Consider the following 57,534-nt stretch of genomic DNA (forward strand, 5'->3'; position numbering starts at 1 on the left):
GCGATGAGGTGATTTGTTTTGACCCAAGCTACGATAGCTACGCCCCGGCGATTGAACTGGCCGGTGGCGTGGTGAAACGCGTGGCGCTCCAGCCGCCGCATTTTCGTCCGGACTGGCAGGCGTTTGCCGCGCTGCTGAGCGATAAAACCCGGCTGGTGATCCTGAATACGCCACACAACCCATCGGCGACGGTGTGGCAGAAAAGCGATTTTGCCGCCCTGTGGCAGGCCATCGCCGAACGTGAAATCTATGTTCTGAGCGACGAGGTGTATGAGCACATCTGCTTTGCCGAGGAGGGTCATGCCAGCGTGCTGGCGCATCCGCAGCTTCGCGAGCGCGCAATCGCGGTATCATCATTTGGGAAAACCTACCATATGACCGGCTGGAAGGTAGGGTACTGCGTGGCGCCCGCCGCCATCAGCGCTGAGCTGCGTAAAGTGCACCAGTATTTGACGTTTGCCGTAAACACACCCGCCCAGCTGGCGCTGGCGGATATGCTGCGCGCTGAACCTGAACATTACCGGGACCTGCCAGCTTTTTACCGTGCGCGGCGGGATCGGTTTGTGACTGCCTTGAGCGAGAGTCGGCTGGAGATCCTGCCATGCGAAGGCACCTACTTCCTGCTGGCGGACTACAGCGCGATTTCCGATCTGGATGATGTCAGTTTTTGCCAGTGGCTGACGAAAGAGGTGGGCGTGGCGGCCATTCCGCTGTCGGTGTTCTGCGCCGATCCCTTCCCGCATAAACTGATTCGTCTTTGCTTTGCGAAGCAGGAGTCGACGCTGCTGGCAGCGGCTGCGCGCTTAAATTCGCTCTGACTATTCAACCGTCCAGGCTTCTGAAAAACGACGGTCCGCGAAGAGTTCCAGCAGACCGTTGATTTGCTTCAGTCGCAGCACTTCATCGCTGTCCATACCCAACTCCAGGCCAATTTTCTGCTCACTCCAGCCCATAAGCACCAGTTCTCGCACGATTTCTGACATGGCATTGATCTGGTGGCGTCCACGCGCGCGGTTGTGACGAATGGTTGCAGCCATGCGATCGAACTTTTCCTGACGTGCTTTACGCAGGCAGGTAACAGGGAGGTAACCTTTAAGTTGACGCTTCAGAATAGCCCGATGACTGCCAAGCTCATGGCGATGGAATCCATCGACAATTTCATAGCTCTCAGGCGCATTTTCCGTCACAACGATAGGTTGTGTGAATCCATCCAGCTCCAGTGATTTGCTGAGCAACCGCTTCTCCGCCGGAGCGACATTATTTGGGTTGTAGTCATTGGCGGTGATGTCAGTCTGTTTTATCCACAATACGCAGTCGACGGGTTGATTATTAAAAGGGCTGATTTCGTGTAATGCCTGGCGAAAGGCATTAATAGCGCCGATTTTCTCTTCTTCAGAAAGGGCCTGCAGGTACGTCTGCATTTCTCTGATTATTTGCTGCTGCATAAAATCCCCCATTCCTTGCGTTTGGCTTTCACTCTTTCGCTGTAGCGTTGATAGTGTTTAGGTTTGTTTGGACTAAATGAGAGAGCCCGGCACCAGTAGTCATTGTTGAGTAAAACCTTGCAAATGCGTCGCCAGGAAGGGATATCTTTTGCGCCAATGTCACCCTCCTGCGTATCGGGAATATCCTCCAGGCCTCGCTTTTGATACCAGTGGAGATAAATTGCAATTTTATTTCGGTAATGTTCCGCCGTATTTTGCGGCATGCTGTCGAGTAGCAGCATGGCGTATTCGCGCCAGCCGAGATGGTCAGGTTTCAGGATCTTCCGGTGGCCATAAAAATGGTTATCGTGCCCGGCATAAATACCTCCACTTCGCACGCCGCAGGCGCGTTCACACATAGCCGCCCAGCGTTCGGGTTCAATGACATGATAGAGCCATAAGCCCTGACGCTGTTCCGGACCAAACGGTTCGCAGATGCGCATATAACGCGGCGGCACCCCCGCCTTGTACATCAGGTCGTATAACGGGTTATAGCAACATTTTGATTTCGCGAACCACGTCCAGATGTCGGCGGTTTTCCAGTCGTACAGTGGGTAGATATACCAGGCGTGCCCACCCGGGGCGACGGTCGTCCAGGGTTTATCGTCAGAAAAGCGCTGCTTACGCGCCGACGCGATAGCCAGAAAGCGGTTGTAAGATTCATCGGCGCGGATCCCCACCATGACTGCGGAAGGACGTCTTTGCGCATACCATTCGGCAAACTCGCGCACGAAGGCTTCAAACGTCATTCCCTGCTGATAAAAATCGAAATAGTGATAATCGGTAATGGCATCTTCTGGTGGCTGGCGAACCCAGTTTGTTCCGGGTTCCCAGCACTGCCATTCAGGTTGAAACTGTGACAGGGCGTTCTGGGTCGTGAGCGGAAGCGCTACCCACCAGAACTGGTGGATAACATCCCGATAGAGCGTTTTCATAGCGTCAACATGCTGAATGGTCGACGAGAATTGCGCTTCCCAGTCCAGAAAGATGACGTCTATTTTTCGCTTTAATTGCCGTGCTTTCTGAGCAACAAGATGCAGCATCACGGTAGAATCTTTTCCACCGGAAAAGGAAACGCATACCCTGGGGAAATTGTTAAGCGTCCAGTGTATGCGTTCCGCAGAAGCGTCTAAAACATTTTCCTGTAAAGGGATTTTATAGTTCGACATGATTAATCGCGTCCTGCGTGTTAAATGTCTGGGGAAAATCAAAACGATATTATGGAATTATTTATCCTTAATTTCACGGAGTCATTTTTTTCGGTTCGCTTTAATTATATTCACCATGCAAATGTATTTTACGCAGACGGCGGAGAAACGCAGAGCTTATGCATTTTTTCAATGAATGTTGAAAAAACAGAGCTATTCAGTGATGAACGGCCGTAGAGCATATAGATCTTTAATTCAGGCAGCGCAAACGGTGGCTCAAGCCTTTTTAATTTCAAAGATTCTTTAAATGTTTCATAGATCGACACGGGGATATAGCCTAACAAATCAGATGAACTGACCATAGAGATGAGAGAGCTAAGGGAGTCGGTGCGAAAAGCAATATTTCTTTCCGGAAAAGCGTCATTGGCCCGACTCTGGAACTCTTTTACACCCGGATGAGCACTCTGGTAAAAAGTGAATTTCTCCTGGTATAGCGCGTCCACCGTAGCTGTGTCAGCGAGCCTTGGGTGGTCTGCTCTACAGATTAAGGCTATCGGCACCGTAGTGAAGTGGGTGCAGACCACAGAGCGATTGTGGATAGGTGCGATAGAGAAGATGAGATCGGCTTTACGATAGGCCAACAAATCTTCCGCTGATTCGGAGGAAATAAGCATATCTCTTTGTTCTACCTCATAATTCTCCTCAGATATTAAAAGCTTCAACGGTTCCAGCATCGAACCAGGAGACACCATTTGAGTGCAATAGATAACGAACTTTTTCTTGATGTCCGAGTGATGCATCATGTTGATCGTCTGCTCAAGCTGATTGAGATTTTTTTCCAGATGATGATGCAAGTTAGTACCTACCGTGGTGGGCGTAATTCCCTTCCCTGAACGGATAAACAGGGGGTCATCAAGCTGACCGCGCAGGCGTTGCAGCGACTGGCTGACGGCGGATGGTGTGATATAAAGCGTCTCGGCAGCCCTACTGATACTGAGATGTTGGTAAATGCATTCGAAGATAACTAACAGATTGAGATCGAATTTTTTTAGGTCGTAGAGGTTTGCCATGTTTCGTCCTGAGTGAGTTGAGTTTGCTGTCGTTATCACACCATGGAGTACGACAGAGTGTAGTTACCCTTTACAATCCGTGTGAATAACTCGCTTAATTTAAAATTTAAGTGATCTTAATATATCACGGCTTTGGATTATTGAAACATATCTTCAAGAGTTATTAAGATAATTTTATCTTTAAAGTGTGATTGAATTATTTGAATGACAAATGGCGTTTATATATAGCGTGAAACCCATAATGAAATTAAATTTATAATGTTTCAATGACCTGTTCGAATCTGCCTATCACAGCCATAGGCAGGACTATCCCTCTTATGCATTGCTCATTGCGCGCAGGGGTGCTGTAATCAAACCGCTGTTACGGCCTTGATACAAGGTATGTAGAGCGCAACGCAACGCCAGCTTCGGCTGGCACTGAATGTACCTGCGGGGAATTCAGGTATCAGGGCCGCCCGTTGAGGCGGCCTTTTTACTTTCAGGCTTTCCTGTAAAAGGTTCACCTTGCTGTCTTGTTGCTGTTGTAAGGTTTGGCTGATTGATTTGATAAAGCATACGCATTAGCCCCGATGAACAAAGTTGGTTACCTTACACCTCAACGAAAACACGGAGGAAGTACAGATGTCCTTGATTAACACCAAAATTAAACCTTTCAAAAACCAGGCGTTCAAAAACGGTGAGTTCATCGAAGTTACTGAGAAAGATACCGAAGGCCGCTGGAGCGTGTTCTTCTTCTATCCGGCTGACTTCACCTTCGTTTGCCCGACCGAACTGGGCGACGTTGCAGACCACTACGAAGAACTGCAAAAGCTGGGCGTAGACGTTTACTCTGTTTCTACCGATACCCACTTCACCCACAAAGCGTGGCACAGCAGCTCTGAAACTATCGCGAAAATCAAATACGCGATGATCGGCGACCCGACTGGCGCCCTGACCCGTAACTTCGACAACATGCGTGAAGATGAAGGCCTGGCTGACCGTGCGACCTTCGTTGTTGACCCGCAGGGCATTATCCAGGCTATCGAAGTTACCGCTGAAGGTATCGGCCGTGATGCATCTGACCTGCTGCGCAAAGTGAAGGCGGCTCAGTACGTTGCTTCTCACCCAGGCGAAGTGTGCCCGGCGAAATGGAAAGAAGGCGAAGCGACGCTGGCGCCATCTCTGGACCTGGTCGGCAAGATCTAAGTCTGTAAAGCCTGGCGGCGCTACGCTTGCACAGGCCTACAGTACCGTAGGCCGGGTAAACGAAGTGCCACCCGGCAATCAATGGGCGCACCCGCGCCCATTTCATTCCAGCACCATGATGCAAGTTGCATTCAGGCAGCCCGTTTAAGGCGGCTTGCATGATGACGTTTTAAGAGAGGGAAGAATAATGCTCGACACTAACATGAAAACCCAGCTCAAGGCCTACCTTGAGAAACTGACCAAACCTGTTGAGCTGATTGCCACGCTGGACGACAGCGCGAAATCGGCAGAAATCAAAGCGCTGCTGACAGAGATTGCTGAGCTGTCGCCGAAAGTGACCTTCAAAGAAGACAACACGCTGGCAGTCCGTAAGCCTTCTTTCCTGATCGCCAACCCAGGGTCTGACCAGGGGCCGCGTTTCGCGGGTTCTCCGCTGGGGCACGAATTTACGTCCCTGGTGCTGGCGCTGCTGTGGACCGGTGGTCATCCGTCAAAAGAAGCGCAGGCGCTGCTGGAGCAGATCCGCGATATCGACGGTGATTTTGAGTTTGAAACCTATTACTCGCTCTCCTGCCACAACTGCCCGGACGTGGTGCAGGCGCTGAACCTGATGTCAGTGCTCAACCCACGCATTAAGCACACGGCGATTGACGGCGGTACGTTCCAGAACGAAATCACCGAGCGCAACGTGATGGGCGTTCCGGCGGTTTATCTGAATGGTCAGGAGTTCGGCCAGGGGCGTATGACGCTGACCGAAATCGTCGCCAAAGTGGATACCGGCGCAGAAAAACGTGCGGCGGAAGAGTTGAACCAACGTGATGCGTATGACGTGCTGATTGTTGGCTCCGGCCCGGCGGGCGCGGCGGCAGCGGTTTACTCCGCACGTAAAGGGATCCGTACCGGTCTGATGGGCGAGCGTTTCGGTGGTCAGGTTCTGGATACCGTAGACATTGAAAACTACATTTCCGTGCCGAAAACCGAAGGCCAGAAGCTGGCCGGGGCGTTGAAAGCGCACGTCAGCGACTACGACGTGGATGTCATTGACAGCCAGAGCGCCAGCAAACTGGTTCCGGCCGCGGTCGAGGGTGGTTTGCACCAGATTGAAACGGCGTCCGGCGCGGTGCTGAAGGCGCGCAGCGTGATCATTGCCACTGGCGCGAAATGGCGCAACATGAACGTGCCGGGCGAAGATCAGTATCGCACCAAAGGCGTGACCTATTGCCCGCACTGTGACGGCCCGCTGTTCAAAGGTAAACGCGTAGCGGTGATCGGCGGCGGTAACTCCGGTGTGGAAGCGGCTATCGATCTGGCGGGAATTGTTGAACACGTTACCCTGCTGGAGTTCGCCCCTGAGATGAAAGCGGACCAGGTGTTACAGGATAAAGTACGTAGCCTGAATAACGTCGACATTGTGCTCAATGCCCAGACGACAGAAGTGAAAGGCGACGGCAGCAAAGTGACCGGTCTGGAATACCGTGACCGCGTGAGTGGCGATATCCACAGCGTAGCGCTGGCGGGGATCTTCGTTCAGATTGGCCTGCTGCCAAACACCACCTGGCTGGAAGGCGCAATTGAGCGCAACCGCATGGGCGAGATCATCATCGATGCGAAATGCGAAACCAGCGTGAAGGGCGTATTTGCGGCGGGCGACTGCACCACCGTGCCGTACAAGCAGATCATCATCGCTACCGGTGAAGGTGCGAAAGCCTCGCTGAGCTCGTTTGATTACCTGATCCGCACCAAAACTGCATAATAAAAGAAAGCAAGACGACACCTGCAATACAAGAGGCCACCAAAAGGTGGCCTCTTTTTTTATCTGACGACCATCACCGGAATGTGGGTGTGGCGGATCACGCTGGAGGCGTTCGACCCCAGCAGGTGCGTGGTAATAGACGGGTTGCGCGAACCAATCACTACCACGTCGGCATTTAATTCCCCGGCAAGCTCATTTACGGCGTCACGCACGCTACCGAATCGGACGTGGGTTTTTATGCGGGAAGGATCGATGCTGAAGTGCCCGACCATGGTTTGCAGGCGCGTCTCGGCTTCATGCTGTAAATGCTCTTCAAAACGACGCACATCAGCAGCGAAACGATGCAGGCTCAGGCTGGCAGTGCCCGGTAAAACATGCAGAAGATGAATAACTCCGTCCTGCTGCGCGAGAAATTCCGCATGACGTACAGCCTTATCACTCAGTTCCATTTCGAAAACATCAACCGGCATAATGATTGTTTGATACATATCCGTTTCTCCTTGTTTATAAACGCTGCAATCATTCAACCACAAAATATAAATGGTTTCTGTAATCCCGACAGCACTTTTATCTCGCCAGGATAAATCTCAAAACAGCCGGATTCCGGGGCATATCCCGAGAGGTAGCTACCCTTTTATAAGCTTACCCACACCCTTTCGGAGGTTGCATGAAAGCTCTCACCTATCACGGTCCACATCATGTTCGGGTCGATAATGTCCCCGATCCGGGCATCGAACAGCCTGACGATATCATCCTGCGCGTAACGGCCACGGCGATCTGTGGTTCTGATTTGCATCTTTATCGCGGAAAAATTCCCAAGGTCCAGCACGGCGATATCTTTGGTCATGAATTTATGGGCGAGGTGGTGGAGTGCGGGAGCGAAGTGAAGAACGTGCAGAAAGGTGACCGGGTGGTGATCCCGTTTGTGATTGCCTGCGGTGACTGTTTCTTTTGCCAGATGCAACAGTACGCGGCCTGCGAAAACACGAACCGCGGGCAGGGCGCGGCGCTGAACAAAAAGCAAATTCCCGCCCCTGCCGCGCTGTTTGGCTACAGCCATCTTTACGGCGGCGTGCCGGGCGGACAGGCGGAGTATGTGCGCGTGCCGAAAGGCAACGTGGGGCCGTTTAAAGTGCCTCAGCTGCTGTCAGACGACAAAGCGCTTTTCCTGTCAGATATTCTGCCTACCGCCTGGCAGGCGGCGAAAAATGCGCAGATCCAGAAAGGCTCCAGCGTCGCCGTATTCGGGGCCGGGCCGGTGGGGTTACTGACCATTGCCTGCGCGCGGCTTCTCGGCGCAGAGCAGATTTTTGTGGTTGACCATCATCCCTATCGACTGCGGTTTGCCCAGGAGCGCTACGGCGCGATCCCGATTAACTTTGATGACGATAACGACGCGGCGGAGAAAATCATTGAGCAAACGGCCGGGCAGCGCGGGGTGGATGCGGTGATTGATGCCGTCGGGTTTGAGGCCAAAGGCAGCACGACGGAAACGATCCTCAGTAACCTGAAAATTGAAGGCAGCAGCGGCAAAGCCCTGCGCCAGTGCATTGCTGCGGTGCGACGCGGCGGCGTGGTCAGCGTGCCGGGCGTGTACGCCGGTTTCATCCATGGCTTCCTGTTTGGCGATGCCTTCGATAAAGGGCTGAGCTTTAAGATGGGGCAGACGCACGTCCACGCCTGGCTGGGAGAGCTGCTGCCGCTTATCGAAAAAGGGTTGCTTACACCGGAAGATATTGTGACCCACTATCTTCCGCTGGCTGATGCGGAGCGCGCCTATAAGATCTTCGAAAAACGGGAGGAGGAGTGCCGCAAGGTGATCCTGGTGCCTGGCGCAGACACCCCGGAGGCAGCGCAGCAGAAAGTGAAGGGACTGGTGAATGCCTTCCCCGGCGGCGTTGTGTGAGGTTTCGTCCCCACGGCACTACGACAGAGTAAACATGGATTAAGCGGTTTTTGTCCGATATAACACAATCGGGTGAATTTGCGGAAAGAGGATGCAGGTGCATCCTCTGTGCAAAGCGGGGTCGCTTGTTCAGAAGGGATTAACGCAGGTAATCGCCAGCGGCTTCGGGCTGGTAGAGCAGCTCAAGTACTTCCAGATGGGCTGAGGCGCCGCCCGGGAGTTCCCAGTGGATAGTATCGCCCGTGCGCAGTCCAAGCAGCGCCGCGCCCACGGGTGCCAGCACCGAAAGCTGCATGCTGCTGTCGGTCATCTGCGCCGGATAGACCAGCGTACGGGTGAGTTCCTCTCCGGTGGTCAGGTTGCGGAACTTCACCTGGCTGTTCATGGTGACCACATCATGCGGCATGGTCTCAGGCGTACACATTTGCGCCCGGTCTAGCTCTTCGTTCAGCGCATCGGCAACCGGCAGCGAGGCGAATTCTGGTTTCTCCAACAGTCGGTCAATACGTTCTGCGTCGAGTTCATTGATGATAATCGTAGGTCTGGACATTTTTACTCCATGTCGTTAATGCTGCGTGTAACGCAGAAACCAATCCAAAAGAAAACCCTCGCCGTCTGGCAGCGAGGGTTTAACTTATCTGATGATACTGTCTGAAACCCTAAGTTTGAAGTGATGAAGGTCACATTCGTGCGCCATATGAATTTTTGGCAATAAACCCGGCATCCCGATTCACGCTGAACGGAAATTTCGTTACGCTGGTAAAACTTAAACCGGGCAATGCGCGTTGCAGCCCCAGCGTAGAGAGAGCGATATGTACTTTTACCAACCGTCTCAGGGGCACGGCCTGCCGCACGACCCGCTGAACGCCATTATCGGTCCACGTCCGATTGGCTGGATTTCATCCTGTGATAAGGCCGGACAACTGAACCTTGCCCCGTACAGCTTCTTTAACTGCTTTAACTATCGCCCACCGATCATTGGTTTTTCCAGCAACGGCTGGAAGGATAGCGTGCGGAATATTACCGAAACGGAAGAGTTTGTCTGGAACCTCGCAACGCGCGATCTGGCTGAGGCGATGAATGAAACCTCCGCCACACTCCCTCATGGCGAGGATGAATTTACCTTTGCCGGCCTGACGCCCGTAGTCAGCCAGCTTGTGAGCTCGCCGCGCGTGGCGGAAAGCCCGGTGAATTTCGAGTGTCGATTGTCACAGTGCATTCAGTTGACCGGCGCGGATGGGACACCGATTGATACCTGGCTGGTGCTCGGCGAAGTGGTGGGCGTCCATATCGCTGAGAGTTTGCTGGAAGAGGGGATTTACCAGACCGCGAAAGCGCAGCCCATTCTGCGTGCGGGTGGACCGTCCGCCTACTACGGCATCAGCGACAGCCATCGCTTCGATCTGGTACGCCCGGATGCGCGCAGGAACAATCAGTAACCAGCTTTATCGATAACAAACTGTTTGCCGCAGTTGCCCGGATGCGGCTGTGGCGCAAAGGTGCTGGCTGAGAGCGAGTTGTTAATGGTGCTGGATTTTAGCGAGATCTGCATCTCGGTCAGATAAGCCGGATTGCCATGGCAGGTAAGCTTGAACGCTTTTACGTTCTGTTTCCCCCAGCTTTTGGCCACGGCTGCATCAAAATCGCTACGGCGGACGGTCTTGCCATAGTTTTCCGCCAGAAATTCCCCAACCGCACTATTTTTCACTTCCTGGTTCATGCGCACCATGGTGCCGAAGTAAGCGTCGGGATCAAAACCAAAGCAGACGCCGTGTTTCGCGTATTCATAACGTTCAAGGCAGGAGTTGCCGCCCGCGCCGGGCATCACGCTGTTAAGCTTCGCCGCGCCCGTTAGCGATAGTCCGGTCTCTGCGGCGTCACATTTGCGGCTGGCTTTTGCTTCCGGCATATTCGGAACCGGACGAGTGGCACAGCCGAAGCGCATCCAGCGGCGTTCATCCACTCCGCGAGCGGCAATAGATTTCGGCAGTGCTGGCCATAAGCCGTGGACGGTCAGAAAATCGGTTTTGTTGCTGCTCTCTTTTTGCAGGCGACACTCTTCCGGTTCGTCACGGTTGCGTTCGACCATACTCTGGCAAAATCCCGTTTGCCAGGAAAGAGCCAGAACGTAGCGATCGAAATCGCCGTACTGGGTTGGCTTAAGCGGATCTGCCTGAATTGAGAAGACACAGAGTGCAAGCGCTACTGCGCCAGACGGGATAACGATATCCTTCCTGAACATTTGCTTTCCTGATTGGTTGGGCGCGATTAATTTCTGGGGGTTATTAAAGCACAAAAAGCGCCCGCAGGCGCTTTTTGGAAAGCAGGAATTTCGCTTAGGCAGCGCCGGGAACCAGCACTTCGGTGGCGATAATAACGATAATCAGGCCAACCAGCACCGGCACTGACGTGCGTTTTACCACTTCAAACGGAGAGATTTTTGCCATCCCCGCCACCGCAACCACTACGCCCGATACCGGAGAAATGGTACGACCCAGGTTGGAGGCCTGGAGCATCGGAATGGACAGGTAAGCCGGGTTGATGCCGGAGGAGTGTGCCAGCTTAGGGATCATCTCAACAAACGCATAGAACGGCGCGTTACCGGAGCCGGTAGTCATCGCCGCCAGCATGGTCAGTACCACCAGCACCAGCATCAGGATAATGCTGGCCGAGCCGAAAGAGGTGGCGATAGAGATCAGGCTCTGGATAAAGCCGATGGTGCTCAGCCCCTGAGCAAACACCCCTGCGGCAACCAGCAGCATCACCACGCCCGCGAAGGCATCCGCCATGCCGCGGAAGGCGACTTCAAGACCCGTGAACACCTTCTGGGTATTAAAGCCACGAACAAATTCCAGGATGGCCGCCAGCAGCATACAGATCACCAGGATAGTGATGATGTGCAGCTGAGGGCCCCATTTGCCGTCAAAAATAAGCACGCCAATAATCGGCGTGAAGGGCAGGATGGAATAAAACGCCGGGGCGGTAGTGGTGATTTCACTGACGTCCATCATCTCATGGCTGACGTTCTCTTTCTTATCGAGGTAGCGTTGCCAGAAGAAATGCGCCACGCCCATGCCGAGAATAGCGGTGATGGAGATTGGCAGTGTGGTTTTGAAGGCGAAGTCAATCAGCGACATTTCCGCGGCTTTCGCTGCCAGCACCACGTCACCGGAAGTAGGGGAGAGAATAATCGCCGCCGGAGAGGCGCAAATAGCCGCCGCTGCGCCACGGCTGATCCCGACGTTAACCATTACCGGGAATAACGTCGCCATTAACAGCACGCCAAGGCCTGTTGCTGAGGAAACGGCTAATGACATCAGACAGGCCAGGAAATAAGCCGCGACCATCAGCAGATAGGGGGAGTTAATATATTGCAGCGGCTTAGAAGCCAGCTTCACCACCATATCATTCGCACCGATATGGGTCATATAGGCAGCAAATCCGCAGAGCATCATGATCATCATGCCCAGGTCGCCGCCGCGGCTCATCAGCAGAATTTTTATATATTCCACAATATCGGTAGCGGTATATCCGGTGCTGGCTTCGCTGGCGGGTAAAACCTGATGACCCATTAGCGCGCTAATGATCAGCAGCGTCAGGCCGCCGACAAATAGCACGCCAGTGGCTGAGTAACCTTTAATGATGTAGCGTGCTACACCGACAATGACCACGACTCCAATGAGGAGTTCGAGAAAAGTAAGCATGATTTCCCCTGTATCCTTGCTGCCCGAGAGACAAATAATCAATAAAAAAGAAGCCTGAAATGTGCCGAATAAATGGCCAGTCCTTGCTGATTAAAATCAAGAAAGAGACTACTAAAGGCAATGATGACGATATTTTTGCTAACCCTGCGTCATTTATATTAAGACGTTATTGACCTGATGAATAGATATTATATGTCATTAAATTGATGGTGAAGTGTTAAGGTTTTGAGTATTACTTGCCGACAATCGATTTAAAAACGTAAATCTCTTTAAAACTACTTCTCTTTCATTCTTTTGCCTGCTTATATTCGGTTCACTTTTACCCTATCCGACGATCTGAATATGCACGCCAGCTGGACGTATCGCCTGCGCTTTATCAAAAAACATCTGCTGATGTTTTTGCTGGCGTTTGGCTGGCTGTTAATCCAGAGTCAGGTGGCCGTCGCCTCCCATCAATGTTCAATGGATTTGCGCGGTGAGGTGGCCACCATCCAGCATATGGATATGATGGCGGAACCGGGGCCGCATTATGCTGCCGGTGCTTCACCGCTGTGTGAAAAACATTGTGTGCCGGATCAGGTACAAAAAGAATCTGCCCAGCCGCATCTGGTGGCGCTGCCTGCCGCCATGACGCTGACCTTAACGACGCCAGAGTGTTCATCTGCAAGCCATTCTGCGTGGTCTGTTACCCCTCCTGCTGTGGGGCCGCCGGCAACGATCCGCTATTGCCGGTTTCGGGAGTAAAAACCTGTTAATTCGTTGATTTTATTTACTTAACGTTTAACAGGAGTTTTATCATGCGTACCCTATTCCTTTCCGCGCTGGTTGGCGCGTCCATCTCTTTCGCTTCTTATACCGTTCAGGCAAACCAGACCTGGCAGGGCCGCGGCGTGGTTCAGTCGATCTCTGACAATGCCGTCATGCTCCGTCACGAGGCCATACCGGAACTAAAATGGCCAGCGATGACCATGCCGTTTACTTTATCTGCCGGCGCCACGCTGAATGGCGCCAAACCGGGGGATGAAGTGACCTTCACGCTTGAGCGTGCGGGTGACAGTTTCCAGATTATCTCGCTGACGCCAGCGCGCTAAGCGAGGTCACCATGAAACAACACACACTGAGTATGTGGCTCGGTGGGGTGTTGTTCGGCCTGTTAACCTCCGCCGCGCAGGCGGAGCCGTGGACGCTCGAACACACCCTGACCGAAGCCCAGCGCTACTCGGCAGAACTCTCCGCCAGCCGTAACGAAGCGCAGGCGCTGGATGCGATGGCGGATTCCGCCACGCAATTACCTGATCCAAAACTGAAATTCGGTATTGAAAACGTGCCGGTACAGGGCAGCAACGATCGGCGGCTTACGCGCGAAGGGATGACCATGCAGAAGGTTGGCATCATGCAAAGCTACGTCAGCTCAGAGAAGCGGGAACGTAAAGCACAGACTTTTCAGGCGCAGGCGCGAAGCGTGCTGGCAAAAACCGAGGCCGTACGTGCCGCGCTTCAGCGTGATACCGCCCAGGCCTGGCTGGATCTGGCGCTGGCACAGCAGGCGCTGAAAACGGCCAGAACGCTGGTCCGTGAAACGGAACGCCAGCGGGGCGTGCAGAAGGCGAGCGTCGGGGCGGGAGGCGCAACGCCGGACAGCGTACTGGCCCTGCAAATGATCCTCAGCGCCATGCGCGACAAAGAGACGCTGGCGCAGCGGGATGTGCAACTGGCGCAAAGCCGTCTGCTGGAGCTAACAGGGCACGCTATTACGGCGGTTCGCGGTCCGCTGCCGCGCTATCAGCGCCTTCCTGCCGATGAAAAAACGTTGCAGGAGGGGATTGCCAGACACCCGGAAGTGGAGGCCGCGCGACGTGAAGCAGAGACCGCGAAAGCGCGTTCAGCGCAATCTGCCGTGGCAGCGCTACCCGATGTGGATGTGGAGGTCTATTACGCCCACCGCGCCGAAGGCTATGACGATATGGCTGGCGTGATGTTCAGCGTGGATCTGCCTTTGTTCCAGTCAAAACGTCAGGACAAGGATTACGCCGCCGATGTTTCCCGCTCAATGCAGGCGGTGGATCAACTGACGCTGCTCAAACGCGAACACATTGCCCAGGTGCAAACGCTGGTGGCGCAGTATCAGGCTGCGCAAACGGTGTGGCAGCGTCAGCGGGACGAGGTACTACCGTTGCAGCGACAACGGCTGGCGGTGCTGACGGCGCAATATCGTTCTGGACAGTCGGCGCTTCCGGCCCTGCTGGAGGCGCGTCGTGGCGTACTGGATACGGAACTGGCGGTGAACCAGGCGGAGCGCGAAATGGCGCGAACCTGGGCTGCCGTGAACTGGCTGATCCCGCAGGAGCTGGCGCAATGAAAAAAACAACGTTAATGGCGATTGCCATCACGATAGCTGCCGTTGGCGGCTATTTTGTCGGACAGAAGCAGACGCATCAGCCGGATGCGGCTTCACAACCATCAGAACGCAAGGTGCTTTACTGGTACGACCCCATGGTGCCCGGTCAGCGCTTCGATAAGCCGGGTAAATCCCCTTTTATGGATATGGATCTGGTCCCACGCTACGCCGATGAAGCGCAGGCGGCGTCAGGCGTGGCCATCAGCACTCAACAGCAGCAAAACCTGGGGATGAAAACCGCCAACGTTGAGATGCGCCAGCTGGTTTCGCCGTTCTCGGCCTTTGCCACGGTTGCAACGGATGAACGTAACGTCTCGGTGTTGTCAGCCCCGGCCAATGGCGTGGTGTCAAAATTGTTTGTTAATGCGCCGCAGCAGCAGGTAAAAGCCGGAGAGGCGCTGGCGCAACTGTGGATCCCGCAGTGGACCGCCGCCCAGCAGGAGTATCTCGCGGTTCGTCAGCTTGGCGATGCCGCATTGACCCGCGCCGCTCGCGAGCGGCTGGCGTTGCAGTTTATGCCAGAAGAGGTCATTCGTTTGCTGGAGCGTAGCGGTAAGCCGCAGACCACGCTCATTCTGCGCACCAACCGGGCGGGCTATGTGGTGAAGCTGGACGTGCGGGAAGGGGCGCAAATCACCGCAACGGCGCCGCTGTTTGAGATCGCCAGCCTCGATCCGGTCTGGCTGGTGGTCGACTACCCGCAAACGCAGGCGCAGTCTCTGGCGGTGGGCAGCAAGGTGGTTGCAACCTCAGAAAGCTGGCCGGGGGAGCAGTTCCACGGCACGGTCAGCGAATTGCTGCCGCAGATGGAGGCGGCCACGCGAACCCTGAAAGCCCGTATCGTGCTGGAAAATTCCGCACATAAGCTGAAGCCGGGCATGTACCTCTCCGTCAGGCGTGCGGAAGAGCTGAAAGGCCCGCCGGTGCTGGCGGTGCCAGAAGAGGCGGTGATCAACAGCGGAGAGTCTGCGCGTCTGCTGCTGGCTACCGGGGACGGTTATTTCCAGCCTGTGACGGTGAAAACCGGCCTGACGGCGCAGGGCTGGACGGCGATCCTGTCCGGGGTCAAAGAGGGCGATAAGGTGGTGACGTCCGGGCAATTCCTGATTGATTCCGAAGCCAGCCTGCGTAGCGTGATGCCGGAGGTGACGCCATGATTGCCGCTGTGATTCGCGCCTCGTTGCGTAACCGCCTGCTGGTGATCCTGGCCGCGCTGATGATGGCCAGCTGGGGCTGGTGGGCGGTGCAGCGCGCGCCGCTGGACGCGTTGCCCGATCTGTCTGATGTGCAGGTCATTATCAAAGCGAGTTACCCCGGGAAAGCGCCGCAGGTGATTGAAGATCAGGTGACCTGGCCGCTGACAACCTCCATGTTGTCTGTGCCGGGTGCCAAAACCGTGCGCGGTTTTTCAATGTTTGGTGACGCTTATGTGTATGTGCTGTTTGAGGATGGCACCGATCTTTACTGGGCGCGATCCCGGGTGCTGGAATATTTAAGCCAGGTACAGGCGCAGTTTCCGCCGGGCGTGAAGGTGTCGCTGGGGCCGGATGCGACGGGCGTCGGCTGGATCTACGAATATGCACTGATCGACCGTAGTGGAAAACACAGCCTGGCAGATCTGCGGGCCCTTCAGGACTGGACGCTTAAGTTCGAGCTTAAGACGGTACCGAATGTTTCTGAAGTGGCAAGCATTGGTGGAATGGTGCGTCAGTATCAGATCGTGGCGGACCCGGCGAAAATGCGCGCGCTGAATATTACCCACAGCCAGCTATCCGGCGCGGTGCAGGCCGCCAATAAAGAGAGCGGCGGCGCCCTGCTGGAGATGGGCGAAGCGGAGTATATGGTGCGGACAACGGGCTATTTGCGCTCGCTGGAGGATTTTCGCAATGTGGTGATCGCCACCCGCGATGGCGTACCTGTCCTGCTGAAAGATGTCGCCACCATTGGCATTGGCCCGGAGATCCGCCGGGGCGTGGCGGAGCTTAACGGTGAAGGGGAGGTTGCTGGCGGCGTAATCGTGATGCGCTACGGGCAGAACGCGCTGGAAACCCTTCGCGCGGTAAAAGCGAAACTGAGCGAGCTGCAAAAAACGCTGCCGCAGGGCGTCGAGATTGTTCCGGTCTACGATCGCTCCACGCTGATTGAGGAGTCGGTCAAAACGCTGACGCACAAGCTGCTCGAAGAGTTTGCCGTGGTGGTACTGGTGTGCGCGCTGTTCCTGTTCCACCTGCGTTCCGCGCTGGTGGCGATGGTTTCTCTGCCACTGGGGATCCTCGGGGCTTTTGTGGTGATGCACTATCAGGGCATTAACGCGAATATGATGTCGCTCGGCGGGATCGCCATTGCCATCGGAGCGATGGTGGATGCGGCAATTGTCATGATTGAAAATATGCACAAGGTGCTGGAGCAGTGGCGGCATGATAATCCGGGCAAGGAGCCTGCGTCGGGAGAGTACTGGCGTCTGGCGGAAAAGGCGGCGGTTGAAGTGGGACCGGCGCTGTTTTGCAGCCTGTTAATCATCACGCTGTCATTTATACCGGTATTTTCGCTGGAAGCGCAGGAGGGGCGAATGTTCTCGCCGCTGGCGTTCACAAAAACCTGGTCGATGGCCGTGGCCGCCGGGCTTGGGATCACCCTTGTACCGGTGCTAATGGGCTTCTTTATTCGCGGGAAAATCCCGGATGAGAAGGCAAACCCAATAAACCGCCTCCTGATCCGCCTGTATGAGCCGTTGCTTGATAAGGTACTGACCTTCCCGAAAACGACCCTGGCACTGGCATGTCTGCTGCTGATCGCCACGCTCTGGCCGCTGAGCCGCCTGGGGAGTGAGTTTATGCCGCCGCTGGATGAAGGGGATTTACTCTATATGCCCTCCACGCTGCCGGGGATCTCTGCTCGCGAGGCATCGCGGCTGCTTCAGCAGACGGACCGCTTGATCAAAAGCGTACCGGAGGTGGCGAGCGTGTTTGGCAAAGCTGGTCGGGCGGAGTCGGCAACCGATCCCGCGCCATTAACCATGCTGGAAACAACTATCCACTTTAAGCCCCGCGAGCAGTGGCGGCCTGGAATGACGCCGCAAAAGCTGGTGGAGGAGCTCGATAAAACCGTGTCGCTGCCGGGCATTGCCAATGTGTGGGTGCCCCCTGTCCGTAACCGTCTGGACATGCTGGCAACCGGGATCAAAAGCCCGGTCGGCATTAAGGTGAACGGCAATAATATTGCCGACATTGAGCGCGTGGCCCGGCAGATTGAGCAGGTGGTGAAGGACGTTCCTGGCGTCTCCTCGGCGCTGGCGGAGCGACTGGAAGGCGGGCGCTACGTGGATATTCGTATCGACCGGCAAAAAGCCGCGCGCTACGGCGTTTCCGTCGATGAACTGCAAAGCCTGGTCTCCACGCTGGTCGGGGGCGATAACATTGGTGAGGTGATCCAGGGACGCGAGCGGTACCCCATCAACCTGCGTTATCCCCGCGATTTGCGTGATAACGTCGACACGTTGCGGGTGTTGCCGGTAGTAACCGCCAGCGGTAGCCAGGTGGCGCTGGGGGAACTGGCCGATATCGTCGTGACGGAAGGCCCACCGATGCTAAAAAGTGAAAACGCGCGCCTTTCCAGCTGGATCTACGTGGACTTACGCGGGCGCGATCTGAAGTCCGCCGTAGATGAAATGCAAAAACGGGTGGAGGAGAAGGTGCTATTGCCGCAGGGCGTATCTCTCTCCTGGTCCGGGCAGTTTGAATATCTGGAACGGGCGACCGCGACGCTTAAAATAGTCTTACCTGTCACGCTGATGATTATATGCGTCCTTTTATGGTTAACCTTCAGGCGGATATCAAATGTCCTGATAATAATGGGGACATTGCCTTTCGCGCTTATTGGTGGGGTGTGGTTATTATGGCTGCTTGAATATAATTTGTCTGTGGCGGGGGCCGTTGGCTTTATCGCCCTTTCCGGGGTGGCAGCAGAATTCGGCGTAATTATGGTTCTATATTTGAATCATGCGCTTGATAAATATCACAGGCTTGAGCCAGAAGGGGGAAATACGGTGCTATTGCGGGCGATCCACGAAGGTGCCGTGCTGCGCGTGCGTCCGAAGGTGATGACGGTCGCCACGATTATGGCGGGACTGCTGCCCATCATGTGGGGCAATGGGAGTGGCTCGGAGGTGATGCAACGTATTGCTGCACCGATGATTGGTGGCATGGTTACTGCACCGTTATTGTCGATGTTAGTTATTCCCGCACTCTACAAATTGTTACATCAACGTTAAAAATGTCAACTGCATGTGCTTATTCAGGCATGCAGTTTATGTATCGTCAGACTATTCTCAGGAACGGGATGGTAATTAGGAATAACACTCATGCTGTTAAGCGTTCATTCAAGTATTCTGTGCTAAGGTCTGCACCGAATACTAAATATGGTAATGGCATTGTGATTGTACGAATTAAATTCCCCCTGATTTTATTGTTTATTATTGCGCAGTTATCATTTGCGTCTGCTGTTAATGCACAGAGCAATACAGCGGATAAAAGCTGGTTCACCACCTTCACGGATAACGTCGCGCAAACATGGAACGAACCTGAACATTACGATCTCTATATTCCGGCCATTACGTGGCATGCACGTTTTGCCTACGATAAAGAAAAAACAGACCGTTATAACGAGCGTCCGTGGGGGGCTGGTTTCGGTCAGTCTCGCTGGGATGAAAAAGGTAACTGGCATGGCCTGTACCTGATGGCGTTTAAGGACTCCTACAATAAATGGGAGCCTATTGGTGGCTACGGCTGGGAAAAAACCTGGCGTCCGTTATCAGACGACAACTTCCGTCTTGGGCTGGGCTATACGGCAGGGTTCACGGCGCGTGATAACTGGAAATACATTCCTGTTCCGGTACTTTTGCCGCTTGCCTCCATCGGCTATGGTCCGGCAACGTTTCAGATGACCTACATACCGGGTACGTATAACAACGGTAACGTTTACTTTGCCTGGATGCGGTTTCAGTTTTAACTGAATTTGTCTGGTAAATTGGCCAAAAAACGCACAGACATTGAAATGTAAAGGATAAAAATCGGACAGCGAAAATTAACGCGACTTTTGTCACTTTTTATCAAAGATCCGCTGGACAAAACGCCTCACAATTGTTGTACTGATACCCGACACAGCATTTGTGTCGTTTTTTAATGTAAAGGTAATTTTGATGTCTAAGATTAAAGGTAACGTTAAGTGGTTTAATGAGTCCAAAGGATTCGGTTTCATTACTCCTGAAGATGGCAGCAAAGACGTGTTCGTACACTTCTCTGCAATCCAGTCTAATGGTTTCAAAACTCTGGCTGAAGGTCAGCGCGTAGAGTTCGAAATCACTAACGGTGCCAAAGGCCCTTCTGCTGCTAACGTAATCGCTCTGTAATTCAGACGCGTCAGCAAGAATTTCAAAACCCGCTCAATGAGCGGGTTTTTTTCGTTATGAATCAACCAAAAAGATAGATCTTCAGAAAGCTGGCGACGATCGCGACGCTTAGCAATACCATACCCACGCCTGACAGATTCTCTCTCATGCTATCACCCTCGTTCAATATTGAGCCAAGAATGACAGAGAAAAATTAAGCCAACATTAAGGTTGTCGCGCTTAATGTCCGCTGGCGGAGGAAAATAACCAGAATGCGATCGCAGTCATCGCAAACGAGCCAAGCATGTTAACGGCAATGTTCGTCAGCGCCCAGCCCATCCGGCCTTCCTGAAACAGAAACACCACCTCCGCAGAGAAGGTAGAAAACGTCGTTAAACCGCCGCAGAAACCGGTCGTAATCAGTACCTTCCACATAGGGTCGATGTTGGTCATGCGATTAAACCACGCCAGCCCCATCCCAATAATAAATGCCCCGATCAGGTTTGCCGCCAGTGTCCCCATCGGAATGGCCTGATGCAGCGGGTTAAACCGCATGCTTAAGAGCCAGCGCGCAACGCTACCCGTGCCCCCACCAATAAAAACGGCTATAAGTAGTTGTAACACTGTCAATACCTGCTATTTGCTGTGTAAGTGCGTCGAGTGTAACGCTGTTTTTAACCGGGAGACAATTATGTATGTTGCAGTAGGGCAGTTTGCGGTGACGCCGGACTGGAATGAAAACGCGGACAAGTGCATCTCCCTGATGAACCAGGCGAAGCAAAAAGGGGCGGCGCTGCTGGTGCTTCCTGAAGCGTTACTGGCGCGCGATGATGGCGATCCGGACCTGTCGGTAAAGTCTGCGCAAATGCTGGAAGGGGCGTTTCTGAAACGACTGCTGGCCGAAAGCGTCGGTAACGCGCTCACCACCATTTTGACTATCCATGTTCCCTCCACGCCGGGGCGGGCGGTGAACACGCTGGTGGCGATACGTGAAGGCGCTATTGTCGCAAGCTACGCCAAACTTCATCTGTATGATGCGTTCAGCGTCCAGGAGTCGCGACTGGTCGATCCGGGGAGTGTAATTCCGCCGCTGATTGAGGTGGAGGGTTTTAAGGTTGGCCTGATGACCTGCTACGATATCCGTTTTCCGGAGCTGGCGCTGAACCTGGCACTACAGGGGGCCGAGGTGCTGGTTCTGCCCGCCGCGTGGGTCAGAGGACCGCTTAAGGAGCATCACTGGGTAACGCTACTGGCCGCACGCGCGCTGGACACCACCTGCTATGTAGTGGCTGCGGGTGAATGTGGCAATAAAAATATCGGGCAGAGCAGGGTTGTCGATCCGCTGGGAGTGACCGTAGCCGCGGCGGCGGAAGCGCCTGCTTTACTGCTGACGGAGATAACGTCAGCACGAATAACGCTTGCGCGTCAGCAATTACCTGTTCTGCGCAACCGCAGGTTTGCGCCACCGCAATTAATATGATGTTTTTTTCAACAATGCTTGATTCACCTTGTTACAGATTGCTATTGTGTGCGCGCGCCTGATGACCGTTAATACGTTCAGGTTTCTTTGGCGCTTAATGCAGCCTGTTTCATGTAAAGAAGGTATTTATGGGTGAGATTAGTATTACCAAACTGCTGGTGGTTGCCGCACTGGTCGTCCTGCTGTTCGGTACCAAGAAGTTACGCACGCTGGGTGGAGACCTGGGTGCTGCCATTAAAGGCTTTAAGAAAGCAATGAACGATGACGACGCGGCAGCGAAGAAAAGTGCCGAAGATGACATCGCAGCACAGAAGCTTTCACACAAAGAGTAATGGCAATGCTGCAAGGCTTGCATAAAAAAACCGGCTCACGAGGCCGGTTTTTTGTTTTACTGTAAATAAGTTTTACAGCTTTATTTCACTTCTTCGCCCTTCGCCTGCATATCGGCGTGATAAGAGGAGCGAACAAACGGACCGCACGCAGCGTGGGTAAAGCCCATCGCCATCGCTTCGGCTTTCATTTCATCGAACTCATCCGGACTCACGTAACGCTGTACAGGCAGGTGGTGACGGCTTGGCTGTAGGTACTGCCCCAGCGTCAGCATGGTGACGCCGTGGCGGCGCAGATCGCGCATCACTTCAATGATCTCAGCGTTGGTTTCACCCAGTCCCACCATCAGGCCAGACTTGGTAGGAATATGCGGATGGGCTTCTTTAAAGCGCTCCAGCAGCTTCAGCGACCAGTTGTAATCTGCACCTGGACGCACCTGACGGTAGATACGCGGTACGTTCTCCAGGTTGTGGTTGAACACGTCTGGTGGCGTCGCGGTCAGGATATCGAGCGCGCGGTCCATACGGCCACGGAAGTCCGGCACCAGCGTCTCAATCTTAATGTTCGGGCTTTTTTCGCGGATGGCGGTAATGCAGTCAGCGAAATGCTGAGCACCGCCATCGCGCAGATCGTCACGGTCAACGGAGGTGATAACAACATAACGCAGCGCCATATCGGCAATGGTCTGCGCCAGTTTTTGCGGTTCGTTAGCGTCAGGCGCAACAGGACGTCCATGGGCAACGTCACAGAACGGACAGCGGCGGGTGCAGATGGCACCCAGAATCATAAACGTCGCGGTACCGTGATTGAAACATTCAGCAAGGTTAGGGCAGGAGGCCTCTTCACAGACAGAGTGGAGGCCATTTTTGCGCATCGCCGCTTTGATCCCCTGAATACGCGAAGAGTCAGCCGGAAGTTTAATTTTCATCCATTCCGGTTTTCTTAACAGCGCCTCGCGCTCTGTAGCCACGTTTTTAACCGGGATAAGGGCCATTTTATCGGCATCGCGGTATTTAACACCGCGTTCCATCACAATGGGTTTACTCATAGCGTGCGTGTTCCAGTTGCGAATATCGAAGGAAAGCGTTTCAATTCAAGGGAATGTTGTAATTATCAACTATTTTTGAACGAACGACAGGCAGTATATCATTTAAAGGGGCGGTAAAGCAGCCTGCCAGGTCGCCAATTTGTAAAATAGTTGTTGTTTTGTGCCTTTTGCCCCGCATGCGGCAGGGCCATACGCTGAAAGGCGGATCAAAAAGTCTGGCGGATCACATTGATGACGTTTTCCAGCACCGGATCGCGCAGGCTTAGCTTGTTGTAATGCAGTGAGATTTCAATAGATTCCGTCGTAAGTTGACTTAATGGAATGCTCTCCAGTGGCCAGCACTTTTGAAGCAAAGTGAAGAGACGCACAGGCATGATACAGAGCAAGTCGCTGCTGCCAATCAGGGCCGCGAGGGTAAACATATTGTAACTGCTAAAGCTGATCGGACGATCCGGGAAGAGTTCGTCAATACGTTGTCGCAGCGGATCCTGACCCTGTCCTTCGGACATAAATGTCGCATGTTCGTAATGGCGCAAATTTTCTGGCGTCAAAGGTGCGCTCAACGCAGGGTGAGCCTGACGACAAACGAGCGCCAGAGTGTCGGTATAAAGTACGTTATGCCCTAACGCTCTGGCCGTAAAGCTATTGCCGTCGATGATCAGGTCCGTCTGGAATTGCGCCAGCTGTGTTTCCGGATCGGTGACGGGCACGTTGCGGATAAGCAACTGTGGCGCATGCTGTTTCACCGCCTGATAGATGGCCGGCATGACCAGAACGCCCACTGAGGGAGAGGTGCCTATGGTGATAGTTCGTTGCTTATCGTAACTGCCGGTGAGATCCAGCGCGCCCAGTATTGATTCCAGACCCTGGCTGATGTACTCGTGCAGATGGGTGGCGTACGCGGTTGGGGTTACGCCCTGGCCTTTACGAATAAATAACGGATCGGGAAATATCGCGCGCAATTTTTGAATTGACTGGCTAATAGCAGAGGGCGTGAGATTAAGAATTTTCGCAGCATTAACGATACCTTTATGGACATATACCGCCTCAAAAATAGTCAATAAATTGAGATCAATATTACGTAAAGTCCGAAAAATTTGCGGCTTATCTTCGCCGCTGGTTTCATTCAGGCGTTTGGCTGGTAAATTAGTAGGCTCCACGCTCTTACTCCGTATCCATTCACAATATGAATGATAGTTGAATTTATTTATTATGCTTGCAGAGATTCGTAAAGTGTTTAGTAAGTTTCCATTATTTATCGAAAACAAGCAGTTGGGTGATTGTCACGCACGTTACACGAAACCCGGCGATGGTTCTATTAAGGTTCTAATTAATATGTGACGCTAATATATGGGCGACTCGAAAATATAGAATATGCGGTTTATTGTAAAGCGTAAATGCGGTAATTAAGCAGTGGCTGGTCAAATAATTGAGCCACTGTCCGAGGTAAGTTAAGCAGCAATATATTCGTAGGAGGGATTGTTAAGCAGTGCTAAAAAGTTATTCAGAAGCACGGGCCGGATATTGTCAGGCGTGGCGGTATCGACCCATTGGCGCATTTGCGTCATTTCCATACCGGCATACCCACATGGGTTGATGCGCTGGAAGGGGGCCAAATCCATATTGATATTCAGCGCCAGCCCGTGGAACGAGCAGCCTTTGCGGATACGCAGCCCCAGCGAACAGATCTTCATCTCTCCCACATAAACGCCCGGGGCATCGGCGCGAGGGTGAGCGTCAATATCGTACTCAGCCAGCGTATTCACCACGGTTTGCTCCAGTAAGGTCACGAGCTCACGCACGCCCAGCTTTCTGCGTTTCAGGTTAAGCAGAACATACATCACCTGCTGGCCCGGGCCGTGGTAGGTCACCTGTCCACCGCGATCGCTCTGGATCACCGGGATATCGCCCGTCATCAATAAATGTTCGGCTTTTCCTGCCTGGCCTTGAGTGAACACCGGCAGGTGTTCAACCAGCCAGATTTCATCAGGCGTGGTGTCATCGCGCCTGTCGGTAAAGTCATGCATAGCCTGAGAGACAGGCTCGTAAGGCTGTAGCCCAAGATGGCGGACAAGAATTTTATCCTGGTACAAAAGGATGTCTCCGAAGACAAGGGAGAATAGGTACGGGGAGTATATCACAGCGGGGAAGTGGGTTACCCGGCAAACCGGGTAACCGCAGAAGGACTACAGCACCATACGAACAATTTCAATATTGCCGAGCTCTTCGTACAGCGTCTCAACCTGCTCAATGTGTGTCGCAGTGATGGTGATTGAGACCGAGTGGTAGTTACCTTTGCTGCTCGGTTTGACTGATGGAGAGTAGTCGCCCGGCGCATGGCGCTGTACCACTTCAACCACCTGATCAACCAGCTCAGGTTTCGCCAGACCCATTACTTTGTAAGTAAAAGGGGTAGGGAATTCAAGCAGTTCGTTAAGTTTGGTTTTCATGTCAGCTCCGGCGTGTGTATAAAAAATAATAACTCCCGCCACGGGGCGGGAGTTTTACTGATACGTAGTATATGGGGATCAAAATCACACTTTCAAGTGTTCAATTTTTAACCAAACCAGTGATGGAACATCAGCTTAATGTAATCAATGATTTTGCCGAAGAAATTGCCTTCAGGAATTTCCTCCAGCACCACCAGCGGGCGCTGATCGATGGTTTTGCCATCCAGCTGGAAGTTGATGGTACCCACGACCTGATTCTTTTGCAGCGGGGCGTGCAGCTCGGTGGTATTCAGCACGTAGCTGGCTTTCAGATCTTTCATACGACCGCGTGGGATCGTCAGATAGAGATCTTTGTCCACACCCAGGGAAGCACGGTCGTTATCGCCAAACCAGACAGGTTCAGAGGCAAATTCTTTACCGGCTTTCAGCGGATTCACGGTTTCGAAGAAGCGGAAGCCCCAGGTCAGCAGTTTTTTACTTTCCGTTTCGCGTCCTTTAAACGTGCGGCCCCCCATCACGGCAGAGATCAGACGCATCTGGCCTTCAGTGGCAGAAGCCACCAGGTTATAGCCGGCTTTGTCGGTGTGACCAGTTTTGATGCCGTCGACGTTCAGGCTATTGTCCCACAGCAGGCCGTTACGGTTGGTCTGACGAATACCGTTGAAGGTGAACTCTTTCTCTTTGTAGATAGAGTACTCGTTTGGCACATCGCGGATCAGCGCCTGACCGATCAGCGCCATGTCACGCGCGGAGCTGTACTGACCTTCGGCGTCCAGGCCGTGAACGGTCTGGAAGTGGCTGTTTTTCAGGCCCAGCGCAGAGACGTAGCTGTTCATCAGGCCCACAAACGCGTCCTGGCTGCCCGCTGCAAAATCGGCCATTGCCACGCAGGCGTCGTTACCGGACTGCAAGTTGATGCCACGGATAAGTTGAGAGACCGGAACCTGCATGCCTGGCTTCAGGAACATCAGCGATGAACCTTTGAACACCGGGTTGCCGGTTGCCCACGCATCGTTACCGATAGTCACCAGATCGGTTTCTTTAAATTTACCCGCTTTCATGGCCTGGCCGATAACATAGCTGGTCATCATTTTGGTCAGGCTGGCCGGGTCGCGGCGGGCATCGGCGTTCTGTTCTGCCAGAACTTTGCCGGAGTTGTAATCAATCAGGATGTAGGATTCCGCGTCGATCTGCGGAACGCCAGGGATCATGGTCTTGATGTTCAGGTCATCCGCGTGAGCTGCGGAGAACGCAGCAGCGCAAAGGGCCGTGGTCAGCGCCATGCGCTGCACAAAACGAGCAGAAAAAGTGGTCTTCATGGTCAGAACTACGACATCCGTGATGGTATTAAAAAAAGTGCCTTACTATAGCAAATGCTATACGGGCAGGCATCCGACTTTCATCATGAGAGTGTTAACGTGGTTTACACAAACTGACATTTCGGATACCACCGATTAATTACTTCGCAACAGCGATAAACGACTGGAGCTGCGCCTCGCTCTGCAAACGCTGTTGCAGGGACGCTGCCTGCGATTTGCTGGCAAACGGACCCATCTGGATACGCCATACCGCACCGTTTTGCTCAACGCGGCCTGGCACGCCAAACTGCTGGCTTAAACGCTGCTGATACTGCTCTGCACGGGCCCGATCGCTGACGGCGCCAACCTGAACCACGTAGCTGCCGCTCGCCGTCGCAGGCGCCGCAGTCTGCGTAGCAGCCGGTGCGGTCACCGGGGCGGGTTGTGTAGCGGGTGCAGCAACAACGGGCGCAGGCGCTGGGGCAGGTTCATTTGATTCAATCACGCCCGGCGCTAACGTGGTGGGTGCACCAAGGAAACCACTGCTTTTCACCGGGGCGCCTGTCGCATCTTCACTTTGTAGCGTATCGTTGCTGATGGCGTGCACTTCACCCTGCGGCTGCGCGGGCTCTGCTGGCATTGAAGCGCCCCCCATACCACCGCTTAGATCCGGGCGTGCGGGCAGGGCGTAGGTCTGTTTCGCGACCGTGGTACAGGCCGTGCCCGGGCCAGACAGCGAACCATCCTGCGCCACGATAATCGGGTCGATACGCACTTTTGTATTATTTGAGGTATTCAGACGGTCGGCTGCCGCGCGTGACAGGGAGATCACGCGATCGTTGCCGTAAGGGCCACGATCGTTGATACGTACCACGATCATCCGGCCATTCGCCAGGTTAGTGATGCGCGCATAGCTTGGAATAGGCAGTGTCGGGTGTGCCGCCGTGATCTGCATCGGATCGAAGGTTTCACCTGACGCGGTCAGATTGCTGCCTGGCTCAGCGTCATAGATGGCAGCAAAGCCGGCCTGGCTGAAACGGGAAGGATCCTGAACGATTTTATAGCTTTTACCGTCGCGCTGATAATCCTGATTCACGCTGGCGTTCAGCGGTTCATAAACGGGATCGGCACCGCTAATTTCAACAATCGGGCCATTACAGACCGCAGGCTGCGGCGGCGCGACGGTTGCCTGTTGCTGACCATCATCACTTGTACAGGCGGCAAGTAAACTTGCTGCGATGCAGATCCCCAGCCACTGCTTACGCATTGCGATCCCCTTATTTTTATACGCTTTTGGACAACATTTTCCTGTGGGTATGGATCGACATGACGATACCAAACCCGGCCATCAACACGATCAGTGCCGAGCCCCCGTAACTCACCAGCGGCAGCGGTACGCCAACAACCGGCAGAATACCACTCACCATACCAATATTTACGAAGACATAAACGAACAAAATCAACATTAATCCACCCGCCATAACCCGGCCAAAGGTGGTCTGCGCGCGTGCGGCAATGTAGAGCCCACGCATGATCAACAGCACGTAGAGTGCAAGCAGCACCAGAATGCCAACCAGCCCTAACTCCTCAGCCAGAACGGCAAAGATAAAGTCGGTGTGGCGTTCCGGTAAAAATTCGAGCTGCGACTGTGTCCCGTGCAGCCAGCCTTTTCCGCGCAGGCCGCCGGAGCCAATCGCAATCTTCGACTGAATAATATGATAGCCTGCGCCCAGCGGATCGGTCTCGGGATCGAGCAGCATCATCACGCGCTGGCGCTGGTAATCATGCATCAGGAAGAACCAGAGAATAGGAATAAAGGCAGCCAGCAGGACCACCGCGATGCCGATCAGACGCCAGCTCAGGCCGGACAGGAACAGGACGAACAGGCCGGAGAGGGCGATGAGAATCGAGGTACCGAGGTCAGGCTGTGCGGCCACGAGCAGCGTCGGCAGGAAAATTAGCACCAGCGCAATGGCGGTATTCTTCAACGACGGCGGGCAGACGTCGCGGTTAATGAAGCGCGCCACCATCAGCGGAACGGCGATTTTGGCGATTTCTGACGGCTGGAAGCGGACAATCCCCAGATCCAGCCAGCGTTGCGCCCCCTTCGAGATAGCACCGAACGCATCTACTGCCACCAGCAAAATGATACAGAAAATATAGAGATAGGGCGCCCAGCCCTCATACACGCGCGGTGGTATTTGCGCCATCACCACCATAATGACCAGACCCATGGCGATCTGGCCAACTTTACGCTCCATCATGCCGATATCCTGGCCGCTGGCGCTCCAGATAACGAGGGCGCTGTACACCAGCAGAGCCAGCAGGATCAGCAGCATGGCAGGGTCGATGTGGATCTTGTCCCACAGCGATTTTTTATTCGGATTATCCGTCATGATTATTGGTCCTCCGCCGCAGCGGCTGCCGGGTTTTCAGCTGGCAGTTCGGTGTTGTTATCACCCAGCATGATGTGGTCGAGGATTTGACGCATGATGGTACCCACCGCCGGGCCAGCGCCGCCGTTCTCAAGAATCATCGCCACCGCAACCTGCGGGTTATCATAAGGGGCAAACGCCGTCATGAGCTTGTGGTCACGCAGACGTTCGGCAATTTTATGTGCGTTATAGGTTTCATTCGCTTTCAGACCGAAGACCTGAGCCGTACCTGATTTCGCGGCAACCTTATACGGTGCGCCAGCGAAATATTTGTGCGCCGTCCCGTTAGGGCGGTTGGCTACGCCATACATCCCGTCTTTCGCGATTTCCCAGTACCCGGAATGAATGTCACCCACCGGCGGCTCGTGCGGCTGTATCCATGGCACTTTTTTGCCGTCTTCTACGGTGCTTTGCAGCAGGTGCGGTACTTTCACAACGCCATCGTTGATGAGGATCATCATCGCCTTGTTCATTTGCAGCGGCGTTGCCGTCCAGTAGCCCTGGCCGATGCCCACCGGAATGGTATCACCCTGATACCAGGGTTTTTTAAAGCGCTTCAGCTTCCATTCGCGGGTTGGCATGTTGCCGGAACGTTCTTCCGCCAAATCTATACCGGTGTAATGTCCGTAGCCGAATTTGCTCATCCATTCAGACAGACGATCAATACCCATGTCGTAGGCGACCTGATAGAAGAAGGTATCCGCCGACTCCTCCAGTGATTTGGTCACGTTCAGATGGCCGTGACCCCATTTTTTCCAGTCACGGTAGCGTTTTTCAGAGCCAGGCAACTGCCACCAGCCAGGGTCAAACAGACTGGTATTACGAGTAATGACGCCCGCGCTCAGCGCAGAAACGGCGACATACGGTTTTACCGTTGAGGCTGGAGGATAAACCCCCTGCGTGGCGCGGTTCACCAGCGGGGTGTTTGGATCGTTGAGCAGGCCGGAGTAATCCTTGCTGGAGATGCCATCCACGAAGAGGTTCGGATCGTAGCTTGGCATAGAAACCATCGCCAGAATACCGCCGGTACGCGGGTCGGTCACGATCACGGCGGCCCGGCTACCCGCCAGCAGCGTTTCGATATACTGCTGTAGCTTCAGGTCGAGCGTCAGATAAACGTCATGTCCCGCCTGTGGGGGAACCTCTTTGAGCTGACGGATCACGCGGCCACGGTTGTTAACTTCAACCTCTTCATACCCGGTCTGACCGTGCAGGACATCTTCGTAATAACGTTCAATCCCAAGCTTGCCAATATCATGGGTTGCGGCGTAGTTAGCCAGCTTGCCGTCTTTATCAAGGCGTTCGACGTCTTTATCGTTAATTTTGGAGACGTAGCCTATGACGTGCGTCAGCGCGGAGCCGTAAGGATAGTAGCGACGTTTATAGCCTTTGACTTCCACACCGGGGAAACGGTACTGGTTAACGGCAAAACGGGCGACCTGCACTTCCGTCAGGTTGGTTTTTACCGGAATAGAGGTGAAGCGGTGAGAACGTGCGCGCTCTTTTTTGAACGCAGCGATGTCGTCATCAGTCAGGTCGACAACGCTTCTCAGCGCGTTCAGCGTATCCTGCACGTTATCCACTTTCTCCGGCATCATCTCTATCTGGTAGATGGTGCGGTTTAGCGCCAGCGGGGTGCCGTTACGATCGTAGATAATGCCGCGGCTGGGCGCGATGGGCACCAGCTTGATACGGTTTTCGTTTGAGCGGGTCTGGTAATCGGTATAGCGGACAATTTGCAGATTATAGAGGTTGGCGATCAGCACGCCGGTAAGCAGCAAAATCCCCGTAAAGGCGACCAGCGCCCGGCGCACAAACAGCGCGGACTCAGCCGTATAGTCGCGAAAAGAATTCTGTAGTTTCATCCGCTGCTTAAATTACCCTGGTCTGTCATTACTCGCGGTGATAAGGGTGGTTGGTAGTGATGCTCCATGCGCGATACAAACTTTCTGCCACGAGAACCCGCACAAGCGGGTGGGGCAACGTCAGCGCCGAGAGTGACCAACTTTGTTCTGCTGCCGCTTTGCAGGCGGGAGATAACCCCTCTGGTCCGCCAATCAACAGACTGACATCACGACCATCCTGCTTCCAGCGCTCCAGTTCGTGCGCCAGCTGCGGCGTATCCCAGGGTTTTCCCGGGATATCGAGGGTCACGATGCGGTTTTTGCCTGCGGCAGCCAGCATCAGCTCTCCCTCTTTATCGAGAATACGTTTGATATCTGCGTTCTTGCCGCGCTTTCCTGCTGGGATCTCCACCAGTTCGAACGGCATATCTTTTGGGAAACGACGCAGATACTCAGTAAAACCGGTTTGTACCCAGTCCGGCATTTTGGTGCCGACGGCGACCAGTTGCAACTTCACGCATTAACCCCAGAGTTTTTCCAGCTCATACAGGCGACGGCTCTCTTCCTGCATGACGTGGACAATCACATCGCCGAGATCGACAACCACCCAGTCAGCGGTCGCTTCACCTTCAACGCCCAGCGGAAGCAGCCCTGCCGCGCGCGATTCCTGAACAACATGGTCAGCAATCGAAACAACGTGACGAGTTGAGGTCCCGGTGCAGATGATCATGCAGTCGGTGATGCTGGATTTACCCTTAACGTCGATAGCGATGATGTCCTGACCTTTCAGGTCATCAATTTTGTCGATAACAAAATCCTGGAGTGCTTTACCCTGCAAGTTTTCCCCCTGGGTGAATGAGATAGTACAACTATGAATTCGTGGCCAGTCAGTATACCTGAACTGACGCCAGTCGCGGGACAAATGTCACCGCCCGGCTTTTGAAGGCGGGTATCATCCCACCCTCCGCCTGAGATTGCATCGCCATTTTTGTAAAACAATTTCTGTAAAGCAGCGATCGGCGGGAAAGTCTGGCAGCGGAGGATATCAGTATGGCTTAGCCTGTCAAGGCAGGATAAACATTAACAGACAATTTCGCCGGTGATGATCAGGCATCTGTACTTTTCTGATACAAACCGTGTGCGTGGATATAGGCCAGCACGGGCGAGGGCAGGAGATCGTCACAGTCTAAACCCTGCTGGAGACGCTCGCGGATGAGGGTCGCGGAAATATCAAACCACGGCGTTTCAGCGAGGTAAATTTTCCCGGCGGGTAGACTGTGCAGGTCTTCTATATTGTCCGTCAGATGCGCGTCAAGCCACTGCTGATGCTGCGCATCGCGCATGGTCAACGGGTAGCCCGGGCGGCGGCAGACCAGCAGATGACTGTTTTCCAGAATGGTTTCGTACTGGTACCAGCTGGGAAAGTTGAGCAAGGAATCCTGGCCGATGATAAACGCCAGCGGTTGCATGGGCCCCTGCTCAGCGCGCCACTCCCGCAGCGTTTGCGATGTCCAGGAAGGGGTATCCCTGCGCAATTCGCGCTCATCCAGCGTGAAGAGAGGCTTATCTGCGATAGCCAGCGCGAGCATCGCTTTGCGCTGCTCGCTGGTTGCTTCTGGCTGAGGACGATGCGGAGGAACATTGTTGGGCATGATGATTACCCGTTGCAACCCAATCAAATTCGCGAGGATTTCTACCGGCTTAAGATGCCCATAGTGTACCGGGTCGAAGGTCCCGCCATACATTGCCTGTAAAGAATGCATATCACCCATCGATAAATACGTCTGCCAGCGCCTTATGGCAGAGCAGCAAAGAGAGGCTCTCCAGCTCCGCCCAGACAGACTGGCCGTAGTCCTGTTTTAACGTCAGTTCGGCGCGCATCAGAAGTTGCACTGCCTGACGCAACTGCTCCTGGCTCAGGCGGTTTATCGCCTCCGTGGTCATCGCCCGACGGTTCTGCCAGACGCGATGTTTATCGAATAAGGCGCGCAGGGGCGTATGTACCGACTGACGTTTAAGGTTGTTCAGCAGCAGTAATTCGCGCTGGAGCGTGCGGAGCAGAATGACCGGCTCACTCCCTTCCAGGCGCAGCTGTTGCAGTATGTGCAGGGCTCGCTTACTTTTCGCCGACAGCAGCGCATCAACCCAGTGGAAGGGAGTAAAGTGCGCGGCATCATTCACCGCCTGTTCCACGCGCGGTAGCGTCAGCTTGCCATCGGGCCACAGCAGGGCGAGCCTGTCCAGCGCCTGCGCCAGTGCCAGAAGGTTGCCTTCATAGCAATAGCAAAGGAGCTGGCTGGCGGCATCATCCAGTTGCAGATTGTGCAGCTTTGCGCGCGCGGCAACCCATTTTGGCAGATGCGCCTGTTCTGGCGTCTGGCAGGTGACCAGTACCGCATTGGTAGCAAGCTGGGTAAACCAGGTCGCGTTTTCCTGCGCTTTCGTGAACTTGTTACCGCGTACGATAAGCAGCAGATCGCCGTGTAATAAACTCACCAGCATGGTCAGCTGTTCATTGATGGCCGCGTTAGGACCATTCTCTGGCAGCACGATCTGGATTGTCTGACGAGAGGCAAACAGGCTCATGGCCTGACAAAGCGAGAAGATAGCGTTCCAGTCGGTACTGTTATCGATCTGGAACGTATGATGCTCATCGAAACCCTGCGCGGCTGCCGCATGGCGAACCGCATCAAGGCTTTCCTGAAGTAACAGGGGGTCATTGCCGAGTAGCAGATAGGCCGCGCGCAGCCCTTCGTTGAGCTGCGCGCGGAGTTGTTCAGGATACAACCTGATCATCAGTTACCCAGCGACGTTGGCATATCCGGCGTGCTGGCATCCGGTGTTTCGATAACGTCAGCGCCTTTTTTCGTCGACGCGGCAATGGCAGGCAGTCTGCGGATCAGTTGCTCCGCGGCCTTATCATACATTTCCTTGATGATAATCTGCTGTTCGGCGTCTTTTGCCAGGGCCGTCTGCGGGTTATCGAAGAACGAGCGGTAGACTTTGGTATTGATAGGGTAAATATCTTTACCTGGCATTAAAACGGCCGCATCAACGGTAAGCACCATTTGATATTCCGCGGTTCGTCCATCCTGGAAGATCGATGCCGTGTCTTGTGACAGCGTTGATTTCAGGACGCGGAGCGAAGGAACATCCTGACGCAGGGTTCCCTTCTCGATCAGCTCAACATCGTTCAAACGCAGCTGGTTACGAATGGCCCGGCTCAGCGGTCCATTCGGATCGGATGAGTCGAAGATCATTGTTTTCATCTGAGCAGGCACTGCCGTGGTATTGCGCAGGTGCCAGCCGCAGCCAGCGGTGACCAGCACCGCCAGAGATAAGAGTATTGTTGCCAGGTGTCGCACGTTTCCTCCCGCGCTTAGCCAACGACCAGATTCAGCAGTTTACCGGGTACGTAGATCACTTTACGTACGGTAACGCCCTCAAGGTATTTCGCGACCAGATGCTCCTGGCCTGCGCGCTCGCGAACCTGTTCTTCGGTTGCGTCGACCGCGACGGTAATTTTACCGCGCACTTTACCGTTAACCTGCACCACAACCAGCGTGGTGTTTTCCACCATAGCGGATTCATCCGCCACTGGCCACGGCGCGTTGTCGATATCCCCTTCGCCTTTCAGCTCCTGCCACAGGGTGAAGCTAACGTGCGGCGTGAACGGGTTCAGCATGCGAACGACCGCCAGCAGCGCTTCGCGCATTAACGCGCGATCCTGCTCGCCGTCCTGCGGGGCTTTCGCCAGCTTGTTCATCAGTTCCATAATAGCCGCAATTGCGGTATTGAAGGTCTGACGACGACCAATATCATCGGTGACTTTCGCAATGGTTTTATGAACATCACGACGCAGCGCCTGCTGATCTTCGCTCAGTGCAGCCACGTTCAGCGCTGGCGCATCACCTTGTGAGGTGTGCTCGTAAACCAGTTTCCAGACGCGTTTCAGGAAGCGGTTTGCCCCTTCAACGCCGGATTCCTGCCATTCCAGCGTCATATCTGCCGGGGAGGCGAAAATCATGAACAGACGCACGGTGTCAGCGCCGTAACGCTCAACCATCACCTGCGGGTCGATACCGTTATTTTTAGACTTGGACATCTTGCTCATGCCGGTATAAACCAGTTCATGACCTTCGGCGTCTTTCGCCTTCACGATACGGCCTTTCTCGTCGCGCTCCACAATCGCATCAACCGGAGAAACCCAGTTACGTTCACCGTTCGCGCCAACGTAGTAGAACGCATCTGCCAGCACCATACCCTGACACAGCAGCTGTTTTGCCGGTTCGTCGGAGTTGACCAGGCCTGCGTCACGCATCAGTTTGTGGAAGAAGCGGAAGTAGAGCAGGTGCATGATGGCGTGTTCAATGCCACCGATATAGATGTCTACCGGCAGCCAGTAGTTTGCAGCATCGGAATCCAGCATGCCTTCTTTGTACTGCGGGCAGGTGTAGCGCGCATAGTACCAGGAGGATTCCATAAAGGTGTCAAAGGTGTCGGTTTCACGCAGCGCTGGCTGACCGTTGACGGTGGTTTTTGCCCACTCAGGATCGGCTTTGATCGGGCTGGTGATGCCGTCCATGACCACGTCTTCCGGCAGGATCACCGGCAGCTGATCTTCCGGCGTTGGCATCACGGTGCCGTCTTCCAGGGTCACCATTGGGATTGGCGCACCCCAGTAACGCTGACGGGAAACGCCCCAGTCGCGCAGACGGTAGTTCACTTTACGCTCGCCCACGCCCAGGGAGGCCAGTTTGTCGGCGATGGCGTTGAAGCCCTCTTCGAAGCTCAGGCCGCTGAACTCACCGGAGTTAAACAGGGTGCCTTTTTCAGTCAGCGCTTGCTCAGAGAGATCGGGTTCAGAACCGTCAGCCGCCAGGATCACAGGCTTGATGGTCAGGCCGTATTTGGTGGCAAATTCGTAGTCACGCTGATCGTGACCCGGCACGGCCATCACGGCGCCTGTGCCGTATTCCATCAGTACGAAGTTGGCGGCCCAGACAGGGATCGCTTCGCCCGTCAGCGGGTGGATCGCTTTGAAGCCGGTATCAACGCCTTTTTTCTCCATCGTCGCCATGTCGGCTTCGGCCACTTTCGTGTTGCGGCATTCGTCGATAAAGGTCGCCAGCTCCGGATTGTTTTCCGCCGCTTTTTGCGCCAGCGGATGACCTGCGGCCACGGCCAGGTAGGTCGCGCCCATGAAGGTGTCCGGACGGGTGGTGTAGACGGTCAGCGTCTGGTCGTAGTTTTCTACGTTAAAGGTAATTTCCACACCTTCGGAACGGCCGATCCAGTTGCGCTGCATGGTCTTAACGGTGTCAGGCCAGTGATCCAGATTATCCAGATCGTTCAGCAGCTCGTCAGCGTAGGCGGTGATTTTGATAAACCACTGCGGGATCTCTTTACGCTCTACTTTGGTGTCACAGCGCCAGCAGCAGCCATCGATAACCTGCTCGTTCGCGAGAACGGTCTGGTCGTTCGGGCACCAGTTAACGGCGGACGTTTTCTTGTAGACCAGGCCTTTTTTATACAGCTCGGTGAAGAACTTCTGCTCCCAGCGGTAGTATTCCGGGGTACAGGTTGCCAGCTCGCGGCTCCAGTCATAGCCAAAGCCCAGCATTTTCAGCTGGTTTTTCATGTACGCGATGTTGTCGTACGTCCACGGAGCCGGTGCCGTGTTGTTTTTCACCGCCGCGCCTTCAGCAGGCAGGCCGAACGCATCCCAGCCGATAGGCTGAAGTACGTTTTTGCCCAGCATACGCTGGTAGCGTGCAATCACGTCACCGATGGTGTAGTTACGCACGTGGCCCATGTGTAGTCGACCAGAAGGATAGGGAAGCATCGACAGGCAGTAATACTTCTCTTTGCTCTCGTCTTCGGTTACTTCAAAGGTGCGCTTCTCGTCCCAGTGTTGCTGGACTTTTGATTCTATCTCTTCCGGGCGGTATTGCTCTTGCATGGCAGCCAGTGGTCCTGTGTTCAATACAGCTACAAATGTAGCCAATGGATGTGGTAATTCAGATCCGCATAGCATAGCCCAAACGCCCGCGTCAAAACAGCCTTTCACGCAAATGCACTTTGCAGGAATTTACCGGGTCTGTGCTTCACCTGACAAAGCGGCGACGAAATAAGGTCTATTATTAGAGACAGTTACTTACCCGGGAGGCAAAATGATGAACAAGGTTGCTCAATTTTACCGTGAACTGGTAGCGACTCTGACGGAAAGGCTGCGTAATGGCGAGCGTGATATCGACGCGTTGGTCGAACAGGCACGCGCACGCGTGACGCAAACGGGTGAGTTATCGCGAACCGAAGTGGAAGAGGTGACGCGCGCCGTGCGCCGCGACCTGGAAGAGTTTGCGCGAAGCTATGAAGAGAGCCAGGACGAAATCGCCGACAGTGTTTTTATGCGGGTAATTAAAGAGAGCCTGTGGCAGGAGCTGGCGGATATTACCGATAAAACCCAACTGGAGTGGCGCGAGGTGTTCCAGGATTTAAACCACCACGGTGTCTATCACAGCGGCGAAGTGGTGGGGCTGGGGAACCTGGTGTGTGAGAAGTGCCACCACCATATCGCCGTTTATACGCCGGAGGTGCTGTCGCTGTGTCCGAAATGCGGGCACGACCAGTTCCAGCGTCGGCCGTTTGAGCCGTAGGTAAAAGCAAAACGGCAACGTCGTTGCCGTTTTTAGTGTCTGCTCCCTCTCCCTGTGGGTGAGGGCATCAGGCCGCAGAATAATAAGCCAGCCTCTCCGCCAGCAAATCCACAAACGCTTCCCGATCGATATCCACCATCACTGTGGTATTCGGCTTGTTTCCCGTCAGCGAGTAATAGTCCACCACCGTCATTCCCTGGGTATATTTCCCCTGTGTTTCCACACCAACCCAACGCTCGACCGTGGTAAACATTTCCGGCTTCAGTAGCCAGGCGATGGTGCATGGGTCATGCAGCGGGGCGCCGTGGAATCCCCACTTCTCGGCTTTGTGATACACCATAAAGAAATCGAGCAGCTCTGCCACGGTTGTTGCAACCGGGTTACCCACAGTACGAAATCGTTCGATGTCCTGCGCCATAATTTGTGCGCGGTGGGTAACGTCCAGCCCCGCCATCACAATCGGCAGGCCCGACTGGAAGACGATTTCTGCGGCTTCCGGGTCAACAAAGATGTTGAACTCCGCGGCTGGCGTCCAGTTCCCCAGCCCCATTGCCCCGCCCATGATGACGATACGGGCGATATTGCTGTGCAGTTCAGGATGGCTGTTCAGCAGCAGCGCTACGTTGGTCTGCGGGCCGGTCGCCACCAGCGTCACGGGCTCTGCGCTTTCACGCAGAACTTTCGCCATGAGCTCGACGGCAGTACAGTTTTGTGGTGCGAAACCCGGCTCCGGCAGCGCCGGGCCATCTAGCCCACTTTCACCGTGAACGTTATCCGCAATGATCAGCTCGCGCATTAGCGGCTTAATGGCGCCACCTGCGACCGGAATATCGGTGCGTTTTAGCAGCGTTAACATGCGCAACACGTTTCGCAGGGTTTTATCCGGCGTCTGGTTCCCTGCAGAGGAGGTGACAGCTTTTACGTCCAGTTCAGGGGAGGCAAGAGCAAGGACGAGTGCGATCGCGTCATCATGACCCGGATCGCAGTCGAGAATAATAGGCTGTGCCATGGCGTTCTCCATTCTTAGCATTATTTGTGACAAGGTTAACGCTGCGATGTGACGCCGAATAGAAAAAGAGATCTAAAGCGTGAAGCAGTGCGCAATCCACAGATTGCGCACTAAAAAGATTAATGCAGGATTTTGGCGAGGAAGTCTTTTGCACGTTCAGATTTAGGATTTGCGAAGAACTCTTCTTTCGGTGAGTCTTCAACAATTTTCCCTTCATCCATGAAGATCACACGGTTGGCCACTTTACGGGCGAAGCCCATTTCGTGCGTCACCACCATCATGGTCATCCCTTCGTGCGCCAGTTCCACCATAACGTCCAGCACTTCGTTGATCATCTCAGGATCGAGCGCGGACGTCGGCTCATCAAACAGCATCGCCACCGGATCCATGCACAGCGCACGCGCGATTGCCACGCGCTGCTGTTGGCCACCTGAAAGCTGCGCAGGGAACTTATCCGCATGCGCAGACAGCCCGACGCGTTCCAGCAACTTCAGTCCCTTTTCACGCGCCGCTTTTTTGTCGCGCTTCAGCACTTTCACCTGCGCCAGCGTCAGGTTCTCAATGATGGAGAGGTGAGGGAACAGCTCAAAATGCTGGAACACCATCCCAACGTGGGAGCGAAGCTGGGCAAGGTTGGTTTTGCGGTCATTCACTTTGGTGCCGTTAACGACAATCTCGCCCTGCTGGACAGGTTCCAGCCCATTAACGGTTTTGATAAGCGTCGACTTACCGGAGCCGGACGGGCCGCATACCACCACCACATCGCCTTTTTTCACTTCTGTTGAGCAGTCGGTCAGCACCTGAAAGTGCCCATACCATTTAGAAACATTTTTCAGGGAAATCATTATACGGTCCTTTTCTTCAGCCAGCTGACCAACAGCGATGCGCTTAAACTAATCACAAAATAGACCCCGCCTGCGAAGAGGATCATCTCAACCTGCGTTCCGTCACGTTCGCCAATGGTGGAGGCGGTACGGAAGAAGTCTGCCAGGCTCAGCACGTAGACCAGGGAGGTATCCTGGAACAGGACGATGCCCTGCGTCAGCAGCAGCGGAACCATGGCGCGAAACGCCTGCGGCAGAATAATGAGCTTCATGGACTGCCAGTGCGTCATACCGAGCGCCAGCGCAGCGCTGGACTGCCCGCGCGAGATACTCTGAATACCTGCGCGGATGATCTCGGAGTAGTAGGCGGCTTCAAACATGGAGAATGCCACCATGGCAGAGATCAGGCGGATATCGGTTTTCGGCGACAGTCCCAGCACGTTCTGTAAAAAGCCGGGAACAATCAGGTAAAACCACAACAGCACCATGACCAGTGGAATGGAGCGGAACACGTTAACGTAAGCCGTAGCAAACCAGGCGAGCGGCTTAAAGCTCGACAGGCGCATCACTGCCAGCAGGGTGCCCCAGACAATACCAACGATAATGGCGATTACGGTGATCTTTAAGGTGATCGCCAGGCCATCCAGCAGATAAGGCATGGAGGGAACAATGGAACTCCAGTCAAATTCGTACATTATTTGCCCCCCAGATTGCCCGGCAGGCGTACTTTGCGTTCAACCAGGTTCATCACCAGCATGATGAAAGCGTTAATCAGAACATAGGCGAGCGTGATTGCCGTGAAGGATTCCCATGCGTGAGCGGAGTAATCCAGCAGTTTGCCCGCCTGCGCCGCCATATCTACCAGACCAATGGTTGAGGCGATGGCCGAGTTTTTTACCAGGTTCATCATCTCGGAGGTCATCGGCGGAACGATGACGCGGTAAGCGTTAGGCAGCAGTACGTAACGGTAGGCTTGTGGCAGGGTCAGGCCCATCGCCAGTGCCGCATTCTTTTGTCCGCGTGGCAGTGACTGTATGGCGGCACGCACCTGCTCGCAGACGCGCGCAGCGGTGAACAGTCCCAGACACAGCATGGAGGAGACAAAGAATTGTACGTTAGGATCCAGCTCGGCCTTGAACCACATGCCGAGATCTTCCGGCAGCAGTTCCGGGATCACCAGATACCAGGTAAAGAACTGCACGATCAGCGGAACGTTACGGAACAGTTCCACATAGAGCGTGCCAATCGAAGAGAGAAAACGGTTAGGGACGGTACGCAGAATACCGAACAGCGAACCGACAAGAAACGCGATAATCCACGCCGTTATCGATAACGCAACGGTAACCTGAAAGCCGCTCCACAGCCAGCCGAGATAGGTGGTGTTGCCGAACGGGGCTTGTTGCAGAAAGATGCCCCAGTTCCAGTCAATTGACATAGTAAACTCCAGAAAAAAGAGGGTAGCAGCGCTACCCTCGAAGATTGGTGAGAAGCTCAATTTTTGCGCTGAGTGGGGAACGACCACTCAACGTATAGTCTGTCCATGCTTCCCGACAATCGAGAGGGCAGGAGATCCCGCCCCTGTCGTTCTAGTTAGTTAAGAGCTTTGTCGTTTGGTGATTTGAACAGCGCTTTCATGTCGTCAGACAGTTCAAAGTTCATGTTCAGGTTTTTTGGTGGAATTGGGTTCTTGAACCATTTGTCGAACCATTTTGCCGCTTCGCCAGAGGTTTGCGCTTGAGCGATGGTGTCATCGATCAGCTTTTTGAAGCCTTCATCGCCTTTACGCAGCATACAGCCGTAAGCTTCTTTCGACTGCGCAGTCCCGACGATTTCCCAGTTGTCTGGTTTCTTCGCCTTGGCGCGCTCGCCTGCCAGCAGAGCGTCATCCATCATAAACGCAACGGCACGACCGCTTTCCAGGGTACGGAAGGAGTCGCCGTGATCTTTCGCGCTGATGATGCGCATGTCCATTTTCTTCTCGTCGTTCAGCTTGTGCAGCAGCACTTCGGACGTGGTACCGGAGGTCACGACAACCGCTTTGCCTTTCAGGTCAGCAAAATCTTTGATATCGCCGCCTTTCTTCGTCAGCAGGCGGGTGCCTACAACGAAGATAGTGTCCGAGAAAGCGGCCTGTTTCTGACGCTCAAGGTTGTTGGTGGTTGAGCCACATTCAAAATCAAATGTGCCGTTTTGCAGCAGAGGAATACGGTTCTGTGAAGTGATGGGGATCAGCTTCACTTGCAGGTCAGGTTTGTTCAGCTTTTTCTTCACGGCTTCAACGATGGCGTTGGAGTAATCCTGTGAATAGCCCACGACTTTTTGCGTGTTGTCGTAGTAAGAGAACGGGACAGAAGATTCACGGTGGCCGACCACGATCACGCCGTTTTTGGCAATCTTGTCGAGAGTGCTTCCTGCTGCCGGAGCGTCTTCAGCGTGAACGATGCCCGCAGACATTCCCATAACCAGCATTGCTGTGGCCAGTTTACGTAATTGCATACCCAACTCCTTTCTTATCAGCGCCAGTGACGCTTTGATACCCATTGTGATGTTGTTATATCTCGCGCAATGCGAGTGCAGTGTTATGCAAGCTTGTTAACATTTAGTCTGGCTTAATGTAAAGATTTTGCTGCGTTATTGTTTATTTTTGCGAAGCGCGCCGCACCATTCAGAGGCAATAATCTCTCGTTGCACCGTTTCGGTGCTACCGGAGATCCATGCTGGTGCGACAAGGTTGCACGTTAAGCCAGACAGCGTTTGCGTAATTAAACAAAGCAACAGGCGTGCCAGAATTGAAGTTTAGGAGGAAATTGTCGGGTGGCGGCTGCGCCGGAGAGTAGGCCGGGTAAGGCGTAGCCGCCACCCGGCAACAGAAGGCCAGGTTATCTACGACGCTGACGCAGGCTCATCACTACGGCGGCAAAACCGAACAGCGTGGTCAGGATCCACAGCGGCCAGTTCCCGGTGCGCGCATAAGGCGTCAGGCCCGTAGCTGGCGTCACTTTCGTGGTCAGCACCTCACGGGTGAACTGCGGGATCATGGCCTGGATTTCACCCTGCGGGCCAATCACGGCGGTGATGCCGTTATTGGTGCTGCGCAACAGCGGACGTGCCAGCTCCAGAGAACGCATTCGTGCCATCTGGAAGTGCTGCCACGGGCCGATCGATTTACCGAACCACGCATCGTTTGAGATGGTCAGCAGATAGTCGGTGTCCGGGCGGAAGTTATCGCGCACCTGCTCGCCGAGGATAATCTCGTAGCAAATAGCGGCCGTCAGGGCAAACCCGTGCGCATGCAGCTGCGGCTGAACGTAAGGGCCCCGGCTGAATGAGGACATCGGCAGGTCAAAGAACGGTGCCAGTGGGCGTAGAATAGACTCCAGCGGAACAAACTCGCCAAACGGTACAAGGTGATTTTTGTTGTAACGATTGGTGGAGGTATAGCTGTATTCGCTGTCCTTACCGAGCGTAATGATCGTGTTGTACGTGTCATAGCGGTTCTGCTGATTGAGACGCGCATCCACAATTCCGGTAATCAGCGTACTGCCGCGCGCGCGCAGCAGATCGTCCATCATCTTCAGGAAGGGCTGCTGATTGATCTCCAGATCCGGGATCGCAGACTCAGGCCAGATGATGAGCTGCGATTTGCCCATCACCTTTTCAGTGGCGTTGGCGTAGATTTTCAGCGTGTTCAGCAGCTGATTCTCATCCCATTTCAATGACTGCGGGATATCGCCCTGTATCAACGATACCTGCGTGGCGCGCGCGGGCTCCAGCGTGAACCACTGGATATAACGCAGTGGGAAAGGCAGGGCAAACAGGATTAACGCGGCAACCAGCGGCTTCCAGTTACGTGTCACCAGAGCCAGCACCAGCAGGCCGCTGACCGCCATGAGCAGGAAGTTAATCGCCTCCACGCCCATGACGGGAGCCAGACCTTTCAGCGGGCCGTCCACCTGGCTATAGCCGAACTGCAACCACGGGAAGCCGGTCAGTACCCAGCCGCGCAGAAATTCGGTGATTTGCCAGACAACGGGAGCCGCTATCGCGACGCGCAGCCAGGTCGTTTTAGGCCACAGACGAGATAGAATACCGGCGAACAGGCCAGTGTAGAGCGAAAGATAGGCGGCGAGCAGCACAACCAGGAAGACGTTAACCGGCCCCGGCATTCCGCCAAATTGCGCGATACTGACGTAGACCCAGTTGATACCAGAGCCAAACAGCCCCAGCCCCCAGAAGTAGCCTATGGCCGCGGCCTGTACCGGACGACGGTTCAGGGTAAGACCCTGTAGCCCCATCAGGGAGAGAATAGCGGCTGGCCAAATATCGTAAGGAGAAAAAGCCAGCGTACCGCTGGCTCCGAGTAACAGCGCCAGCAGCAAACGGACGCGCTGGCGTTCAAAGAGTGGGGCAAATGCCATTTACATTAATCTTCCAGTTTTGGCACCGGTGAGTCGTCCGGCATTCTGACATGAACCTGAATAATACGTCGGCTGTCAGCCATTGCGACCTTGAACTGGTAACCATCGATGTCAACGGTTTCACCGCGGGCCGGAAGATGGCCGAAGGCCTGCATCACCAGACCACCAATGGTGTCCACTTCTTCATCGCTGAAGCTGGTGCCAAAGGTGTCATTGAAGTCTTCAATGGAGGCCAGCGCGCGCACGGTCCAGGTGTGGCGGCTCAGCTGACGGAAGTCGATATCCTCTTCTTCGTCATACTCATCTTCGATTTCGCCCACGATCAGCTCAAGGATGTCTTCGATTGTGACCAGACCGGAAACGCCACCAAATTCATCAATAACAATCGCCATGTGATAGCGCTGGGAGCGAAACTCCTTCAGCATCCGATCCACACGTTTACTTTCCGGCACAACCACGGCCGGGCGTAACACTTTTTCCATACTGAAGGCTTCGGCATCGCTGCGCATAAACGGCAGCAGATCTTTCGCCATCAAAATCCCTTCGATGTGATCTTTGTCTTCGCTGATGACCGGGAAACGTGAGTGAGCCGATTCGATAATCACATCGAGGCACTCGTCCAGCGTCTGGTTGCGTTTCAGGGTAATCATCTGCGAGCGGGGGATCATGATGTCGCGGACGCGCTGGTCGGCGATGTCCATCACCCCTTCGAGCATTTCGCGCGTATCTTCGTCGATAAGGTCGTTCTGCCCGGAATCACGAATCAGCTCCAGCAGTTCATCACGGTTTTTCGGTTCGCCGTGGAAAAGCTGGTTCAGGATGAGGGAGAAAAATCCCTTTTTAGTGGTTGTCGTGTCGCTACTGTGTGAATTGTCGTCGCTCATGGCGTTTGTTAAGGGTTCTCTTGTTAGTTCAACGTTAACCGCCGCGCTATGTCCCTGCGCGGCGGCATGGTAGTCAGTGACTGACTATTCTTTCTCGGCAATGTACGGATCCTCATAGCCCAGAGCAAGCATTATCTCTGTCTCGAGGGATTCCATCTCTTCCGCTTCGTCATCTTCAATATGGTCGTAACCCAGAAGATGCAGGCTACCGTGCACCACCATGTGTGCCCAGTGCGCTTCCAGCGGCTTTTGCTGCTCTTTGGCTTCCTGCTCAACCACCTGACGGCAGATGATCAGATCGCCCAGCAGCGGCATCTCAATGCCCGGTGGGGCTTCGAACGGGAAAGAGAGCACATTGGTCGGCTTATCTTTCCCGCGATAGGTCAGGTTGAGCTCATGGCTTTCTGCTTCATCCACCAGGCGAATCGTGACCTCTGATTCTTCCTGAAACTGGGGGATAACGGCATCCAGCCATTTCTGAAACTGTGCCTCTTCTGGCATGCCGGAATTATCTTCACAGGCCAGCTGTAAATCGAGGATCACCTGACTCATTTCTGTTCATGCTCCTGCGCTTCGCGCTTACGTTCTGCGGCCAGCTCGGCCCTGCGCTTCTGATCTGCCTCTTCCCAGGCCTCATAAGCGTTAACGATACGCGCGACCACCGGGTGGCGTACCACGTCTTCGCTGTGGAAGAAGTTGAAGCTGATTTCGTCTACCTCGGCCAGCACTTCGATGGCGTGACGCAGACCCGATTTGGTGTTACGCGGCAGGTCAATCTGAGTGACGTCACCGGTAATAACCGCTTTCGAGTTAAAGCCAATACGCGTCAGAAACATCTTCATCTGTTCAATGGTGGTGTTCTGGCTCTCATCCAGAATGATGAACGCGTCGTTAAGCGTACGCCCACGCATGTAGGCCAGCGGGGCCACTTCAATCACGTTACGTTCGATGAGCTTTTCAACTTTCTCGAAGCCGAGCATTTCGAACAGCGCGTCGTACAGCGGGCGCAGGTAGGGGTCCACTTTCTGACTTAAATCGCCCGGCAGGAAGCCGAGTTTCTCACCGGCTTCTACAGCAGGGCGGGTCAGCAGGATACGGCGGATCTCCTGACGCTCAAGTGCATCAACCGCAGCGGCAACGGCCAGATAGGTTTTACCCGTACCCGCCGGACCCACGCCAAAGGTGATGTCATGGTCGAGAATATTGGCGATGTACTGTGCCTGGTTCGGGGTACGAGGCTTAATCACGCCGCGTTTGGTTTTGATGTTGATGGCTTTGCCATAGTCCGGCACGCTTTCCGCGCTCTGCTCAAGCACGCGCGCCTCTTTGATGGCCAGGTGGATCTGTTCAGGTTCAATATCCTGGATCTCACCGCGCATCGGGGCGGTATCAACATACAGGCTGCGGAGAATATCTGCCGCGGCGTTGACGCAGATTGGGCGTCCGGTGAGTTTGAAATGGTTATCGCGACGATTGATTTCGATACCCAGACGTCGCTCCAGTTGTTTGATGTTGTCATCAAACGGCCCGCACAGGCTCAGCAGGCGAGCGTTGTCTGCGGGCTCAAGGCTAATTTCACGCGTATCTATGTTCAAACTGTTCCTCTTTATTTGGTTAACTGACCTGTGGCCACACGGCGTAATAAAACGGTCATTACCGAAATTATTCACGCCATAGAATAAAGGCGCAAGCGTTGCGGTAGATATTGGGGGTGATGAGAGGAAATACAAGGCCTGCCGGACAGGCAGGCCAGAGGGATCAGGGCTGGTAAATACCTACGCCAGAATCGTTGACTTTACGGGTGCGAGAGATAACGGATTCCGGAGTCTGTGCAATACGCAGACCCATTTCGTCCTCAGTGCGTGCCACCTTCCCGCGCAGCGAGTTCGTGAGCACTTCGACAATCTCGACGTCCACAAACTTACCAATCATGTCCGGGGTGCCTTCAAAATTCACCACGCGGTTATTTTCGGTTCGACCAGACAGTTCCATGATGCTCTTACGGGAAGTGCCTTCCACCAGAATACGCTGGACAGTGCCGAGCATACGACGGCTCCAGGCGTTGGCCTGCTGGTTGATACGCTCCTGCAAAATATACAGACGCTGCTTTTTCTCTTCTTCCGGCACATCGTCAACCATATCGGCCGCTGGGGTGCCCGGGCGTGCTGAGAAGATGAAGCTGTAGCTGACGTCGAAATTCACCTCGCCGATGAGCTTCATGGTGCGCTCGAAGTCATCAGCGGTTTCGCCAGGGAAGCCGACGATAAAGTCGGAGCTAATCTGGATATCCGGGCGTGCTTCACGCAGCTTGCGGATGGTGGACTTATACTCCAGCACCGTATGTGGACGACCCATCAGGTTCAGCACGCGGTCAGAGCCGCACTGGATCGGCAGGTGCAGGAAGCTCACCAGCTCTGGCGTATCGCGATAGACGTCAATAATGTCGTCGGTAAATTCCATCGGATGGCTGGTGGTAAAGCGAATGCGGTCAATGCCGTCAATCGCCGCCACCAGACGCAGCAGTTCAGCAAAGCTGCCAGTGGTGCCGTCGTAGTTTTCCCCGCGCCAGGCGTTCACGTTCTGGCCCAGCAGGTTCACTTCGCGAACGCCCTGCGCGGCAAGCTGCGCGATTTCAAACAGGATATCGTCTGCCGGGCGGCTCACTTCTTCACCGCGGGTGTAAGGTACCACGCAGTAAGTACAGTATTTGTTGCAGCCTTCCATGATGGAGACGAAGGCGGTCGGGCCATCAGCGCGCGGCTCTGGCAGACGGTCAAATTTCTCGATCTCCGGGAAACTCACGTCAACCACTGGGCTACGGCTGCCGCGAACCTGATTAATCATCTCTGGCAGGCGGTGCAGGGTCTGAGGGCCAAAAACGATATCCACATAGGGTGCTCTCTGGCGGATCAGCTTACCTTCCTGCGATGCGACGCAGCCACCCACGCCAATGATCAGGTCCGGATTTTTCCGTTTGAGAAGCTTCCAGCGGCCTAACACATGAAAGACTTTTTCCTGTGCTTTTTCACGAATTGAACAGGTGTTCAGCAGCAGCACATCGGCTTCTTTCGCATTTTCAGTCAGCTGGTATCCGTGGGTGGTATCCAGCAGATCGGCCATCTTAGATGAATCGTATTCGTTCATCTGACAGCCCCAGGTTTTTATATGGAGTTTTTTAGTCATCGACTTGCTCAGCTCAGGATTGCAAGCCGCGTATTGTAATGCTTTGGTGCGGTTGTGACCAGTATGAAGGTTGTCAACCTCAGGGCCGCAAAAATCCGGTAAACTTAAGGTATTCTCCAATAAGGAATAGTGACCATGACACTCCTGAACACCGAAGTTGCCGTTGTTGGCGGCGGTATGGTCGGCGGCGCACTGGCGCTGGGGCTGGCGCAGCAGGGATTTGACGTAATCGTTATTGAACGGGCGGCTCCGCCGGTATTCGATCCTTCCAGCCAACCGGACGTGCGTATTTCCGCCATCAGCGCGTCCTCTGTTGATCTGCTTCGCGGGCTGGGCGTCTGGGAGGCGGTGCTGGCGATGCGCGCGCACCCTTACAGCCGTCTTGAAACCTGGGAGTGGGAAAATGCTCACGTCTCGTTTGACGCCGCCGAGCTGAAACTGCCGCGTCTGGGCTATATGGTGGAAAACAACGTGCTCCAGCAGGCGCTCTGGCAGGCGCTGGAGGCGCACCCGAAGGTGACGCTGCGCGTTCCGGACTCGCTGAAAGCCCTGCATCGTCATGAAGGTGGATATCTCCTGACGCTGGATAACGACGATGAGCTGGCCGTGAAGCTGTTGGTGGGGGCGGATGGCGCGAACTCGCAGGTCAGGCAGATGGCAGGCATTGGGATCCATGCCTGGCAGTATCAGCAGTCCTGCATGCTGATCACCGTGCAGTCAGAAAACGCGCCGGGCGAAAGCACCTGGCAGCATTTTACGCCGAACGGCCCGCATGCATTCTTACCGTTGTTTGATAACTGGGCTTCGCTGGTGTGGTACGACAAGCCGGCGCGCATTCGACAGTTGCAGGGGCTGTCCATGGATCAGTTGCAGCGCGAAATCCGCCAGCACTTCCCGCGCCGTCTGGGTAACGTGACCCCGGTTGCCGCTGGCGCATTCCCGCTGATGCGACGCCATGCGTTGCAGTATGCCCGTGAAGGGCTGGCCCTGGTGGGAGACGCGGCGCACACCATTCATCCGCTGGCGGGGCAGGGGGTTAACCTGGGATACCGTGACGTCGATGCGTTACTGGATGTGCTGGGTAACGCTCGCGCCCACGCGGAAGCCTGGGCCAGCCATCAGGTACTGAAGCGCTACCAGACGCGCCGTATGGCGGATAACTTCATTATGCAGTCGGGGATGGATCTGTTCTATGCCGGGTTCAGCAATGACGTGGGTCCGGTGCGGATATTGCGCAATATTGGATTGATGGCAGCGGAACGTGCCGGTGGTCTGAAGCGTCAGGCACTGAAATACGCCCTCGGACTCTGATCTTTATTCCCTCTCCCCGTGGGCTGAGGGTTCCCCACAAATTAATGCGAGCACTGAGCAATCCCCTCGCCCCTCCGGGGAGAGGGTTAGGGTGAGGGGAACATACGGCGGTGGTGGTCATTCCGTTCACTTTATGTACCTTGCTACTCTGTAACGACATGACCGGTGAACGTGCCAGGGTGGCTCAGTCGCCACCACCCTGGCGACCCGGGCTCCCGGCGGTAAATCGCCGCTTCGCGGTGCCCTCGGCTTATTCCTTCCGGCTTATCGGGTACGGGCGGAGGCAACGTCCCTGTAAAGCCGCCCTCTCGGCGCATCCCTGCGCCTCGCCCCGGCCTGCAGGAAACGCCTCAGCGATTTACAGCCGGACCAGGGCATCGCTGACAGCCCTCAGTCATTTAGAAAGCAACTTTATTGCTTCTGCATAAAAAAATACTGGGGATCCCTCAGCCCCGTGGGAGAGGGTTAGGGGGAGGGCATCAGGCCGCACTATTCTGAGCAACAAAAACAAACAAGCCCGCAGAGCGGGCTTGTTTGTTTTAAGTGGCTGGGGTGCAGGGATTCGAACCCCGGAATGCTGGTATCAGAAACCAGAGCCTTACCGCTTGGCGACACCCCAATTGCGTTAAACAAACTGCTTAACGACTTTAAAGTGGCTGGGGTACGAGGATTCGAACCTCGGAATGCCGGAATCAGAATCCGGTGCCTTACCGCTTGGCGATACCCCAACAATGTTCAGTTTACCGAATCGTATTCGATAATATAAATATGGTGGCTACGACGGGATTCGAACCTGTGACCCCATCATTATGAGTGATGTGCTCTAACCAACTGAGCTACGTAGCCAGTACTGCAATCTTCGATGGCTGGGGTACCTGGATTCGAACCAGGGAATGCCGGTATCAAAAACCGGTGCCTTACCGCTTGGCGATACCCCAATACCGCGGAGAACCGCATGATCGAAGAAATATGGCTGGGGTACCTGGATTCGAACCAGGGAATGCCGGTATCAAAAACCGGTGCCTTACCGCTTGGCGATACCCCATCCGTGCAACGCTTACCTGGGAATGGTGCGGGAGGCGAGACTTGAACTCGCACACCTTGCGGCGCCAGAACCTAAATCTGGTGCGTCTACCAATTTCGCCACTCCCGCAAAAAAGATGGTGGCTACGACGGGATTCGAACCTGTGACCCCATCATTATGAGTGATGTGCTCTAACCAACTGAGCTACGTAGCCATCTTTTTTTCGCGTTACCTTATCGGCGTTGCGGGGCGCATTATGCGTATAGACCCTTGCAGCGTCAACACCTTTTTCAATGAAAATAGCCGGAATGTGACTGTTTGGTTAGGTTGCGAACAGCGAGGCCGAATATTCGACAATTATTGGTTATTAATCGATTTTATGCGGGGAAAAGAGAGAAAAAAAATCAGGCCCCTGAGGGCCTGATGATACTCTGAACATTATTTATAGGCAGACTGGTGAACGCCCACTGCGCGTCCTGACGGATCGTTCATGGCTTTGAAGGATTCATCCCATTCAATGGCTTTAGCAGAAGAGCAGGCGACCGATGGACCACCCGGTACGCACTCGGCTGCACTTGGAACCGGGAACAGCTCCTCAAAGATCTCACGGTACAAATACGCTTCTTTCGAGGCTGGCGTGTTGTACGGGAAGCGGAAGCTCGCAGTTTCCAGTTGTTGATCAAAAACCTGTTTTGCCGCCACCTCTTTCAGGGTGTCGATCCAGCTGTAACCTACGCCATCGGAGAACTGCTCTTTCTGACGCCACGCCACGCTCGCCGGCAGGTAGGATTCAAAACATTCACGCAGGATATGTTTCTCCATTTTGCCGTTGCCGCACATTTTGTCCTGCGGGTTGATGCGCATCGCCACATCGAGGAATTTCTTATCGAGGAACGGCACGCGGGCTTCCACACCCCAGGCGGACATCGCTTTGTTGGCGCGCGCGCAGTCAAACATGTGCAGCGCCTGTAGCTTACGCACCGTTTCTTCATGCAGCTCTTTGGCGTTTGGCGCTTTGTGGAAATAGAGATAACCGCCAAACACTTCGTCAGAACCTTCGCCGGAGAGCACCATCTTGATGCCCATCGCTTTGATCTTCCGCGACATCAAATACATCGGCGTGGAGGCGCGAATGGTGGTCACATCATAGGTTTCAATGTGATAGATCACATCGCGGATCGCATCCAGACCTTCCTGTACGGTGAAGTGAATTTCATGGTGCACCGTGCCGAGATGGTTCGCCACTTCCTGGGCGGCTTTCAGGTCAGGTGCCCCTTCCAGACCCACGGCAAAGGAGTGCAGCTGCGGCCACCAGGCTTCAGAGCGCTCCTGATCTTCCACGCGACGTGCAGCGAATTTCTTGGTGATCGCGGAGATCACGGAGGAGTCCAGACCGCCGGAGAGCAGTACGCCATAAGGTACGTCTGACATCAGGTGGCTTTTCACTGACTCTTCCAGGGCCTGACGCAGTTCGGCTTTATCCGTCACGTTGTCTTTCACCGCTTCATAATCAAACCAGTCGCGCTGGTAGTACGGGCGGATCTCGCCGTCTTTACTCCACAGGTAGCTACCTGCCGGGAACTCTTTGATGGTGCGGCACACCGGTACCAGGGCTTTCATCTCTGAGGCAACGTAGAAGTTACCGTGTTCATCGTGTCCCATGTACAGCGGGATAATACCAATATGGTCGCGGCCAATCAGGTAAGCGTCTTTTTCGCTGTCGTACAGCGCGAAGGCGAACATACCTTGCAGGTCGTCGAGGAACTCCGGGCCTTTCTCCTGATACAGCGCCAGGATCACTTCGCAGTCTGAGCCGGTCTGAAACGCGTAGCGATCGCCGTACTCAGCGCGCAGCGCCTGATGGTTGTAAATTTCACCGTTAACAGCCAGCGCGTGCGTTTTTTTCTCGTTATACAGCGGCTGTGCGCCAGCGTTGACATCAACAATGGAAAGACGTTCGTGAGCCAGAATCGCTTTATCGCTGGCGTAAACGCCTGACCAGTCCGGACCGCGATGGCGCATCAGGCGGGACAATTCGAGTGCTTTTTTACGCAGTTCGCCCGCGTCAGTTTTAATATCCAGTACGCCAAAAATAGAACACATAACCTTCTCCGTTAACCCTGTTGCGTTGTGATGTTGCTTGCTTATGAAAATGCCGCAAAAAGGGGAGGGGGCGCAAGCGTTTTACCGATGAAAACGTAAAAAGTGCAATGGCAATTGCCGAATCTTAAAAAAAGAGTATGCATTAAGCCATTCTATTGATGATTTCTCAATGAAGAGCTGATTTCGTTAGATGAAGTGATATTTTCAGGCAGCAGAAATGAAAAACCACGCCCTGAGGCGTGGTTCTGAATCAAATAACGTCGATTTCGTCGACAGAGGGGTAAATCCAGCTTGGCCGGAACGGCATCGTATCAATGTCATCAAGCTGTGAAACGCCAGAAAGCACCAGGATGGTTTCAAGCCCCGCCTGGAAGCCAGCCAGAATATCGGTACGCAGGTTGTCGCCCACGATGACGGTTTCTTCTGAGTGTGCCTGCATCGTATTCAGTGCGGCGCGGATGATCCACGGGCTCGGTTTACCGACAACAAACGGCTTACGACCCGAGATTTTTTCGATACCGGCGCACAGCGCACCGCAGGCGGGATAAAAACCACGACCATGCGTATCCGGGTTAGTGGCGATAAAACGTGCACCATTGGCGACAAAGTAGGCTGCTTTATGCATCATCTCCCAGTTAAAGGAGCGCGTTTCGCCCACGATGACAAAGTCCGGATTCACGTCGGTGATGGTGAAGCCCGCTTTATACAGCTCGTGGATCAGCGCGCCTTCGCCAACCACGTAGGCTTTTTTGCCTTCCTGACGCTTCAGGAAATCCGCGGTCGCCATCGCAGAGGTATAAAACACGCTGTCCGGGACATTGACGCCCGCGGTAGCAAAGCGATTTGCCAGATCCTGACCAGTCTGTGAAGGGTAGTTCGTGAGAAGAACCAGTGGCATTCCTTTGTCGATGATGCGGTGAAGAAACTCCGCAGCACCCGGCACGGCAACGTTGTCGTGCATCAGCACGCCGTCGATATCACAAATTACATTCTTAATGGTCATGGACAATCCGACATCAAAAAAAGAAGGCGTTACTATAAGGTCCGATCAGGATTCCAGCAAATGTTGCAGCAGGATCCCGTTGAGCATGGCACGTTTTACCAGGGCGAATGCGCCAATTGCCGAGCGGTGATCGAGCGTAGATCGCACCACCGGCAAATTCTGGCGAAATGCCTTCAGCGCCTGGGTATTGATGCAGCCTTCAATGGCAGGCAGTAATACTTTTTCGGCTTCAACGATCTCGCCGGCAATCACCACTTTTTGCGGATTAAACAGGTTGATGGCAATGGCGATGGTCTTACCCAGGTGGCGTCCTACCTGTTCGATCACTTCGCAGGCCAGCGCATCGCCTTTGTTTGCCGCTTTGCAGATGGCACCGATCTTACAGTCGCCCAGCGTGACGCGGCTCTGATAACCCTGCTCCAGCAGGTGGCGGACGCGATGTTCAATGGCGGCATTGGCGGCAACGGTTTCAAGACAGCCAAAGTTACCGCAGTGGCAGCGCTCGCCAAGCGGTTCCACCTGGATATGACCGATCTCGCCTACGTTACCGTTACGACCAATAAAAATGCGGCCATTCGAGATGATACCCGCACCTGTACCACGGTGAACGCGCACCAGAATAGAGTCTTCGCAGTCCTGGCTCGCACCAAAGTAGTGCTCCGCCAGCGCCAGCGAGCGGATATCGTGACCAACAAAGCAGGTCAGCTTGAAGCGTTTTTCCAGCGCCTCAACCAGCCCCCAGTTCTCTACTTTAATATGCGGCATGTAGCGAATAACGCCGCTTTCCGGGTCAACCAGACCGGGTAAAATCACCGAGATGGCGATGAGTTCACGGATCTTGCGCTGACAGCTTTCGATAAACTGCGCAATGGTATTCAGTAACGCGTGTTCGAGCGTCTCCTGCGTGCGCTCAGGAAGGGGGTAATGCTCTTCGGCAATGGCCTTGCTGCTCAGATCGTAGAGCGTAAGCGTGGTGTCATGACGTCCTAAGCGAACGCCAATGGCCTGAAAATTGCGGGTTTCAGTGACGATGGAAATCGCGCGGCGGCCGCCGGTGGAGGCCTGCTGATCCACTTCTTTGATCAGGCCGCGCTCAATAAGCTGACGTGTAATTTTTGTCACGCTGGCGGGAGCAAGCTGGCTTTGTTCGGCTATCTGAATGCGTGAGATTGGCCCGTGCTGGTCAATCAGGCGATAAACTGCCGCGCTGTTAAGTTGTTTAACGAGATCGACATTACCGATTTGAGCTTGTCCGCCTGGTGTCATACTTTTACTTACTCAGTGACGACCTCGTTACCATTAACGATGGTCTTAATAATTTTATAATCGTGTGTGAACGCCGTCAGGTTTGCAACCATACCTGGCGCAATACCGCCGAGCTGTTTATCGACGCCAATAGCGCGCGCCGGATAAAGCGTGGCCATGCGCAGCACTTCCTCAAGCGCAATGCCGCAATGTTCAACGAGGTTACGTACCCCTTCGATCATCGTCAGAGAAGAACCGCTCAGCGTGCCGTTCTCATCCACACACAGTCCATTCCGGTAGTATATTGTTTTACCAGCAAAAATGAACTGGTCAATATTCGCTCCTGCCGGAGCGGTAGCATCCGTGACCAGGCAGAGCTTGTCGCCTTTAAGGCGCTTGGCGTTGCGGATGTTGGTGTAATCGACATGCAAGCCGTCGGCGATAATGCCGCAGTAGACGTCTGGTTCATCCAGAATTGCGCCAACCAGTCCCGGTTCGCGACCGGTAATATACGGCATCGCGTTATAAAGGTGTGTGGCAAATGTAATACCTGCGCGGAAACCGGCCTTCGCCTCTTTAAGCGTCGCGTTCGAATGGCCCGCAGATACCACAATCCCGGCGGCGGTCAGTTTGCTGATAACGTCCGTGCCGGTCATTTCCGGTGCCAGCGTCACTTTGGTGATCACATCGGCATTGGCGCACATGTAATCCACCAGCTCGGCATCCGGTTTGCGCACGTAGTTCGGGTTATGGGTGCCTTTCTTGACCATATTCAGCCATGGTCCTTCCAGGTGCAGACCCAGCGCCTGATTCGGATGTTTTGCCAGGTATTCGCGCATGACGCGGATACCCTGTTTCATCAGGTCATCGCTGCTGGTAATCAGCGTTGGCAGATAGCTGGTGCAGCCCGATTTCTCGTTGGCTTTTTGCATGATTTCCAGCGTTTCAACCGTTACCGCCTCTGCGGTATCGTTAAACTGGACACCGCCGCAGCCGTTAAGCTGTACGTCGATGAAACCGGGGGAGATTACTGCTCCATTGAGGGAACGTTGTTCGATCTCCGGCGGCAGTTCCGCCAGCGGGCAAACACGTTCAATCAGGCCATTGGCGATTACAATCGCATGGTCATCCAGAATTTCATGGCCGGTATAAATCCGACCGTGGGTTAAAGCGTACATATCGACCCCCGGTTAAAAAAGCGACCGCCCCTGATAAAAGAGGCGGTTATTCAATTACAGACCTTTAATGTTCTCAGCTTCCAGCTCGTTGAAGTATTTCAGCGTTTTCACTTTCAGCTCCATGGTGGACGGTTCGTCACACACGACAACCGCTTTTGGATGCAACTGTAAGCAGCTGATGGTCCACATATGGTTCACGTTGCCTTCAACGGCAGCCTGAAGCGCTTGCGCTTTCACTGCGCCCAGTACCAGAATCATCACTTCTTCGGCATCCAGCAGTGTACCCACACCCACGGTCAGCGCGTATTTCGGCACCTGATTGACGTCGCCGTCAAAGAAGCGGGAGTTAGCCACACGCGTGTCATGGGTCAACGTTTTAATACGGGTACGGGAAGCCAGTGAAGATGCCGGTTCGTTGAACGCGATATGACCATCGTTGCCTACGCCGCCCATAAACAGGTGGATTTTACCGTAGGAACGGATTTTTTCTTCATACTGACGGCATTCTGCGTCAATATCAGGCGCGTTTCCATTCAGCAGGTTAATGTTTTCAGCCGGAATATCAACGTGATCGAAGAAATTACGGTGCATAAAGCTGTGGTAACTTTCCGGATGTTCCTTTGGCAGGCCGACATATTCGTCCATGTTGAAGGTCACAACATGTTTAAAGCTAACCTGGCCCGCTTTGTGCATTTCAACCAAAGCCTTATACGCGGTCAGGGGAGTACCACCGGTTGGAAGACCGAGTACGAAAGGACGATCGGCTGTTGGTTTGAACGCGTTGATGCGGTTAACGATATGACGAGCAGCCCATTTTCCGACTTGTTCAGCTGTTGCCAGGGGAATCAGTCTCATTATTCACCTCTAAAGTTTAAGTAAAAGTGGGCGGATGATTAGTGCAACCTGAACTAAGCGTAACCTGGAACCTTTCAGGCCGGATCAATCCGTCTTGATTTTTTGAATGATAAAATAAGTTTTCGTGGTTAGCCAGTGAAAGGGAGGGTTTAATACGATATTTGGTGACAATAATTACAAAAAATAGGTGTTTAATTTGCGATACGAATTAATTTTTCACACACTCACACTGCCAGTGAATCATCAACAGTATCTATCGTTCGTGACACAATAAAAACATAGTTAATGCGCGAGTCTTAACAAAGGGTCTCGTAGGGGGAATAGGATGAATATTTTAGGTTTTTTCCAGCGCCTCGGTAGGGCTTTGCAGCTCCCTATCGCCGTGCTACCGGTTGCAGCATTGCTGCTGCGATTCGGGCAACCCGATCTTCTTAATGTGCCGTTTATTGCCCAGGCAGGCGGCGCCATTTTTGACAACCTTGCGCTGATTTTCGCCATCGGCGTGGCGTCAAGCTGGTCAAAAGACAGCGCCGGTGCTGCGGCACTGGCAGGGGCGGTAGGTTACTTCATCCTCACGAAAGCGATGGTAACCATCAACCCGGAAATCAACATGGGTGTACTGGCGGGTATCATTACCGGTCTGGTCGGTGGCGCCGTGTACAACCGCTGGGCGGGTATCAAACTGCCTGACTTCCTGAGCTTCTTCGGCGGTAAACGTTTTGTGCCGATTGCGACGGGCTTTTTCTGTCTGATCCTCGCCGCCATCTTTGGCTACGTTTGGCCACCGGTTCAGCATGCTATCCATGCGGGTGGCGAGTGGATCGTGTCTGCGGGCGCAATGGGCGCGGGCATCTTCGGTTTCATTAACCGTCTGCTGATCCCAACCGGTCTGCATCAGGTACTGAACACCATCGCCTGG

At 54.2% G+C, this 57,534-nt stretch carries 54 protein-coding genes and 7 tRNA genes (2 of these 61 cut by a window edge); 17 read left to right on the forward strand and 44 right to left on the reverse strand.

Going from position 1 to position 57,534, the window contains the following annotated elements; genetic code table 11:
• Positions 1-818, forward strand: the 3' portion of a protein-coding gene (locus tag HWQ15_RS14410; RefSeq protein ID WP_063149483.1) for a pyridoxal phosphate-dependent aminotransferase. It extends 343 nt beyond the left edge of the window; only the last 818 of its 1,161 coding nucleotides appear in the window; the start codon falls outside the window, past its left edge; its stop codon occupies positions 816-818.
• Here HWQ15_RS14410 and HWQ15_RS14415 read toward each other — a convergent pair whose 3' ends face one another.
• The 3 genes from HWQ15_RS14415 to HWQ15_RS14425 all read right to left on the reverse strand — a co-directional run bounded on the left by HWQ15_RS14415 (position 819) and on the right by HWQ15_RS14425 (position 3,702).
• Positions 819-1,445 carry a ParB/RepB/Spo0J family partition protein gene (locus HWQ15_RS14415; RefSeq protein WP_046618915.1) on the reverse strand — a complete coding sequence of 209 codons (627 nt, stop codon included), beginning with the start codon at positions 1,443-1,445 and terminating at the stop codon, positions 819-821. It lies immediately after the preceding gene.
• Entirely contained in the window at positions 1,430-2,653 is a 1,224-nt protein-coding gene (locus tag HWQ15_RS14420) for a phosphoadenosine phosphosulfate reductase (protein ID WP_032621657.1), read from the reverse strand. The genes HWQ15_RS14415 and HWQ15_RS14420 overlap by 16 nt, the downstream gene beginning before the upstream one ends.
• A gap of 128 nt (positions 2,654-2,781) precedes the next feature.
• Positions 2,782-3,702, reverse strand: coding sequence for a LysR family transcriptional regulator (locus HWQ15_RS14425; RefSeq protein ID WP_063216346.1), 921 nt, complete (start codon positions 3,700-3,702; stop codon positions 2,782-2,784).
• Between the two features lie 621 nt (positions 3,703-4,323).
• On the opposite strand from HWQ15_RS14425, the gene ahpC reads away from it, so the two are divergent.
• The gene (gene ahpC, locus HWQ15_RS14430; protein WP_014882974.1) at positions 4,324-4,887 is read left to right on the forward strand and encodes an alkyl hydroperoxide reductase subunit C; all 564 of its coding nucleotides are present in this window, start codon (positions 4,324-4,326) and stop codon (positions 4,885-4,887) included.
• 187 nt (positions 4,888-5,074) lie between these two features.
• Positions 5,075-6,640, forward strand: coding sequence for an alkyl hydroperoxide reductase subunit F (ahpF, locus tag HWQ15_RS14435; protein ID WP_022650587.1), 1,566 nt, complete (start codon positions 5,075-5,077; stop codon positions 6,638-6,640).
• 59 nt (positions 6,641-6,699) lie between these two features.
• Here ahpF and uspG read toward each other — a convergent pair whose 3' ends face one another.
• On the reverse strand, positions 6,700-7,128 hold the full coding sequence (uspG, locus tag HWQ15_RS14440; protein ID WP_023299578.1) for a universal stress protein UspG: 429 nt from the start codon (positions 7,126-7,128) through the stop codon (positions 6,700-6,702).
• A gap of 179 nt (positions 7,129-7,307) precedes the next feature.
• Between uspG and HWQ15_RS14445 the strand changes: the two genes are divergently transcribed.
• On the forward strand, positions 7,308-8,546 hold the full coding sequence (locus HWQ15_RS14445) for a zinc-dependent alcohol dehydrogenase (RefSeq protein ID WP_015571156.1): 1,239 nt from the start codon (positions 7,308-7,310) through the stop codon (positions 8,544-8,546).
• A 139-nt stretch (positions 8,547-8,685) separates the two neighbouring features.
• On the opposite strand, the gene rnk is transcribed toward HWQ15_RS14445, so the two are convergent.
• Complete coding sequence (rnk, locus tag HWQ15_RS14450; RefSeq protein WP_022647414.1) at positions 8,686-9,096, reverse strand: nucleoside diphosphate kinase regulator; 411 nt, start codon at positions 9,094-9,096, stop codon at positions 8,686-8,688.
• A gap of 262 nt (positions 9,097-9,358) precedes the next feature.
• Here rnk and HWQ15_RS14455 point away from each other — a divergent pair, with 262 nt between their 5' ends.
• On the forward strand, positions 9,359-9,985 hold the full coding sequence (locus tag HWQ15_RS14455; protein ID WP_063149484.1) for a flavin reductase family protein: 627 nt from the start codon (positions 9,359-9,361) through the stop codon (positions 9,983-9,985).
• On the opposite strand, the gene rna is transcribed toward HWQ15_RS14455, so the two are convergent.
• Together rna and dcuC are read right to left on the reverse strand one after the other, a co-directional pair.
• Positions 9,979-10,788 (reverse strand): ribonuclease I, encoded by an 810-nt coding sequence (gene rna, locus HWQ15_RS14460; RefSeq protein ID WP_032624674.1) that lies wholly within the window; start codon positions 10,786-10,788, stop codon positions 9,979-9,981. The genes HWQ15_RS14455 and rna overlap by 7 nt on opposite strands.
• 94 nt (positions 10,789-10,882) lie before the next feature.
• Positions 10,883-12,250 carry an anaerobic C4-dicarboxylate transporter DcuC gene (dcuC, locus tag HWQ15_RS14465; RefSeq protein WP_017382481.1) on the reverse strand — a complete coding sequence of 456 codons (1,368 nt, stop codon included), beginning with the start codon at positions 12,248-12,250 and terminating at the stop codon, positions 10,883-10,885.
• A gap of 342 nt (positions 12,251-12,592) precedes the next feature.
• Between dcuC and HWQ15_RS14470 the strand changes: the two genes are divergently transcribed.
• The 7 genes from HWQ15_RS14470 (at position 12,593) to cspE (ending at position 20,055) form a co-directional block, all read left to right on the forward strand.
• On the forward strand, positions 12,593-12,994 hold the full coding sequence (locus tag HWQ15_RS14470; protein ID WP_063149485.1) for a hypothetical protein: 402 nt from the start codon (positions 12,593-12,595) through the stop codon (positions 12,992-12,994).
• 53 nt (positions 12,995-13,047) lie between these two features.
• Positions 13,048-13,341, forward strand: coding sequence for a copper-binding protein (locus HWQ15_RS14475; protein WP_063149486.1), 294 nt, complete (start codon positions 13,048-13,050; stop codon positions 13,339-13,341).
• An 11-nt stretch (positions 13,342-13,352) separates the two neighbouring features.
• Positions 13,353-14,609, forward strand: a complete 1,257-nt coding sequence (locus tag HWQ15_RS14480) for a TolC family protein (RefSeq protein WP_063149487.1) — start codon at positions 13,353-13,355, stop codon at positions 14,607-14,609.
• Positions 14,606-15,805, forward strand: coding sequence for an efflux RND transporter periplasmic adaptor subunit (locus HWQ15_RS14485; RefSeq protein WP_063149488.1), 1,200 nt, complete (start codon positions 14,606-14,608; stop codon positions 15,803-15,805). The genes HWQ15_RS14480 and HWQ15_RS14485 overlap by 4 nt, the downstream gene beginning before the upstream one ends.
• On the forward strand, positions 15,802-18,918 hold the full coding sequence (locus HWQ15_RS14490) for an efflux RND transporter permease subunit (RefSeq protein WP_063149489.1): 3,117 nt from the start codon (positions 15,802-15,804) through the stop codon (positions 18,916-18,918). Before HWQ15_RS14485 ends, HWQ15_RS14490 begins: the two co-directional genes overlap by 4 nt.
• Positions 18,919-19,079: 161 nt before the next feature.
• Positions 19,080-19,655, forward strand: coding sequence for a lipid IV(A) palmitoyltransferase PagP (pagP, locus tag HWQ15_RS14495; protein WP_032621658.1), 576 nt, complete (start codon positions 19,080-19,082; stop codon positions 19,653-19,655).
• A gap of 190 nt (positions 19,656-19,845) precedes the next feature.
• A complete protein-coding gene (gene cspE / locus HWQ15_RS14500; RefSeq protein WP_002439184.1) occupies positions 19,846-20,055 on the forward strand; it encodes a transcription antiterminator/RNA stability regulator CspE in 210 nt (69 codons plus the stop codon).
• 219 nt (positions 20,056-20,274) lie between these two features.
• Here cspE and crcB read toward each other — a convergent pair whose 3' ends face one another.
• Complete coding sequence (gene crcB, locus HWQ15_RS14505) at positions 20,275-20,658, reverse strand: fluoride efflux transporter CrcB (protein WP_017382474.1); 384 nt, start codon at positions 20,656-20,658, stop codon at positions 20,275-20,277.
• Positions 20,659-20,725: 67 nt separating this feature from the next.
• On the opposite strand from crcB, the gene HWQ15_RS14510 reads away from it, so the two are divergent.
• Complete coding sequence (locus tag HWQ15_RS14510) at positions 20,726-21,514, forward strand: deaminated glutathione amidase (protein WP_022647423.1); 789 nt, start codon at positions 20,726-20,728, stop codon at positions 21,512-21,514.
• A gap of 128 nt (positions 21,515-21,642) precedes the next feature.
• Positions 21,643-21,846 (forward strand): twin-arginine translocase subunit TatE, encoded by a 204-nt coding sequence (tatE, locus tag HWQ15_RS14515; protein ID WP_022647424.1) that lies wholly within the window; start codon positions 21,643-21,645, stop codon positions 21,844-21,846.
• Between the two features lie 80 nt (positions 21,847-21,926).
• On the opposite strand, the gene lipA is transcribed toward tatE, so the two are convergent.
• From lipA to leuS, 14 genes are all read right to left on the reverse strand, one after another.
• Positions 21,927-22,892 (reverse strand): lipoyl synthase, encoded by a 966-nt coding sequence (gene lipA / locus HWQ15_RS14520; protein ID WP_006809637.1) that lies wholly within the window; start codon positions 22,890-22,892, stop codon positions 21,927-21,929.
• A 206-nt stretch (positions 22,893-23,098) separates the two neighbouring features.
• Positions 23,099-24,052, reverse strand: coding sequence for a YbeF family transcriptional regulator (locus HWQ15_RS14525; RefSeq protein WP_022647425.1), 954 nt, complete (start codon positions 24,050-24,052; stop codon positions 23,099-23,101).
• Between the two features lie 291 nt (positions 24,053-24,343).
• Positions 24,344-24,985, reverse strand: a complete 642-nt coding sequence (lipB, locus tag HWQ15_RS14530) for a lipoyl(octanoyl) transferase LipB (RefSeq protein WP_063149490.1) — start codon at positions 24,983-24,985, stop codon at positions 24,344-24,346.
• A gap of 93 nt (positions 24,986-25,078) precedes the next feature.
• Positions 25,079-25,342, reverse strand: a complete 264-nt coding sequence (gene ybeD, locus HWQ15_RS14535; RefSeq protein ID WP_003858718.1) for a DUF493 family protein YbeD — start codon at positions 25,340-25,342, stop codon at positions 25,079-25,081.
• A 107-nt stretch (positions 25,343-25,449) separates the two neighbouring features.
• Positions 25,450-26,661, reverse strand: a complete 1,212-nt coding sequence (gene dacA, locus HWQ15_RS14540; RefSeq protein ID WP_003858714.1) for a D-alanyl-D-alanine carboxypeptidase DacA — start codon at positions 26,659-26,661, stop codon at positions 25,450-25,452.
• Between the two features lie 139 nt (positions 26,662-26,800).
• Positions 26,801-27,907: an endolytic peptidoglycan transglycosylase RlpA gene (gene rlpA, locus HWQ15_RS14545; protein WP_023305687.1), complete on the reverse strand. Its 1,107-nt coding sequence runs from the start codon at positions 27,905-27,907 to the stop codon at positions 26,801-26,803.
• 16 nt (positions 27,908-27,923) lie between these two features.
• On the reverse strand, positions 27,924-29,036 hold the full coding sequence (gene mrdB, locus HWQ15_RS14550) for a peptidoglycan glycosyltransferase MrdB (protein ID WP_022647428.1): 1,113 nt from the start codon (positions 29,034-29,036) through the stop codon (positions 27,924-27,926).
• A 2-nt stretch (positions 29,037-29,038) separates the two neighbouring features.
• Positions 29,039-30,940 carry a peptidoglycan DD-transpeptidase MrdA gene (gene mrdA / locus HWQ15_RS14555; RefSeq protein WP_015571138.1) on the reverse strand — a complete coding sequence of 634 codons (1,902 nt, stop codon included), beginning with the start codon at positions 30,938-30,940 and terminating at the stop codon, positions 29,039-29,041.
• A 28-nt stretch (positions 30,941-30,968) separates the two neighbouring features.
• Positions 30,969-31,436: a 23S rRNA (pseudouridine(1915)-N(3))-methyltransferase RlmH gene (gene rlmH / locus HWQ15_RS14560; protein WP_003858701.1), complete on the reverse strand. Its 468-nt coding sequence runs from the start codon at positions 31,434-31,436 to the stop codon at positions 30,969-30,971.
• 3 nt (positions 31,437-31,439) lie between these two features.
• Positions 31,440-31,757, reverse strand: a complete 318-nt coding sequence (gene rsfS, locus HWQ15_RS14565; RefSeq protein WP_003858696.1) for a ribosome silencing factor — start codon at positions 31,755-31,757, stop codon at positions 31,440-31,442.
• Between the two features lie 268 nt (positions 31,758-32,025).
• Complete coding sequence (nadD, locus tag HWQ15_RS14570) at positions 32,026-32,691, reverse strand: nicotinate-nucleotide adenylyltransferase (protein ID WP_023299589.1); 666 nt, start codon at positions 32,689-32,691, stop codon at positions 32,026-32,028.
• Entirely contained in the window at positions 32,684-33,715 is a 1,032-nt protein-coding gene (holA, locus tag HWQ15_RS14575; protein ID WP_063149491.1) for a DNA polymerase III subunit delta, read from the reverse strand. Before holA ends, nadD begins: the two co-directional genes overlap by 8 nt.
• Positions 33,715-34,284 carry an LPS assembly lipoprotein LptE gene (gene lptE / locus HWQ15_RS14580; protein ID WP_022647432.1) on the reverse strand — a complete coding sequence of 190 codons (570 nt, stop codon included), beginning with the start codon at positions 34,282-34,284 and terminating at the stop codon, positions 33,715-33,717. Before lptE ends, holA begins: the two co-directional genes overlap by 1 nt.
• A gap of 14 nt (positions 34,285-34,298) precedes the next feature.
• On the reverse strand, positions 34,299-36,881 hold the full coding sequence (gene leuS / locus HWQ15_RS14585; RefSeq protein WP_063216350.1) for a leucine--tRNA ligase: 2,583 nt from the start codon (positions 36,879-36,881) through the stop codon (positions 34,299-34,301).
• A 214-nt stretch (positions 36,882-37,095) separates the two neighbouring features.
• Between leuS and HWQ15_RS14590 the strand changes: the two genes are divergently transcribed.
• The gene (locus HWQ15_RS14590) at positions 37,096-37,578 is read left to right on the forward strand and encodes a zinc ribbon-containing protein (protein WP_032621827.1); all 483 of its coding nucleotides are present in this window, start codon (positions 37,096-37,098) and stop codon (positions 37,576-37,578) included.
• A 67-nt stretch (positions 37,579-37,645) separates the two neighbouring features.
• Here the strand turns inward: HWQ15_RS14590 and rihA are convergent, their stop codons facing one another.
• The 10 genes from rihA to miaB all read right to left on the reverse strand — a co-directional run bounded on the left by rihA (position 37,646) and on the right by miaB (position 47,896).
• Entirely contained in the window at positions 37,646-38,587 is a 942-nt protein-coding gene (rihA, locus tag HWQ15_RS14595; RefSeq protein WP_063149492.1) for a pyrimidine-specific ribonucleoside hydrolase RihA, read from the reverse strand.
• 119 nt (positions 38,588-38,706) lie between these two features.
• On the reverse strand, positions 38,707-39,432 hold the full coding sequence (locus HWQ15_RS14600) for an amino acid ABC transporter ATP-binding protein (protein WP_006809622.1): 726 nt from the start codon (positions 39,430-39,432) through the stop codon (positions 38,707-38,709).
• Positions 39,432-40,106, reverse strand: coding sequence for a glutamate/aspartate ABC transporter permease GltK (gene gltK, locus HWQ15_RS14605; RefSeq protein WP_022647437.1), 675 nt, complete (start codon positions 40,104-40,106; stop codon positions 39,432-39,434). Before gltK ends, HWQ15_RS14600 begins: the two co-directional genes overlap by 1 nt.
• Positions 40,106-40,846, reverse strand: a complete 741-nt coding sequence (gene gltJ, locus HWQ15_RS14610) for a glutamate/aspartate ABC transporter permease GltJ (RefSeq protein WP_015571133.1) — start codon at positions 40,844-40,846, stop codon at positions 40,106-40,108. Before gltJ ends, gltK begins: the two co-directional genes overlap by 1 nt.
• 155 nt (positions 40,847-41,001) lie before the next feature.
• Positions 41,002-41,907 (reverse strand): amino acid ABC transporter substrate-binding protein, encoded by a 906-nt coding sequence (locus HWQ15_RS14615; RefSeq protein ID WP_022647438.1) that lies wholly within the window; start codon positions 41,905-41,907, stop codon positions 41,002-41,004.
• 383 nt (positions 41,908-42,290) lie between these two features.
• Positions 42,291-43,829, reverse strand: a complete 1,539-nt coding sequence (gene lnt / locus HWQ15_RS14620; protein ID WP_022647439.1) for an apolipoprotein N-acyltransferase — start codon at positions 43,827-43,829, stop codon at positions 42,291-42,293.
• Positions 43,830-43,834: 5 nt separating this feature from the next.
• Positions 43,835-44,713 carry a CNNM family magnesium/cobalt transport protein CorC gene (corC, locus tag HWQ15_RS14625; RefSeq protein WP_003858679.1) on the reverse strand — a complete coding sequence of 293 codons (879 nt, stop codon included), beginning with the start codon at positions 44,711-44,713 and terminating at the stop codon, positions 43,835-43,837.
• Between the two features lie 84 nt (positions 44,714-44,797).
• A complete protein-coding gene (ybeY, locus tag HWQ15_RS14630; RefSeq protein ID WP_003858677.1) occupies positions 44,798-45,265 on the reverse strand; it encodes an rRNA maturation RNase YbeY in 468 nt (155 codons plus the stop codon).
• The gene (locus HWQ15_RS14635; protein ID WP_022647440.1) at positions 45,262-46,308 is read right to left on the reverse strand and encodes a PhoH family protein; all 1,047 of its coding nucleotides are present in this window, start codon (positions 46,306-46,308) and stop codon (positions 45,262-45,264) included. The genes ybeY and HWQ15_RS14635 overlap by 4 nt, the downstream gene beginning before the upstream one ends.
• Positions 46,309-46,471: 163 nt before the next feature.
• Positions 46,472-47,896: a tRNA (N6-isopentenyl adenosine(37)-C2)-methylthiotransferase MiaB gene (gene miaB / locus HWQ15_RS14640; RefSeq protein ID WP_063149493.1), complete on the reverse strand. Its 1,425-nt coding sequence runs from the start codon at positions 47,894-47,896 to the stop codon at positions 46,472-46,474.
• Between the two features lie 135 nt (positions 47,897-48,031).
• On the opposite strand from miaB, the gene ubiF reads away from it, so the two are divergent.
• Positions 48,032-49,207 carry a 3-demethoxyubiquinol 3-hydroxylase gene (gene ubiF / locus HWQ15_RS14645; protein ID WP_063149494.1) on the forward strand — a complete coding sequence of 392 codons (1,176 nt, stop codon included), beginning with the start codon at positions 48,032-48,034 and terminating at the stop codon, positions 49,205-49,207.
• A gap of 544 nt (positions 49,208-49,751) precedes the next feature.
• Here the strand turns inward: ubiF and HWQ15_RS14650 are convergent.
• The 12 genes from HWQ15_RS14650 to nagB form a co-directional block, all read right to left on the reverse strand.
• Positions 49,752-49,826, reverse strand: a tRNA-Gln gene (locus tag HWQ15_RS14650).
• Between the two features lie 34 nt (positions 49,827-49,860).
• Positions 49,861-49,935 (reverse strand) — tRNA-Gln (locus HWQ15_RS14655).
• Positions 49,936-49,976: 41 nt separating this feature from the next.
• Positions 49,977-50,053, reverse strand: a tRNA-Met gene (locus HWQ15_RS14660).
• A gap of 17 nt (positions 50,054-50,070) precedes the next feature.
• Positions 50,071-50,145, reverse strand: a tRNA-Gln gene (locus HWQ15_RS14665).
• A gap of 32 nt (positions 50,146-50,177) precedes the next feature.
• Positions 50,178-50,252: transfer RNA gene (locus tag HWQ15_RS14670), tRNA-Gln, on the reverse strand.
• Positions 50,253-50,275: 23 nt separating this feature from the next.
• A tRNA-Leu gene (locus HWQ15_RS14675) sits at positions 50,276-50,360 on the reverse strand.
• Between the two features lie 8 nt (positions 50,361-50,368).
• Positions 50,369-50,445, reverse strand: a tRNA-Met gene (locus tag HWQ15_RS14680).
• A gap of 224 nt (positions 50,446-50,669) precedes the next feature.
• Entirely contained in the window at positions 50,670-52,334 is a 1,665-nt protein-coding gene (gene asnB / locus HWQ15_RS14685) for an asparagine synthase B (protein ID WP_063149443.1), read from the reverse strand.
• Positions 52,335-52,584: 250 nt separating this feature from the next.
• Entirely contained in the window at positions 52,585-53,337 is a 753-nt protein-coding gene (nagD, locus tag HWQ15_RS14690; protein ID WP_003858667.1) for a ribonucleotide monophosphatase NagD, read from the reverse strand.
• 45 nt (positions 53,338-53,382) lie between these two features.
• Entirely contained in the window at positions 53,383-54,603 is a 1,221-nt protein-coding gene (locus HWQ15_RS14695) for an N-acetylglucosamine repressor (protein WP_022647442.1), read from the reverse strand.
• A gap of 8 nt (positions 54,604-54,611) precedes the next feature.
• Positions 54,612-55,760 carry an N-acetylglucosamine-6-phosphate deacetylase gene (gene nagA / locus HWQ15_RS14700; protein ID WP_063149444.1) on the reverse strand — a complete coding sequence of 383 codons (1,149 nt, stop codon included), beginning with the start codon at positions 55,758-55,760 and terminating at the stop codon, positions 54,612-54,614.
• A gap of 54 nt (positions 55,761-55,814) precedes the next feature.
• Complete coding sequence (gene nagB, locus HWQ15_RS14705; RefSeq protein WP_003858663.1) at positions 55,815-56,615, reverse strand: glucosamine-6-phosphate deaminase; 801 nt, start codon at positions 56,613-56,615, stop codon at positions 55,815-55,817.
• A gap of 325 nt (positions 56,616-56,940) precedes the next feature.
• Between nagB and nagE the strand changes: the two genes are divergently transcribed.
• Positions 56,941-57,534, forward strand: the 5' end (the start) of a protein-coding gene (gene nagE, locus HWQ15_RS14710; protein WP_063149445.1) for a PTS N-acetyl glucosamine transporter subunit IIABC. The gene runs 1,356 nt beyond the window's last position; the window shows 594 of its 1,950 coding nt (coding positions 1-594); the start codon lies at positions 56,941-56,943; its stop codon lies off the right edge, out of view.

This window comes from Enterobacter sp. DSM 30060, assembly GCF_013375955.1.
GTDB classification, from domain to species: domain Bacteria; phylum Pseudomonadota; class Gammaproteobacteria; order Enterobacterales; family Enterobacteriaceae; genus Enterobacter; species Enterobacter intestinihominis.

Bases quoted from the DNA above. Each gene is read 5' to 3' on its own strand.
- HWQ15_RS14425 (WP_063216346.1), bottom strand. From the start codon at position 3,702: ATGGCAAACCTCTACGACCTAAAAAAATTCGATCTCAATCTGTTAGTT.
- HWQ15_RS14470 (WP_063149485.1), top strand. From the start codon at position 12,593: ATGCACGCCAGCTGGACGTATCGCCTGCGCTTTATCAAAAAACATCTG.
- HWQ15_RS14615 (WP_022647438.1), bottom strand. From the start codon at position 41,907: ATGCAATTACGTAAACTGGCCACAGCAATGCTGGTTATGGGAATGTCT.
- corC (WP_003858679.1), bottom strand. From the start codon at position 44,713: ATGAGCGACGACAATTCACACAGTAGCGACACGACAACCACTAAAAAG.
- HWQ15_RS14590 (WP_032621827.1), top strand. From the start codon at position 37,096: ATGAACAAGGTTGCTCAATTTTACCGTGAACTGGTAGCGACTCTGACG.
- miaB (WP_063149493.1), bottom strand. From the start codon at position 47,896: ATGACTAAAAAACTCCATATAAAAACCTGGGGCTGTCAGATGAACGAA.
- rlpA (WP_023305687.1), bottom strand. From the start codon at position 27,907: ATGCGTAAGCAGTGGCTGGGGATCTGCATCGCAGCAAGTTTACTTGCC.
- HWQ15_RS14475 (WP_063149486.1), top strand. From the start codon at position 13,048: ATGCGTACCCTATTCCTTTCCGCGCTGGTTGGCGCGTCCATCTCTTTC.
- ubiF (WP_063149494.1), top strand. From the start codon at position 48,032: ATGACACTCCTGAACACCGAAGTTGCCGTTGTTGGCGGCGGTATGGTC.
- nagD (WP_003858667.1), bottom strand. From the start codon at position 53,337: ATGACCATTAAGAATGTAATTTGTGATATCGACGGCGTGCTGATGCAC.
- HWQ15_RS14415 (WP_046618915.1), bottom strand. From the start codon at position 1,445: ATGCAGCAGCAAATAATCAGAGAAATGCAGACGTACCTGCAGGCCCTT.
- nagA (WP_063149444.1), bottom strand. From the start codon at position 55,760: ATGTACGCTTTAACCCACGGTCGGATTTATACCGGCCATGAAATTCTG.
- mrdB (WP_022647428.1), bottom strand. From the start codon at position 29,036: ATGACGGATAATCCGAATAAAAAATCGCTGTGGGACAAGATCCACATC.
- dacA (WP_003858714.1), bottom strand. From the start codon at position 26,661: ATGAAGACCACTTTTTCTGCTCGTTTTGTGCAGCGCATGGCGCTGACC.
- HWQ15_RS14695 (WP_022647442.1), bottom strand. From the start codon at position 54,603: ATGACACCAGGCGGACAAGCTCAAATCGGTAATGTCGATCTCGTTAAA.
- lnt (WP_022647439.1), bottom strand. From the start codon at position 43,829: ATGGCATTTGCCCCACTCTTTGAACGCCAGCGCGTCCGTTTGCTGCTG.
- HWQ15_RS14510 (WP_022647423.1), top strand. From the start codon at position 20,726: ATGTATGTTGCAGTAGGGCAGTTTGCGGTGACGCCGGACTGGAATGAA.
- asnB (WP_063149443.1), bottom strand. From the start codon at position 52,334: ATGTGTTCTATTTTTGGCGTACTGGATATTAAAACTGACGCGGGCGAA.
- rnk (WP_022647414.1), bottom strand. From the start codon at position 9,096: ATGTCCAGACCTACGATTATCATCAATGAACTCGACGCAGAACGTATT.
- HWQ15_RS14480 (WP_063149487.1), top strand. From the start codon at position 13,353: ATGAAACAACACACACTGAGTATGTGGCTCGGTGGGGTGTTGTTCGGC.
- gltJ (WP_015571133.1), bottom strand. From the start codon at position 40,846: ATGTCAATTGACTGGAACTGGGGCATCTTTCTGCAACAAGCCCCGTTC.
- dcuC (WP_017382481.1), bottom strand. From the start codon at position 12,250: ATGCTTACTTTTCTCGAACTCCTCATTGGAGTCGTGGTCATTGTCGGT.
- rihA (WP_063149492.1), bottom strand. From the start codon at position 38,587: ATGGCACAGCCTATTATTCTCGACTGCGATCCGGGTCATGATGACGCG.
- mrdA (WP_015571138.1), bottom strand. From the start codon at position 30,940: ATGAAACTACAGAATTCTTTTCGCGACTATACGGCTGAGTCCGCGCTG.
- leuS (WP_063216350.1), bottom strand. From the start codon at position 36,881: ATGCAAGAGCAATACCGCCCGGAAGAGATAGAATCAAAAGTCCAGCAA.
- cspE (WP_002439184.1), top strand. From the start codon at position 19,846: ATGTCTAAGATTAAAGGTAACGTTAAGTGGTTTAATGAGTCCAAAGGA.
- ybeY (WP_003858677.1), bottom strand. From the start codon at position 45,265: ATGAGTCAGGTGATCCTCGATTTACAGCTGGCCTGTGAAGATAATTCC.
- HWQ15_RS14445 (WP_015571156.1), top strand. From the start codon at position 7,308: ATGAAAGCTCTCACCTATCACGGTCCACATCATGTTCGGGTCGATAAT.
- HWQ15_RS14490 (WP_063149489.1), top strand. From the start codon at position 15,802: ATGATTGCCGCTGTGATTCGCGCCTCGTTGCGTAACCGCCTGCTGGTG.
- holA (WP_063149491.1), bottom strand. From the start codon at position 33,715: ATGATCAGGTTGTATCCTGAACAACTCCGCGCGCAGCTCAACGAAGGG.
- ahpF (WP_022650587.1), top strand. From the start codon at position 5,075: ATGCTCGACACTAACATGAAAACCCAGCTCAAGGCCTACCTTGAGAAA.
- nagB (WP_003858663.1), bottom strand. From the start codon at position 56,615: ATGAGACTGATTCCCCTGGCAACAGCTGAACAAGTCGGAAAATGGGCT.
- HWQ15_RS14485 (WP_063149488.1), top strand. From the start codon at position 14,606: ATGAAAAAAACAACGTTAATGGCGATTGCCATCACGATAGCTGCCGTT.
- gltK (WP_022647437.1), bottom strand. From the start codon at position 40,106: ATGTACGAATTTGACTGGAGTTCCATTGTTCCCTCCATGCCTTATCTG.
- HWQ15_RS14455 (WP_063149484.1), top strand. From the start codon at position 9,359: ATGTACTTTTACCAACCGTCTCAGGGGCACGGCCTGCCGCACGACCCG.
- HWQ15_RS14420 (WP_032621657.1), bottom strand. From the start codon at position 2,653: ATGTCGAACTATAAAATCCCTTTACAGGAAAATGTTTTAGACGCTTCT.
- rna (WP_032624674.1), bottom strand. From the start codon at position 10,788: ATGTTCAGGAAGGATATCGTTATCCCGTCTGGCGCAGTAGCGCTTGCA.
- lipA (WP_006809637.1), bottom strand. From the start codon at position 22,892: ATGAGTAAACCCATTGTGATGGAACGCGGTGTTAAATACCGCGATGCC.
- tatE (WP_022647424.1), top strand. From the start codon at position 21,643: ATGGGTGAGATTAGTATTACCAAACTGCTGGTGGTTGCCGCACTGGTC.
- nadD (WP_023299589.1), bottom strand. From the start codon at position 32,691: ATGGGTGATATGCATTCTTTACAGGCAATGTATGGCGGGACCTTCGAC.
- uspG (WP_023299578.1), bottom strand. From the start codon at position 7,128: ATGTATCAAACAATCATTATGCCGGTTGATGTTTTCGAAATGGAACTG.
- ybeD (WP_003858718.1), bottom strand. From the start codon at position 25,342: ATGAAAACCAAACTTAACGAACTGCTTGAATTCCCTACCCCTTTTACT.
- ahpC (WP_014882974.1), top strand. From the start codon at position 4,324: ATGTCCTTGATTAACACCAAAATTAAACCTTTCAAAAACCAGGCGTTC.
- HWQ15_RS14600 (WP_006809622.1), bottom strand. From the start codon at position 39,432: ATGATTTCCCTGAAAAATGTTTCTAAATGGTATGGGCACTTTCAGGTG.